The organism is Psychrobacter sp. 219-2-C (genome assembly GCF_049560815.1).
Taxonomy (GTDB): Bacteria; Pseudomonadota; Gammaproteobacteria; order Pseudomonadales; family Moraxellaceae; genus Psychrobacter; species Psychrobacter faecalis.
The window spans coordinates 1-57671 of sequence record NZ_CP186933.1 but is presented as its reverse complement, the minus strand read 5'-3'; the positions used below and the strand labels follow the sequence as shown (position 1 = coordinate 57671).

Genomic DNA, 57671 nt, shown 5'->3' with positions numbered 1-57671 from the left:
TACCGTACGGACTATCCACAGTTAGCGACTGTTCCCAAAACCAGTCTGATTGAGCCAATATCATATCAGCCTAGCACGCCAATAGCTCATTTAAATACTTTTATGATAAATAATGAGGCAATAACGGAGGCCTCATAAGCAGTTTTGTCATGCAATAATATGGCGAATATGACCTCGGTTTTAGCATTGATTTTCCAGCATTTACACGGTGATATGATACAATCTCCAGCTTCCTAAAAAGACCTTGTTAAAAGTGCCTTCTTAAAACTGCCTTGATAAAAATCATAAAAGCTGCGAGCTCATCACCATGCAAAGCCTAATTACCCTTGTTTTGGTATTAATGCCAATGTTTATTGGCTTTGCCATTCCCTCAAACCCAACCATGACTAAGCTTGCCGATAAAGGCTTGTCTTATTTGGTCTTTATCATTTTAGGGTTGATTGGTATTGAGCTGGCGCAAGTTGAAGGGCTTGGCAGTCAAATAGGTGAAATTGCGCTATATGTCACTATATTGTCGATAATAACGATTGGTACCGGCTTATTTGCCTTGATGCTGTTTGACCGTCTGCGTCCATGGCATGCCAAAAAACCTAGCGTCAAATCTAAAGAGCATCGGGTCAGTATTCGCGGCAGCTTGGCACAAGTATTTTGCGTGGCGATTGGTATGGTGATTGGCTATTTTTTGCCAGCCGACTATATGCCACCCGAAAACACCATGACCGCCATGTTGATGATATTAATCTTACTGGTTGGTATTGGCTTAAAGGGCTCGGGCATTACCTTAAAAGAAGTATTACTCAATAAACGCGGCGTTGAGATGAGCGTTATCTTTACGCTATCGGTATTGGTCGGCGGGCTTATCTTTGCGCTGATGTTTAGCGATGTCTCTTGGACGAAAGGCTTGGCACTGGCATCTGGGTTTGGTTGGTATTCACTGTCAGCAATCATCATGACCGATGCTTATGGCGCGGTTTGGGGTAGTGTGGCGCTATTTAATGACTTGGTACGTGAGTTTTTTGCGCTATTATTTATTCCCGTCTTTATGCGTAAATATCCATCAGCAGCGGTCGGGCTTGGTGGTGCTACCAGTTTGGACTTTACCTTGCCTATTATTCAACAGTCCGGTGGTCTAAAAGTTGTGCCACTAGCGATCAGCTTTGGCTTTATTATTAATATTGTCTCGCCAGTGCTTATGGTGCTGTTTTCGGCGTTGGGGTAAGGTTAAATTTTGACGGTTTATCAAAATTTGCCATTATTCAAAGGGCTTACAATGCTTGGCATACGCACCATACATTTGTATATAAGAATCGTATTCAAGATTCGTTAAATCATGAACTGAACTACTTGCCATTAACGTTGCACGACGCTGTTTTGCCTCAAGACCGTTAAGATTAAGTGCTTTAAAACTAGGGTTTATATAATCTGTTTCTTTAACTAAGATTTTATTTGAACAATCATAAGTACGGATACGCTTAGCCTCAATACCATGTTGCAATACTAACGTATTCTTAATGCTAAGGGCGCGATTGCGTGATAAAGAATCGAAACCGAGCGTCGCTGAAGCATCTTTATCCGTTTCATTAGTGGCTACATGACCAAAAATAAAAACACTGGCTTCTGGATACTCATTGATTTTTTCTGCTATTTTCATAAACTCTGCATCGTAAATAGCAGGTAATTGACTGCTCATTGGCGGAAAAAACCCAGCAAACTCCATTTCGAGTGCGTCGCCTCCCTCAATTATTATTTTACAGCCTTTAGCGTCAACCACTACGTTAGGTGGCGTTTCAGGACATTCGTCTATAGCATCAAGTACACCATCGCCATCTAAATCGCTATCCGCCTGCATCGTCCTGATATTTTCATATTGCGGTATGGTTTTGGGCGGTGCAATGTCGGTCGTTTGGCAGCCAGCTGATATTATAGTTGCTGCTAGTAACAACAACGTGCGATGGGTTTTAATGGTCATTATTACGCTCTCTTTATCCAGAACAACTAAAGGCCTTGTCTGTCATCATTTTCACGCTTTTTAAAACATTCAACTACTATTCAACATTGCTAATAAGCGCATAAATACGCTGATTGAGCCAACTGTTTTCAGCATCATTAGGCGCAATTGGGCGCTCTGACCCATAGTAAACGGTCTTAATACGATCAGGATCAATATTATGTTTTATGATCATATAATTTTTAATCCCTTCCACACGGTATCTTGATAATGTTTGATTGGCGCTAGTTTCTTCACGCTTGGATATATGCCCTTCAACACGCATGACAGCGTCCAAATGATCTTGCATTTTCTTGCCTGCGTTATCTAGCTGTTCATAATACTCACTTTTTATCTCACTGCTATTTTCATCATAATAAGCTCTAGCTTCCATCATAAATTCGTTTTCACCAAAAAGTAAGGAATGCGGACAGCCTCTTTCATCTATTACCACGTTATACGGAGTGGCTGGGCATTGATCCAGCTCATCAGGCACGCCATCGCCGTCGCTATCTACATTAACCACAACCGTTGGCATGTTAATAGTTTTACTTGTTTGTTTAGACAAGTCAGCGGTTTGACAACCTGTCAGTGCTAAAACGCCTGTCATCATCAGCGTTATTGTCCGTAATTTCACGTTCATACTTTACTCTTCCTTAAGTCTAGAACGCTAAACCCCACTCGCCTGCTTAGCAAACAGACGCATCAATGGTTTAATTTTGCTGACGCGATACATACCTTCATTACGAATTTGTTGGATAGGACGCAATTGAGCAAGCGAACCTGCAAACAGCCAGTTAAGCGCCGAAAAACTGTGCATCATCAAACTATTATGTGGACGGCGCAGACGCTCATAGCTACGCAAGGTTTGGTTCGTACCCCACAGCTTATTGCCACTGCGCGCATAGTCATGGGTCAGTTGCTCGCTTAATGCCTTTACATCAAGCATACCCAAATTTAGCCCCTGACCTGCCAGCGGATGCACACCATGTGCGGCGTCCCCAATTAACACTAAATTATCGGTAACGTAGCTTTTTGCTTGCTGCGCGGCTAATGGAAAGCTGGCGATGGATTCAATCTCGCGGATAGCGCCAAGCTCATAATGACTGGCAGCAGCCAATTTATCAGCGATGTAGCTCGGCGATTCTTCTAATAATGCCAATGCTTGGTTGCGGGGCAATGTCCATACAATCGACTGCCAGTGCTGTGAGTTGGCTTTATCTTCATCGGTGATATCAGCAAGTGGCAATAAAGCCAGTGTTCCTGTCGGCAGCATGGCTTGACGGGCGGTCGCTCGGTGCGGCTTGTCGGTTTGAATGGCGCAGCAAATCGCCGTTTGATTATAATCGAGCACATCGAGCTCAATTGCTGCCTGCTTACGCACAAACGAGCCGCGACCGTCAGCACCCACCAATAAACGCGCATTAATCACCGTGCCATCATCTAGCGTCACACGGTAACCTTGTGCGCTGCCAAGCCAATCCATGTCGACAACCTTGTGCCCATCGATAACGGTTAAATATTGACTGACATCAGATGCAGATAAACGCTGCCATAATGCGTGCTCAATGACTGCTGGCTCAACCATACTACCAAGCATTTTGGGTTCAGCGTTTTGATTACTATTACTGCTGTCATTACCATTATTAGCATCATCACTATCGCCGAACAGTAACTCGCCGCGACCATTCAACTGCCAAACCTGCATTTGGGTATAATCGGCTTTGCGCTCTGATGCCGCTATCTTTTGCCAAGCGCCCACGTCTTTGAGTAAGTTGATACTGGCAAGGCTTAAAGCATAAACGCGCGCATCCCGCTTGCCAAGCACCTGCTGCCAATCTGATTCATCACGTTGCGGGCGCGCATCAATGAGCGTCACTGGCATTTCAGCTTGCGCCAGTTTTAGCGCAAGGGTTGCACCGACGATACCGCCGCCGATAATGAGCGTATGGTTATTTTTCATAAAACATCCTTTGTCGCGTTATTCATGCTATCCGCTCATGTTTATGAAACTTGGCAGCAGCTGAAATTATAGATTTTATTTGCTTAATAACTTACCAGTATATTGAACTAAGATTTTAAGCCCATCGCATAGTTGGCAATCAACGGCTTAATATTTGGCAGTTTATCAAAGGCAACCAAAGCCACGTTACGTGCCAGCTTCACCGCTGGGTTTGGATGCGTAAAGCCATGTACGACGGCATCACAAAAGCGAATGACACGTTTTTGATCGGTTTGACGGGCTTTTTCATAGCGTTTGAGCAAAGTAGGATTACCGATATCTTCGCCTTTTAGCACCTGCCGACTCATCATTTGTGCCAGTACATGGGCATCACGCATACATAGATTAAAACCTTGTCCAGCGACCGGATGCAAGGTATGTGCAGCATTGCCCATGATGACGCAGCGACCGTCGACTTGTTTATCTGCCAGTACCCGTGTCAGTGGATAAGCGCCGCGGCGGCCGGCTTTTTTAAACGTGCCAGCGCGCGTGCCAAAGGCTTGCTGCAAGGTTGCCAAGAAATGCGCATCACCTTCTAAATATTGCGTCTCTTCGCCCGTTGGACAAACCCAAACTACCGAGCGTCTATAGCCTTTTTGATACTCATCATTGCCGTCACCTTCTGGATCAGTCAATGGCAACACTGCAAGCGGACCTGCTGGACTAAAACGCTCAATAGCAATATGCTGATGTGGCTGATCGGTCTCTACCACCCCAACGATAGCGGTTTGTTTATAATCATAAGTCGTAGTGCCGATATTTAACAATTGACGCACGGTAGAGTCGCGACCATCACAGGCAACCAAAACACTGGCCTGCAACTGCTGCTCATGCTCTTCTTCACCGTAATAGCTAAAGCTTAACGTCACGCCATCGTTTTGTTGGCTAACGGCTATCACATTGGCATTATCAATCAGCGTAATCAGCGGCTCTTGCTGGGCAGCCAATAACAACTTACGCCCAAGCCACGCGTTTTCCATCACTTGCCCAAATGACTCGACCTGTTCCTCAGCTTTATTTAATTGCGCGCGCCCAAAGCTGCCTTGCTCACTAATTTTTACCGCATCAATTCGGCAAGCATGACTTTGTAGCTCATCCCATAGCCCAATCTCTTGATAAATCTGTACCGTGCGCCGTGACAGCGCGGTATTGCGGCTGTCTAAATAATGCGTGCGTTTAGCGTCGTCATTTGGACTGATGGTTGGATAGCTGTTTTTCTCTAGCAGAGTACTAGCGATACCATGATGAGCAAGCAACAGCGCAAAAGACAAGCCGACATGGCCGCCGCCGGCGATAAGGACTTGCTGCTCAGTCATAGCCGCTTTATTAGCAAGACTGGCTTTAGCAGGATTGGTTATTGATAAAGTTGCTTCAGTATGTTGCATGGTTGTTATTCCTATTATTTCCCATTTAGCACGCGTTTAGACGCGAAGACTTTACATTCAAAAAATATTATTTTTCTAAAAAATATCTTGTTCTTCTACCTTTACAAACTTAGCTTTTACACCGCCATTATCTAAGCTCTAGATTACCACAAATCATTCATCATTCTGTGCTCCTGACCATAACCATAGTGGCTATTTAGTTTTGTTGCCGTTTTCGCTCTAAGGTGTATCATCTACAGTTGCAATCACCATACAAAAACAAAGCCCTGCCCGCCTGTAAATGGCTTGAATTTTAAATTCTATCTACCATAATGAAGACAGGGCATTTACTTATTACTGTCATCTTATCAACAACTATTTTTAGCAAAATTTTACCGTCATATTTATTAGCACTACTTTTAGTATTTACATAACCTTTATAAACGCAATGAAAAAGCATTGAAACACGACGTATTATTTTATTTTTAAAGCCCGCTCGACTATCATGCATAAAAGCACAGAAGCACTAATGCACTGAAGTAACGAACATGCAACGAGCAACCAAATACAAGGATAATCGCTTGACTGATTCCATAAGCCGCCGTATACATTTTGAATCGTTGACCCCAGCACAGCTGAAAACCGTGCTCGGCGAATATAATAACCACATGAAATACATCCAAGAACGCCTCGATATTAAAATCAGCCAACGCCAAGGCGACTTTTGTTTAAGTGGCGATATTTTGGGCGTTGAGCGCGGCGAACGCATCATTTATAAAATGGTCGATGAAGCGCAAAACACCAAAGATATCAGCGCCGAAGAGCTGCATCTTATTATCCAATCAAGCATCGCCCGCGATGAAGATATAGAAGCTGATAAGCAATCGGCTGCCGAGGAAGATGCTGATAATTTGGAAGCCGCTACTGACTTTACGCCCATTAGTCTGCGCACCCGTAAAGGTAAAATCATTCCGCGCGGTGGCAATCAGCAGCGCTATGTCAGAGATATTTTAGCCTCTGATGTGTCGTTTGGTATTGGGCCTGCTGGTACGGGTAAGACCTACCTTGCTGTTGCTTGTGCGGTCGATATGCTAGAGCGCAACGAGATTGAGCGTATTTTACTGGTACGTCCAGCGGTAGAAGCTGGCGAAAAACTGGGCTTTTTACCTGGTGATTTGACCCAAAAAATTGACCCGTATTTACGTCCTTTATATGACGCGCTGTATGAGATGCTTGGCTTTGATAAAGTCGGTAAAATGCTCGAAAAACAAATCATTGAAGTCGCACCCCTTGCTTATATGCGCGGTCGTACGCTAAACAATTCGTTTGTTATCTTAGATGAAGCGCAAAATACCACACCTGAGCAAATGAAGATGTTCTTGACGCGCTTAGGTTTTGGCTCACGAGCGGTTATTACTGGTGATATCACGCAGGTCGATTTACCGCGTGGGCACAAATCAGGTCTGGCACAAGCGATGGATATCTTAAGCGGTATCGAAGAGATTCATATCACTAAGTTTGACTCAAAAGACGTCGTGCGCCATCAATTGGTGCAAAAAATTGTTGAAGCTTATGATGTCTTTGATGAAGAGCAACTTGCCTTACAAGAAAAGCGCAAGTTTGAGCGCATGAAAGAGCAAGAGCGTAAACAAGCAATTTCTGATGCCGCCGCTAAGTTATAAGCTATTTTAAGCAACGTATATATATGACACAAACCGGATTTGATATCCGGTTTTTTAGTGTTAATCACTTATTGCTAGTTAATTAATCTTAGATATTTTCATATTGACATAGAAAAGGAGGGTGGCATGAGCCCAGCCGAACAGAATGATATTGACAATCACTTAGATGAGAACATTAATAGCCGTTTTAATAATAATAACGATGAAAAATTAGCCGCATTTAATAATGATGAGAACTTAGCCGTGCTTGATATTAGCGCCGCCGATAGCATCGATGACGAGATACTTGAGAGCTTTTATAATCGCGAAAAACTGTTAAAAGTCATGATGGCGACACTGGAACATATCGATGAGCGTATTAACCATGGTCTGACGCTGCCTTACTTTGCTGATATCGATAGTGAGATATGGCAGGAAAGAACCAAAGCGCTCGATATTTACATTACCGATACAGTCGAGGGTCAGGAGCTAAATTTAGAGGCGCGCGGCAAAGATTATGCTACTAATATTTTATCCTACCCAAGCGACTTGCCAGCGGCAATCATTGGGCTGATGCCAACGTTGCCGCTAGGCGAGCTGGTGATTTGTCATGCTGTGGTGGTACGCGAAGCTACTGAGCAAAACAAGACCGTGGCGCAGCATATCAGCCATTTATTGATACACGGTATACTGCATCTACTGGGCTTTGACCATGAGCTCGGACAAGCTGAGCAAGATGAGATGGAAAGCTTTGAGATTGCTATTTTGGCAGAGTTAGGCCTACCAAATCCTTATCTCTAAGATTTTTAGACTCGTTTAACTTTTCTTTAACATGGTTTTTTGCGCTTGATCCATCTGATTAATCATCTGGTCTAAGCCTTTGACATGCACGCTGCGCTGCGGGAATGGGATGTCAATCTTGTTATCATCAAGGGCGTTTTTGAATTGTTCTAATAAATCACACTGCATCGCCCACCAATCATCGTTGGTGGTCCAGACATTCAAGGTTAAATCGACTGAGTTGTCACCCAAGTTGGTCACGCGTATCACAGGCGCTGGATCGGTAAACGCCAGTGGATTATTTTTTGCCAAATTTAGCATAATATCTTTGGCGGTTTTGATATCGGCGTCATAGCCAATACCAACGGTGATATCGACGCGGCGGTTGGGTAACGCCGTATAGTTAATCACCGCCGAGGTGGTGATATCGCCATTTGGAATGATAATATCGTGATTATTGATGGTCGTTAAATGGGTATTGACTAAGGTGATCTCGGTGACTGTACCAGTGTAACTGCTGATTTGCACATAATCGCCGCGCACAAACGGACGAAAGGTCACAATCATAATACCAGCGGCAAAGTTGGATAGCTGATCTTTCAGTGACAAACCAATCGCCACCGCCGCGCCGCCCAAGATAGCAACGACCGAAGTAGTCTGCACGCCGACTTTGCTAAGCGCTGCCAAAATCACGATGACCAATAATATGCCATATAATACGCGGCTTAAAAAATTGGCCGCCGTCGCCTCTAAATGGCTACGTAACATAATGCGATTACTAATGGCGACGATTTTCTTTGCTAACCAGCGGCCTATCATAAATATTAATAAGGCAAATACGATTTTAAGCGCAATGCTGAGCGCATTTTCTGTTAAGGTAGCAAGATCGACGGTAAAACCTAAAAATTCCATACTGGCTCTTTATTTCCAAACTGTTTTATCATTAATTTTTGTCTTTTTAATGTTTATTATCATTTAACCTTTTTTAAAAAATGCATAATAACTATATAAGACCGGCACTAAATTTAAACAAAGTTAATAGGTGACGTCTACTCTATCACTGTAACGATAGGTACGTATCAGACGCAGCTCAACAATATCATTCATATCTTCGGTAAATTTACCAAAGGGCGCCGCTTGTCTGACCGACTGCTTGGCCGCCTCATCTAGTATCGTCGAGTTTGAGCTCTCAAGTAAACGAATGGCTTTAATATTGCCATCATTGCTGATAATCACCATCAAACGTACCTCGCCGGTGATACCTTGGGCGCGTGCTTGCGCAGGATATTGCAGATTCCCGACGCGCTCAACGTGCTCACGAAAAGTGTTGATATAATCGGCAGCGGCGCCGCGGGTGGTCGAGTTACTATCGACGGTCACGACTTTTGATTTGGTCGCATACAGCTGTTGCCGCTGTGACAGCTGCGCCTCTAAAGTCGCGATTTGTTTACGCAGACGCTCTTCTTGCGCCTTCATATCATCTTGCTCTTGCTTGCTGTCATTATCAGACTCGACGCTCGCTTGACGCCAGCTGAGGGTGGTACGTAGATAGCTTTCTTGATAGCGCTGCTGCCGAACTTGACGCTGCAAGTCAATCACATCTTGCGTCTCACTCATTTGCTCGGCTGCCACCGGACTACTCTGGTCGGTTTCTTGGCGTATTTGCTCTTGCACCGTGCCGCCGCCTTGTTGCGAAGCATTGGCAATAAACTGTGCGTCTTCATTTGGCTGCATATTCTCGGTCAAAGCTTTTGCAACGTCCTGCATCATGCCAGCAGGGTCTTGCCCCAGCGAAAAACTAATGCCAAAAATAATCAGCGCATGGACGCTGACGGCTATCACCACCGCCATCGGCAAACTGATATCGCGCTTGGGCGCTTGCGCTGAAAAATGATAGCTTTGCGAGTCTTTAATCGAAGTCACAGTGAGTCTCAGCTGATGAATATAGTAGATTCCATTCAGAAATGTTATAGGACTGCTGGAATAAATTTTGCGAAGCCTCTGGAGTGCGAAGCACACAGCAAGCGAGGAAAATTTATTCTAGCAGAGCGCTATTTAAACGAACCACTTTTATATTGAATTGGCTATATAAGGGCGGTCGATACAAGGCGTCATAGGCGCTCTTCGGTAAACTAAGCACTCGTCGACCAATACCGGCGCTATCATACCATGAGATAGAATTGCGTCGCTAGCACAAGCGTATACCGTCGCTACTCAATCAATCACTTAGATGCAGGCTCGTTTGTCTATTTATCCACTGCTAACCTAATAATCCGCGTTTTTAAAAAATAACCTCGCACAGGTTTCTACATTTGGCAGTAAACGGCCTGACTGCGCAATGATACAAAACGTAGACGTCCATTTTGCCTACTGTCATTTTGATATATACTGTTTTATAAACACTTTTTGCGCCTGCCATTAAATAATGAATAATTATAAGGATAATAAGTTTGAGTAACTTTGAGCATATGGACAATATGGATAATTCAGACAGTTTTGAGGAGTTATTTGACAGTATCGTTGACCGTTTTGACGGGTCCTTTAGCGATGGCTGGGAGCGTCTTAGCCAAGCCGTCAAAAGTATCTATGACAGAACGACAGATAAATTCGAGGAAGAGCTGTCCTTGCCGGTTGCCCAAATTTATGTCAACGATGCGCTGCAAAAATTTGTCACCGATAACGTCAAAGCTATTTTAGAGCTGCGCGTTGAGATACATGACGACTGGTTTCGCTTGTATTGTACGATTGATGTTGGCGGGATTTATGCAGAAGTAGCAAGTAATTTTAGCTTGGTTCATGTGCAGCTTGATCGCAACGTCCAGCGCTTTGTTTTTGGACAGCTGACTTATACCGATGTGCTTAACTTGCGCTGTGAATCCTTTATCAAACGCCAAGGGCTTAAACTGTTTATTTGGTTTTACCATAGCGTACTGAAAAAAGACCCCTTAGGTTTTATTTTGTCTTATATCAATATTGCCCGCGCCAAAGAAGAGATTATCTACCTTGATATCAATCGCTGGCTAAAAAAGAACAAAAAAATAATGAGCACCTTATATAAAGTGCAAGTCAATTATGGTGAGCTTGAAGAAGAGCAGTTGGTGCTTAAAACGCAAATTAATTATCGAGATTTGCTGGCCAGCAATGCCAATGAAGATATCATTAGCGATAAGGATGAGCCTGAATTGATGCAAGGGCCTATCAATCCGATTGCTGATGCTACTGAGCCAAGTTTAGAACCTTCTTTATAAGCCTGTTTTTATGAATACCTTAAAAGTTCCCTAAACGCTGACTATAAAAAAGCTCTGCCCTTTAAAGATAGGGTCTTTAAGGGGCAGAGCTTTTTAGTGAATACTGTCTATACTAATTTGCAATCATATCACTACCAATAGTTTTCCACCGCGATATTGCCCTCGCCGCGGCGGTTCATCACCAAGCCTAAGCCCTTTAGCGTCTCTTTGGTATCTTCGACCATTTCTGGGTTACCGCATAGCATAACGTGCGTGCTATCAACGTCCAAATCAATGCCAGCGCGCGCTTGCAACGTGCCATCTAATAAGAGTTTTGGCAAGCGCTCAGTTAGTGCACCCTCGACAGGCTCGCGGGTAACGATAGGAATAAAAATAAGCTTGGCTGGATTATCCACCAACGAGCCAAAATCTTCTTGTAAGCTTTCAATCTTGTCCATATAAGCAAGCTCTTCTGCCGAGCGCGCGCTATAAGCCAAGACGATATGCTCGTAGTCTTCCCAAGTTTTTAAGTCTTGCAGCATCGATAAAAAAGGCGCTAAACCTGTACCTGTTGCCAATAACCATAAATCCTTTGGCAGCGGTTTTTGATAACGAGCTAAAGTTAAAAAGCCAAAAGGCACGGTGTTTAGTAATAGCTCATCGCCGACTTCTAGGTGTTGTAGCTGCGAGGTAAAGGCGCCATCAGGGATAACAATAGAGAAGAATTCTAGGATTTCATCGAAGGGTGAAGAGACGATTGAATACGCGCGGAAGATATCTTCATTTAGCGCTTCGTTCAGGTCTTCGTCCAGTTCTTCATCATCAGTATCAGCTACTGCACTCAACTGCTTATAGTAGTTTAATTGACTGGGATTAACGCCCAAGCGTACAAACTGTCCTGCGGTAAATTTAAAACTATCAGGACGACTGACGGTAAAGCTAAAGAGATTGGGCGTCCACGTGGTTTTGCTGAGCACCGTTACTTTTTGAATATTGTCACTCATAATAATGATTCACCCTCGTTTTTTATGATTTATGATTTATGATTGCTTATGGTTATAGATGGCTATGTTTTTGACTTTTTAAAGGCTCTAAAACAAAAGATGCGCCAAGCTTATCACAGAGCTGGCGCATCTTGGTTTTCTAACCATCATTATCAATAAGCAGCGGTTATCAATATTGAAACCCCCAGCTCATATGCTCATATTTTATGCCTACCAAATACGAGCCAAACTTGCCCATTCAATCATACTATTCGGCAATATACCAAAGAAGAGAATGATGGCGGTGACGGCGATAACCATGATACCGCCCGTACGTAAGCCCCACTGCTTTGAGACGTCAAATTCGATAAATTGTTTCGGACGTTTAAATAGCGTGAGCATGACGCGCAAGTAATAAAATAGACCAATGGCACTACCTAAGATAATCATGCCAGCCAAGAACCAGTTGGTACCTTGAACGGCGGCTAGAATCGCAAATAGCTTAGTGATAAAGCCTGCGGTCAATGGAATACCTGCCAATGACAACATCATAATGGTCATAACCGCGGTCAATACCGGACGACGCCAGAACAGCCCTTGATAATGGGTCAATTCATCTGCTTCACCAGCCAAGCGATACGGGCTCGACATTAAAGTAACAACACCAAAGGCACCGATAGAGGTAAAGGCATAAATCGCCATATACATGCTTGAGATACTATCAGCGGCTGAGCCAATGCTGACAATCACGATAAGCACATAACCCATATGGGCAATCGACGAATAACCAAGCAGGCGCTTAAGGCTAGTCTGACGCACCGCTAATAAGTTACCCACTAGTATCGACAAGGTGGCCATGACCATGAGCAACATCTGTACTGATGGCAATGCTAATAGCGACGTATCAATTAAGAAGCGAACGGCAAGCGCCATCATCGCCACTTTGGTGACCGATGCCAAATAAGTAGCGACAGGTGCTGGTGCGCCTTCGTACACATCTGGCGTCCATATGTGAAAAGGCGCAGCAGACAGTTTAAAAGCAATACCAAACATCATCATCGCCGTACCGACGATTAGTAGTGGCGACTCAAAGAGATCGACCAACGTCATACTAATAGGCTTAAAAGCAAGCGAACCCACTTCTGCATAAATAAACGCCATCCCCATCAGCAGCGTTGCTGATGCCGTGGCTGAGAGCACCAAATACTTTAGCCCCGACTCAAGCGAGCGCTTACGCATATAGGTATAAGCCAGCATGCCGTATAACGGAATCGATAGCATCTCAAGGCTCATAAAGAATGAGGCTAAATGCTGGGCGCTGACCATGAGGAGCGCACCGACAGTCGATAGCAGCATGAGCAAATACAGCTCTTCTTTATGATCATCTAAATCGGCTAGATAGGCATAAGACAGCGTAAAACAGGCCAAAGCACAGATTAAGATGACCACCATATTAAACTGGGCAAAGTTATCAATCACAAATAACTGCTCAGCTGTTGGCACAAGCGTACCGCTATCGATGATGCCAGCCATTTGCCCAAGCAAGGCAAACAGCCCTATGTTTAAACCAACCACCGAAATAGTACCGATTACCATATGTGAGCGCTTAATGGTAATGGCAATCATCACCACCAATACAGTCAACACTACCGCAATGATTGGCGCATAAGGCATCAGCCCCATCAAATCATTCATCGTAAATTCATTCATGACTTAACGTGCCTCCATTGCATCAAGTAGCTGCGATGCGTCTACTTGTGTCACTTGACTGTACATATATGCGTTATTAATCCACTGCATGGCGTGACTTGAAGTGTCAAGGAATGGCTGTGGATACAGTCCGAGCCAGACCAAGCCTGCTGCTAACATAAACAGCAACGACAGCTCGCGTTTACCCAAATCTTTTAATGGACGCGACGGCAAACCATGAGTTTCGGTTTCTCGTAACGCCACTTCTTTAATATTATTGCTACCGAACATGGCACGGTGAATCAAGATAAGCGAGTATAAACCTGCCAATACCAAGCTAAAGGTCGCAAACACCACAAACACTGGATAATCAGCAAAGGCGCCAAATAAAATCAAGAACTCGCCGATGAAGTTACCTGTACCCGGAATACCAAGTAAAGCGGCACAAAAGAACATCAGAATCGGTGCATAATAACGGAACTGACCCCACATACCGCCCATCAAGGTCAAATCGCGCGTATGTAAGCGCTCGTATAACTGCCCCGCCATAATAAACAGTGCCGCCGAGCTCAAACCGTGCGCCAACATTTGAATCATCAAACCTTGCAAGCTGATTAGGGTACCCGCGTAAATGGCCAAGACCACAAAACCCATATGCGAGATACTGGTATAAGCCAGTAAGCGCTTCATATCAGTTTGCATAAAGGCCAGCCATGCCCCGTAAAAGATACCTATGGTACCCAAGGTCATCGCTATCGGCGCAAAATCTTGTGACGCTGCTGGGAATAACGGTATGACAAAACGAATCAAACCATAAGCAGCAGTCTTAATTAAAACCCCTGCCAGATCCACCGAACCTGCGGTTGGCGCCTGCGCATGGGCGTCAGGTAGCCAGCCGTGAAAAGGGAAAATCGGCAATTTAACGGCAAAGCCAATAAAGAAGCACAGCATGATCGGATATTCCCAGCCGCCAAGTGATGTGCCGAGTAAGTCATTATAATTAAAGCTTACTATGCCTTTTTGCGCATAGCTGATAATGACCAGTATCAAGATACCGACCAGCATGATAAGACCAGAGGCTTGCGTATAAATAAAGAATTTGGTTGCCGCGTATTCTTTGGTCTTGCCGCCAACCACATCATGACCCCAAATAGCGATCAAGAAGTAGATCGGAACCAGCATCATCTCCCAAAAGAAGAAGAATAAGAACAGGTCAATGGCTAAGAAAACGCCAATCACGCCGCCCAAGCTCCATAAAAGGTTAAGATGGAAGAAACCAACGCGGCGTTGAATCTCATTCCACGAACAGGCAACCGCCGCAATACCGAGCAGGCCTGTTAAGCCAACCATCAGCAGCGACAAACCATCTAGTGCCAAATGAAAGCTGATACCAAAGCTTGGTATCCATGGCACCATGAATTCTGCAACCCATGGCACGTTTGCCTGAGGCGCAATCACCTGCTTACTCATGCCGCTATAATCGCCGTATTGCCACAATACCAGTGACAAGGCAAAGGTTAACGTCATACCGATTAGAGCAATCCAGCGCGGCAGACGTTTATTAAAGCGTTCGACCAACCAACAGAACAACCCTGCAATAAAAGGAATTGCGATTAATGCTGGTAGCATCCACGTTTGTTGTAACTCTATCATCTTATACCACCGTCATCATTACCAGCACCAACAGCACAGCCACGCCTAAGCCAAAGCTTGCAGCGTAACCTCGAAGTGACCCTGTTTGCGTCGCAGACAATACCTTATTACCAGCAGATGCCAGTTTCGGTAAAATAAGCCACGTTTTATCGATAGGGTCGGCTTTAAATAAGCGGCCGATGAACAAAAAGGGTTTTACAAAAACTATATCGTATAGCGCATCAAAGCCCATACCGTGATAGCACCAATGATATAACGCTGCGCCTATAGAGGTGCGCTTAAAGCGGGTCAGCATGCGACCTTTATCGGCGACATATAACAGTGCCGCGAGAATTAAGCCTGCAAGCATCGCACCCATAGCGATATATTCCGCCGTATGTTTGTCGTGCGCTTGACCAGCTACTTCTAATAAGTGCCCAACGCTTTCTGGTAACACGCCTTGTAGTGGCGGCGTAATCCACGCACCAACGGCAGTTGATAATACCAGTAGCACCGTCAATGGCAGCCAATATGACACACCAGATAGTTTATGCGCGTGGGTTTTTTCTTCACCAAAGAAGATAATCCAAATCATACGGAAGGTATAAAGGGCGGTTAAGAACGCACCGAAGACGCCCATATAGAATAGGACTTGGTGACCGGTTGCATAGCTCTCCCACAGAATTGCTTCTTTAGAATAGAAGCCAACGGTAACCCAAGGGATTGCCGCCAGCGCACCGCCACCGACGATATAGCACCAAAATACTAGCGGTATCTTTTTGCGTAAGCCGCCCATCTTAAAGATATTTTGTTCATGATGTACCGCAAGTATGACCGCACCTGATGATAAAAATAGCAAGGCTTTAAAGAAAGCATGCGTCATCAAGTGGAAAATAGCTCCTTGCCATGCACCAACGCCGAGTGCTAAGAACATATAGCCAATTTGGCTCATGGTCGAATAAGCAAGGATACGTTTAATATCGGTTTGTGCCAGCGCACAAAATCCAGCAACGACGAGCGTCAATGCACCCACTGCCCCAACCCAGTACAACAGTACGCCCGGGGTGAGAAGAAATAATGGATGTAGACGCGCAATCAGATATACACCTGCGGTCACCATGGTTGCGGCATGAATCAGAGCTGATACAGGCGTTGGACCTGCCATCGCATCAGCAAGCCAGGTATGTAGTGGCAGCTGCGCTGATTTACCCATCGCCCCACCAACGAGCATAATAGTAGTCAAAATCATCGTTGGATTATTGATATCAAAGATTTCTGGCGCGCGGGTAATAATCTCTTGAATATGCAGGGTGCCAAATTCGCGGAATAATAAAAACAAACCAAAGGCCAAAAACACATCACCAACACGGGTGACGGTAAAGGCTTTCATCGCTGCCCGACCATTGGCACGGTCTTGATAATAAAAACCAATCAAAAGGTACGAACAGATACCGACGCCTTCCCAGCCAAGATAAAGTAAGAACAAGTTATCGGCCAATACCAGCAATAACATACTGGCAACGAATAAGTTCATATAGCTAAAGAAGCGCGCAAAGCCTGTTTCACCTTTCATATACCAAGCGGCAAACAGATGAATCAAAAAGCCGATACCGGTAATCACACCCGTCATCGTCAATGCCAAGCCATCAAAACTCAAGCCAAAACTTGGTGCAAAATCGCCAACTTGAAACCACGTCCATAGCGGAATCTCGATGACTGTACCGGCAGGATTACTGGTCAAAAAGGTGTAGCTAACTACCAGCGTGCATAGCGCTGATAGCAGCATGCTACCGACACCAACAATCGCTGCCACCTGCTCGCTTAATTTGTCGCGCATAAAGGCTAAAATCAAAAAGCCAACGAGCGGGAATATAAAGGTTAATGGTAATAAACTCATGACATCATCCTTTCATCTCATTGGCGCTATCGACATCGAGATGCCCACGCTGATGGTAAAACCGCAATAATATTGCCAAACCAATGGCCGCCTCTGCTGCTGCTAGTGTCAAAATAAAGATAAACATAATCTGTCCATCTGGATCGACCCAGCGGCTACCGGCGACCACAAATGCCAAAGCCGTCGCATTCATCATGATTTCAAGGCTCATTAGCATAAATAATAGATTACGCCGTACCATGACACCGCACAGACCGATTGCAAATAATATACCGGCCAAAATCAATCCATGGCTCATGGGTATCATACCCAGTACATTTTGCGCCTCAGTAGCAGGCTGCATAAAGCCTGCGACCTCGTGGGCAAACGGCACATTTACAACCTCCTGTGCCACGCTCGCTGCTAGTACCATCAGTCTGACTCCTTGCGCGTGACTTGTTGTATATCCGCCTGCTTACCGACATTCATACCGACATAGTCAAGCGGATCAACCTCTTTATATTCGTATGATTCAGCTCTGTTTAGCGCATCAGTATCGATCGGCATGCCATTATCATCGTAATGTTTGATACTAGCCACATTTGGATTAGAGGCCTGGCTTGCTTTGTTATTATGTCCTTTATCATAGCCTTTAGCGTCGTGACCGATAATCTCATCATCACTAGACTCTTTACCCAAATGATAAGCAGCCACCAAGGCAGCTAATAATAGCAATGCCGCCACTTCGACCAACATAACGTATTTGGTAAACAACACCGTACCGACGGCTTTAGCTGAAATGGTCGTACCACCAATCATTGCCGTATCGGTATGATTAAGACCTATCAACGCATATAGCACAACCGCGATGATAATAGTTAACCCCGTCGGTACTGCCCAAGTGCCCGCATCAAGCCAGCTTTCTTCACGCTCATCATTACTCATGCCAAGATTTAGCATCATAATAACGAAGACGAACAGCACCATAATGGCACCGGCATAAACAACAATTTCAAGCGCACCAGCAAACGGCGCACCTAAGACAAAGAAAATACCTGAGATGGCCAATAACGACACAATCATCGATAAAATAGCATGCACTGGATTGGCAAGGGTCACCACGCGCAAGCTGGCAAATATTGCCACCGCTGCCAACGCATAAAACCCTGCCAATTCAGGACTATTTAAAATATTCATCATGGTAGCAAGCTCCTTAGATCAATCGGTGCCGCTTCATTTTGCGCCGCGCCTTTTGGTTTATCTGCTACCGCCATACCCGTCACGCGATAATAGTTATAATCGGGATATTTACCCGGTCCAGAAATCAGCAAATGCTCTTTTTCATAAACCAAGTCTTGACGGACGTACTCACCCATCTCAAAATCAGGCGTCATCTGAATCGCCGTCGTCGGACAAGCTTCTTCACACAAACCACAAAAGATACAACGTGAAAAGTTAATGCGGAAAAATTCTGGATACCAGCGACCATCTTCACGCTCGGCTTTTTGCAAAGAGATACAGGCAACCGGACAGGCTACGGCACATAAGTTACAAGCCACGCAGCGCTCATCACCATCAGGGTCACGCGTCAACACAATACGGCCACGAAAGCGTGGCGGTACTGGCACCGGCTCTTCTGGATAAAGAATGGTGTCGCGCGGCCTGATTGCATGACTATTGACCATCCACATACTGCGGACAATGGTAAACATACCAATGACGGTCTTTTTTATCGTAGTAAACATGGGATTATTATCCTTATCAGCTTTACCCTAGTTCATCAGTGATGGCTACTAGTAATGACTATAACGTTGGGGAGAAAATCAAAATCACTGCGGCAGTTACCAAGAGATTAATCAAAGTTACCGGCAGGCAGATTTTCCAGCCAAAGTTCATCACCTGATCATAGCGCGGACGCATGAGTGAGCCTCGAGCCAAAATAAACATGGTCATAAAGAATAGCGTTTTAATCATGAACCAAAAAGCTGGTGGAATAAAAGGAATATCTAAATTAAACGGCGCAAGCCAACCGCCAAAAAACAAGCAGGTCATCAATGCCGAAATCAGCACGACGTTGACATACTCGCCAATAAAAAACATACCGAACTTCATGCCCGAATATTCGACATGATACCCTTCGGCAAGCTCTTGCTCGGCTTCTGGCTGATCAAATGGATGTCTATGGGTGACAGCAACACCAGCAACGACAAAGGTTAAAAAGCCAAAAAACTGCGGAATGATATACCAGCCGTCAATTTGCGATTCAACGATTTCACGTAGGTTAAACGAGCCTGTTAGCGCAACCACACCCATCAATGATAAGCCTAAGAAAACTTCATAACTGATGGTTTGCGCTGCTGACCGTAAGCCACCAAGTAATGAGAACTTATTGGCAGACGCCCAACCACCGAACATCACCGCATAAACTGCGATACCTGCCATGGCAAAGAAGAACAAAATACCGATATCCCAATCAGCAACCCCAAGGGTTGGCGAGACAGGAATAATGGCAAAGGATGCCAACGCAGTAAACATGGCAACCGCTGGTGCCAAGGTAAACATAAACTTATCGGTAAAGTTTGGCGTCCAATCTTCTTTAAAGAAGATTTTGAGCATATCAGCAACCAGTTGCAATGAGCCAAACGGACCCACACGGTTCGGACCGTAACGGTCTTGCCAAAGCGCTAGCATGCGGCGCTCATAAACAATCATCAACGCCGCCACGATAACCACCACTAAAAAGATAACCAGCGCCTGCACGACCATAAAAAGTATCGACCAGGTATCAAAGGTCATCATACCAGCCAAAAAGCTTGGCACATCAGGGATAATACGGGTAACTTGCAAATTACACCTCCTGTGTGGTGGTCGGCGCGCTATTTACTGGCGTAGCGCGATTATTGTTATTGGCTGCGACAGCATTATCAGTGGCCATACTACCCATCATCGTCACTGGCGCATCGACTTTGCGTACTGACGCTGGCATGGACGGATGGATAATACTCACTTGCCCAACCGGATAGCCGATACAGCCTTCTGCTAAGTAATCAACGAACTCAACAGGTAAGGTGATTTGCTGTTTATCAATCTCAATCGCTAGATAATCACCCGCTGCAAGACCCCATGCTTTGGCATCATCGATACCGACGCGCCATGTAGCGAGCGGCAATTGCTCAGCAACCACTGTGCTACGTGATGCCATCATCGAGCTGGCATACAGATTATAAACCGGTACCAGTTTGGCTTGTCCTTGCTGCATATCTGTCGTCGTTGCCGAGGTAGCTTCTGGTGCAACGTATTGACGCGTGGCAAGACGCTCTAAGCGATCAAATAAACGGACGCCCGGATCGCCATTTCTCAGGCTACCACCAACTTTATCTTGGTATTTATTCCACGCTTGCGGTGAGTTCCAACCGGCCGCACTGGCAAAAGGAATCATCGAGCTTGGCGTCTGCTTACCGCTATAACCTTCCATTGAGAAGGTTAAGCCGGTATCCAAATCTTTTGGTTGCATCGGCTCATGCACAGATACGGGCGCACGCATCGAGGTACGACCTGAGTAGCGACGCGGCTGACGGGCAATTTTTAGACCAGTCATGCGGTAATCAGCGTCAGGAGCGGCGTCTTTAATACCCGCAAGCTTAGGATGGGTAGCGATTAGAGCATTGATAACGTCATCAAGCAGCGTCCAATCGACATCACGACCTTCTAAGCTGCTATGCACGGCATGCAACCAACGCCAGCCTTCTTTGATACTGCTCATTGGATGATAATATTCGTTATCATAAACTTGGAAGAAGCGCTGCGCACGACCTTCAGCAGAGATAAGTGTGCCGTCCGCTTCCGCAAAGCTCGCGGCTGGGAGAACGATATCGACATCTTTATGCCAATCAAGCAATTGATGGTCAAGGGCGATGACGGTTTTATCCGCCAACAACTGAGTTAACTTATGCGCATCAATGGCATCAGTTAACTGGTTTTCAGCCACGATAACCACATCAAAATCGGTCGCCAATAATTCTTCAACCGATTGACCACCAAGCATACAAACGCCAATACTATTGGCATCAGGAACCGCCAAATAAATACCCGCTTGCGCGTGATAGTTTTTATTAACCTCTTTGAGCTCAAGCTTGGTTGCAGGCTCGCGCTCGACATCGTCTTGCGCTTCGGTATCAACGCCAGTCTCTGGTTTATTTGGTTTAGCAGATAAGTCTTTGTCTTCGCTTTGCTGCGCCGTTGCTGCTTGTGCTTCAGCAGCTTCGACCTTAGCGTTATGCGCTTCGACCTGCTGCTGCTCAGCGGCTTTAATCGCCGCACGCTTTTGGGTCAGCGCTTGGGTGATTTGCGCCGCTGCTTCTATCAAAGCAATCGATGATAAACTAGTTCCCGAGACCACCAACGGCTTATCAGCTTGAATTAAGTCATAAGCAATTTGCTGGGCTAGCGCTTGCATTGGATCAGACGCTTCATCAGCATCTTGTTGGGCACGTTGCGCGTCTGCTATCTGGGCTAAATCATCTACAAGATTGGCAATCGCATCGGCGACTTTAAAACCAAGTTTGGTAATATCTTCTGGTGTCGCAACGACGCTAACTTTACTGATATCTTCTAGCTTGGTTTGGATAACATCGATGATATAGACCGGGCTTTGCACGCCTTGTCCAATACGTTTGACAGGCTCAGCTAGCCACGATTGGGTTTTGGTCGCTGCTGCCATTTTAATGGCTTCATTTTTTGCCGCTTGACGAATCGATAGTGCCACACGCGATGAGGTTTGAGTAATATCTTCACCCAATACCAATACCGCGTCATGGCTTTCGATATCAGCCATACCGGGGTTATAGATACCTTCAGTGCTTAATACTTCAATACATTTATTGACCAGTGCTTGTTGCTGATGGTTTAAACCGGTTGAAAAGCTATCAAAGCCAACCATGTTTTTTAGCGCAAAGTTAGTCTCAAGACTGGCACGTGGTGAGCCAATACCGATAACTTTTTTGTCTTTGATACGTTTGATGGTTTCATCAAGCGCATAATCGATATTGATTTTGACATGCTTGTCATTGATACGCTCAAGCGCTTGGGTTGGGCGGTCTTCGCGATTGACATAACCGTAACCGAAGCGACCACGGTCACATAAGAAGTAACGGTTTACTTCACCGTTATAACGGTTCTCGATACGGCGCAATTCGCCATAACGCTCGCCCGCTGAGATGTTACAGCCTGCTGAGCAGCCATGACAAATGCTTGGTGCATACTGCATGTCCCACTTACGGTTATAGCGCTCAGAGTGGGTTTTATCGGTAAATACACCCGTTGGACAGACTTCGGTTAGGTTACCTGAAAACTCGCTTTCGAACTGACCGTCTTTATCACGGCCAAAATACACGCGTTCATTTGAGCCATAGACGCCCAAATCTTCGCCGCCCGCGTAGTCTTTATAAAAACGTACGCAGCGATAACAAGCAATACAGCGGTTCATTTCATGCGCAATAAACGGTCCAAGCTCTTGATTGTGATGGGTACGCTTGGTAAAGCGATAGCGACGACGGCTATGACCTGACATATAAGTCATGTCCTGCAAATGACAATGTCCGCCCTCTTCACAGGTTGGACAGTCGTGCGGGTGGTTGACCATCAATAGCTCAACCATCGACTTACGAAAGGCTTTGGCTTCATCGTCGGTCACTGAGATGTACATATCATCGCTAGGGGCGACCATACAGGACATCACCAAGCGCCCGCGACCTGCTTCCATATCTTCTTTATTTTGGTATTGCTTGACCGCGCACTGACGGCAAGAGCCGACTGAACCTAAGGCGGGGTGATAACAAAAATACGGCACATCAATGCCGAGTGACAAGCATGCTTGGAGCAAGTTGTCGCTGCTATCTACTTCGACAGTGGTTCCATCAATATGTATGACTGCCATGCCGCTCTCCTTATTTCACTTCTGGCTGTTGATGAGCTGCAGCCTCAATGACATCTTCGCCAACCGCCTGCGCAATTTTTTGATCAAACTCAGGACGGAAATATTTAATCGCACTCATCAGTGGCTCCATCGCACCCGGCGCATGGGCGCAGAAGGTTTTACCGATCCACAAGTCACGGGTTAAGCCTTCTAATTTCTCAACGTCACCGATTTGGCCTTGACCATCATTGATGGCCGTGAGCAATTTAACGCCCCACGGTAGACCATCACGGCACGGTGTACACCAACCGCACGACTCACGCTGAAAGAAAATCTCAAGGTTACGCAATAATGGCACCATGTCTTGTTCTTCATCGACGACCATAATTAGCCCAGTACCCATACGGCTACCAGCTTTTTGAATGGTGTCAAAATCGACGACGGTATCTAAATGCTCAGCGGTTAAAAAGTCGGTTGATGCGCCGCCAGGGAGCCATGCTTTAAGCTTTTTACCTTCTTGCATACCGCCAGCGAAATCTTCGATAATTTCGCGCGCCGTATAGCCAAAAGGTAGCTCCCATAGTCCTGGGTCATTGACCAAACCTGAACAACCAAATAGCTTAGTACCTGGGGTTTCGACCACGCCTTTAGCTTTTGGTAAGTCTTGATACCATTTACTACCATGCAAAATAATCGCTGAAACGTTATGCAAGGTTTCAACGTTATTAACCACAGTCGGACGACCCCATGCACCTGCCACTTGTGGAAAAGGCGGTTTGGTACGCGGATTGGCTCGGCGACCTTCTAAGCAGTTAATCAAAGCGGTTTCTTCGCCGCAAATATAACGACCAGCGCCGGTATGGACGTGCAAATCAAAGCTAAAGTCTGAGCCTAAGATGTTATCGCCAACCAAGTTATTGGCACGCAATTCTTCAAGCGCTGCCGTTAAGCGCTCTGCTGCTAAAATATATTCACCGCGAATAAAGATATAACCGGCCGTTGCCCCAATCGCATAGGCAGAAATCAGCATACCTTCGATAAGTTGTAGCGGTAGACGCTCCATGAGCAAACGGTCTTTAAAAGTACCCGGCTCCATCTCATCGGCATTACAGACTAAGTAGCGTGGACCACCATCGGGTGGTGCCATGAGCGACCATTTGATACCGGCTGGGAAACCTGCACCGCCGCGGCCTTTGACTACTGCTTCTTTAATGGTATTCAAAGTATCGGCTGGTGATTGGTTTAAAGCCATCTTTAAGGCTTCAAATCCGCGTAGCGATTCATAAGTGGCTAAGTCCAATACCGCATCGTGATGGGCAAGGCGCCATGTTAGCGGTTTGGTTTCACTGGTAGCGGTTGCTTTATCGCCATAAACAGGAATGCGCTGGTCATTTAATTGGCTAGGCGCTTTGCCTTGACCGCGACGAGCAATCTGCTCTGAAATGGTTAAACTCATGCGTATAGCTCCAACAATTGGGCGACTTCAGTGGGCTGCACAGGACCATAGGTGTCTTCATTGATTAACACAGAAGGACCTTTGTCACAGTTGCCCAAACAGCAAATCGGCAATAGCGTAAAGCGGTTGTCAGCGGTGGTTTGACCATAGTCGATGCCCAGCTGCGCTTTTAATTCAGCCGCCAGCGCTTCGTAGCCCGTTAAATAACAAGCGACCGAATCGCAAATAAGGATGACATTGCGACCGACCGGCTGACGATAGATACGGTTAAAGAAAGTTGCCACCCCATCCATGTCGGTCACAGGGATATTTAGGATATTGGCGATGGCATTAACTTGCGCATCATCGACCCAGCCGTTACGCTTTTGCACGATTTTTAGGGCATCTAAAGACGCTGCTCGCGGATGGGGATAATGATGCATAAACTCATGGATAGCCGCAATCTCTTCTGCTGTTAAGATACTTGCCACATCTACTTTTGGCATTTTATCGGAAACAATTCTCATAATCTTCTTCTTTCCTCACTCAGCCCACTGTTTATATAGTGCTTGGCGCAGCAACAGCGTTTTGGTGTGCCAGTCTGGCGATAACATATTAATAAAACTTGGCGTACTTTTAATATTTAACATCTACCATTTAACATTTATGAAAATTAATGATAAATGCAGCAACCCAAACCGTTAACGGTCACAATCGGCCATGACGATATCAATCGAGGCCAAATACATAATGGCATCAGAGACCAACGAGCCATTAATCACCGATGGCATCTGTTGCAGGTGCGCAAATGTCGGCGTACGGATACGGGTACGATAGCTCATCGTCGCTTTATCTGAGGTGATGTAATAACTGTTTAGACCTTTGGTTGCTTCCACAATCGTGGCGCACTCACCCGCTGGCATCACAGGACCCCAAGAAACCGAGATAAAGTGATTAATCAAAGTCTCAATATCATTTAAGGTACGATCTTTCGGCGGTGGTACGGCCAATGGATGATCCGCCTTATAAGGACCTTGCGGCATATTATCCATACATTGACGGATGATACGTAGCGACTGGCGCATCTCTTCGATTTTTACCATACAGCGATCATAAGCATCGCCGTTATAACCAACTGGAATCTCAAAATCGTAGTTCTCGTAGCCCATATACGGACGTGCTTTACGTAAATCAAAATCCAAACCTGTCGCACGTAAACCTGCGCCGGTAACGCCCCATGCCAATGCTTGCTTGGTGTTGTACTGGGCAACGCCTTGGGTACGACCTTTTAACACACTATTTTGCAATGCTGCTTTTACGTATTCATCTAAACGTTTTGGCATCCAATCTAGGAACTCACGAACCAAACGCTGCCAACCACGCGGTAAGTCGTGTGCTGTACCGCCGATACGGAACCAAGCAGGATGCATACGGTAGCCAGTCACCGCTTCGATGACGTCATAAGCTTTTTGGCGATCGGTAAACATATAGAAGACTGGCGTCATACCGCCCGCATCCTGAATAAAGGTACCAACAAATAGCAGATTATTGGTAATACGGAAAAACTCACTCATCATCACACGGATGGTTTCAGCGCGCGGCGGCACCGTAATCCCAGCAAGCTTTTCAACCGACATGATATACGGTAGCTCGTTCATGACGCCGCCGAGGTAATCAATACGGTCGGTATAAGGAATATAAGAATGCCACGTTTGACGCTCAGCCATTTTTTCGGCGCCGCGATGGTGATAGCCGATATCAGGAATACAGTCGACAACTTCTTCACCGTCAAGCTGTAGCACTAAACGGAATGCACCATGAGCAGAGGGATGGTTAGGACCAATGTTCAAGAACATAAAGTCTTCATCACGGCCCGAGCGTTTCATGCCCCATTCTTCAGGGACAAAACGCAGGTTTTCTTGCTCGTATTGTTGCTTGGCATTATTTAAGAAATACGGGGTAAATTCCGTCGCGCGCGCATGATATTCTTTACGCAGTGGATGACCTTCCCAATATTTAGGCAATAAGATACGCGTTAAATGTGGATGGCCACTGAAGATAATGCCGAACATGTCCCAGACTTCACGCTCATACCAGTTAGCATTTGGCCAAATTTTAGTCGCACTTGGTACGTTGAGATCGTCCTCGCTTAGGGCGACTTTGATACGCACATCGCTATTACGCTCAAGCGACATCAAGTGGTAAAACACTGTAAAATCACTGTCTGGCAAACCTTGACGATGCTGACGCAAGCGCTCATCTATCGCGGATAAGTCAAAGAGCATAACGTAAGGTTTTGGCAATTTACGCAGGTATAATAAGACGTCTAATAAGTCGGCACGCGCCACCCACACCGTTGGAATCTCATCCACCGTGTGCTGTACGACAAACTTACCAGCATATTTTTCTTCCAGCTCTTTGATAACTGCTGGGACAGGTTTGATCTTATCCCTGTTGTTAGGATCCATGTTATTAGGATCTATGTTTTCAACTACCGTGACCATGAATGATGTCTTCCTTCATTAATCATAACCCAGCTATGTCAATCATAACCGAGCTGTGATAAGCGTACGCGCACTTCTAAGAATTATGAACAATTGAGCTAATAAACTAGATACTGTCTGGGCTACGCAAGTTTTTCACCGCAATACGGTCCGCTTGCTTACGGTCACGCTCAGGCGTCATTTGCGGCTGGTAAATACCTTGCTCATTGACATGAATGCCTAGCGGACGACGCTCTTTGGTAATCGACTCTTGTAGCAGCATCAAACCTTGAATCAAAGCTTCTGGACGCGGGGGGCAACCGGGCACATAAACATCGACAGGAATGATTTTATCGACGCCTTGCACCACTGAGTAGATATCATACATACCGCCCGAGTTGGCACACGCGCCCATCGAGATGACCCATTTTGGCTCAAGCATTTGCTCATAAAGGCGCTGAATAACCGGTGCCATTTTCACAAAGCAAGTACCAGCAACAATCATTACGTCTGCCTGACGGGGCGAGGCGCGAATGACTTCGGCACCAAAACGTGACAAATCGTGTACGGCGGTTAAGGTGGTGGCATATTCGACATAACAGCAAGAGGTACCAAAGTTAAATGGCCATAGTGAGTGCTTGCGCCCCCAGTTTGCTGTTGAATGGACAAGGTCTTCAAGACGACCCATAAAGACGTTTTTATTGACTTCTTCTTCGATAGGGTCATTGACCGTTTGACTGGTCTGTGCAGGATAGATATCTGCATCAGGGTTGGCTTTTGTTAATGTGTATTTCATAACATACAACCTTTATTTTAAGCGCTGCGTGACAAGTATTTATCATCACTAGCGCCATAACTTCTATTATTAATAAATGACCATTTAGGTGTAAACAAGACTGCTATAAGCAATGAACTTAAAGCTAGTCTTGTTGTTGTGCAGCAGTGGCAAAATCCACTGACGTCACATTACCCGTGGTATTAATATGATCGATATTTTGTAAATGGCGACGATTGGTCTCGATATTGTTTGAGACATTAATTTGCCCTGAAGACTGCGCCGGTATCTTGCCTGTTGGGTCAACCATCAGCTCATCAACGCCATCAAACTTGGTGATGTCGGCCAAATTAAAACCGGCTGGCGCCGCATATAGACGCGCTTGTTTACGGCGTTTATCCGCTGGTGCCCAGTTCATCGCCCCCAGACTCAACTCATATATCAGACCGATGATTAAGATTGTGATAAAGATGGCGGCGGCAGCAAACCCTAACCAGCCTGTCTCACGCACTGACACGGCATAAGCGTATAAATACAGCGCTTCTAAATCGAAAATGACAAAGAAAATTGCGACCAAATAGAATTTTGCAGACAAACGAATGCGGGCATTGCCAGCTCCGACAACACCCGCTTCAAATATCTCTTCTTTTTGTGTGCCCTGAGAGCGACCGCCAAGCAAGCGCGGAACGACCAGCATAAAGACAACTAGCCCAATGGCGGCTAAAATAAAAGCAATTGCTGACCAATTAAAAGCAGACATGATAATACGTGCTCCTCACCCAATCGAGTGTCAAGCGCACCGCGAATACTCACAAATGATGGTGGTAATGGCGATAAGCATAACGCAGACGAAAACACAAAGTAGCTGTCATTGACTCATTTTTGAGCAAATATATTTAAACAACTCAAGGACTGTGATAAACCCATGACTATTATAGCTACTGTGCTGGTAATAACCAATTATCAAGCTTATTGACGACGATGTCAGACATGACCAACTATAGATATTCCGGCATGCACGCGGATAAAAGGCTGGTCGCCCAACGCATCTTTTAACAACGTAAGATCAACGTATTAAATCAATATCGTATTTATTGGCGTACTTAATTGATTTAATAGCTCATACACGTGGTCAACAATGACGTGACAACTGGCATAAATTATTTACGTACTATACGCATATCGGCAATCAAAAGCTAGTTTTTAACTGCATTGAATGGTCATTTTATCTGCAAAAAAAATATGTTTTTTTTACCATAAACTATGTTATAGACGTTACCTTATATTACGTGCGAATCTGAATTTTTATGTGGACGCTGCTATATATAGTGTAAGCTGCGCAAAGCAAACACTTTTTTAACTCAAAACCCGCTGCCAACTCCTCGCCCAAAGACAGGGTTTTTGCTTTATAATAGCCCACCTTATTTTGACGCTTTGGCGTTATTTGAACACACATTTTGTTACCCTTTATTATTGGGTGTACTTTACCGAAAATATCGTCTTTATTAAAAATACCATCCTTATTGACGTTATGATTTTTATTATTATCATCTTAATAAAATCAGCGTTTGATTAAAATCATCGTTGTAGCCCAAGCATCGCAGCCTTTTATCATATTTTGCTTAACAACGACTTTCGTCAACGATGCTACTATCCATTATTCGTTTTATCTTCTTTTTTGCTTTTGTCTTACAGGTCATCTTATGAGTCAACTTAATCCCAAACAACAAGAAGCCATGCTTTATGTCTCAGGACCTTTATTGGTATTGGCTGGGGCAGGCTCCGGTAAAACCTCGGTGATTACCCGTAAAATCGCTTATCTCATCGAAGAATGCAATATGCCAGCCGAGCGTATCACGGCGGTGACCTTTACCAACAAAGCGGCGCGTGAGATGAAAGCGCGGGTCAGTAAATTGCTGCCAAGTGAAAAAACTCGCGGTCTGACGGTATCGACCTTTCACCAATTTGGCTTGCAGTTTTTGCGTTACGAGCTGATTCATACGCCATTGAAAGGCAACTTTTCCATCATGGACAGCGATGACAGCAAGCGGCTCTTAATGGAGCTGATGATGCGTGACAATTTAAGCGGCGCCGAAAGCCGTGAGCTGGTTGGCAAAGCGATAAAAATGATTTCTGATTGGAAAAATGATTTGATTGAGCCGGATAAGGCGATGGAAACCTTGGACGATCCAGAAGATATGATTTTTGCGACGCTTTATGCTTTATACGAGCGTAACCTACGCGCTTATAATGCCGTAGATTTTGATGATTTGATTGTACTGCCAACCAAAATCTTACGTGAAAACGCTGAGCTGCGTGATAAATGGCAAAACCGTATTCGTTATTTATTGGTCGATGAATATCAAGATACCAATACCGCCCAATATGAGATGATTAAATATCTGGTCGGACCGCAAGGGCGCTTTACTGTCGTAGGTGACGACGACCAATCTATCTATGCCTGGCGCGGCGCCAAGCCTGAAAATATGGCGCTACTGAAAGAAGATTTCCCGAAATTAAAAATCGTCATGCTCGAGCAAAATTACCGCTCGACCACGCGTATTTTGACCTCTGCCAACGCCGTTATTACCAATAACGAGCATTTATTTGAAAAGAAACTGTGGTCAGATAAAGGTCAGGGCGAAAAAATTCGTATTATTAATTGCCGTAATGACGACGATGAATCTGAGCGCGTGGCAAAAGAAATCGTCACCCATAAACTGCGTTTCGGTAATGAGTGGGAGCAATACGCCGTTCTTTACCGCAGTAACTTTCAGGCGCGCATGCTTGAAGCGCAATTGCGTCAGCTGCAAGTGCCGTATAAATTATCTGGTGGTCAGTCGTTCTTTGCCCGTAGCGAAATCAAAGACATCATGGGCTATCTGCGTCTGATTTTAAACCCCGAAGACGACAGTGCATTTTTACGTATTATTAATACGCCTAAGCGCGGTATGGGACCTACTACCCTTGAAAAGCTTGGTTTATTTTCGCAAGAGCATAGCATCTCGCTACTCGCTTCTTGTACCCACGCTGGACTTGCTCATGTGTTGCCGTCAAAAGCCTATGGCACCTTAAAAGAGTTTGGCGATTTTATCGAGCATTATACCCGTGAGCTCGATCAGCACCCCGACCCCGTGCCTATCGTCCGTCAAATGATTGACGAAACCGGCTATATCGACTTTGTCCGTAGCGACGCCAAAACGCCGCAACAAGAAAAAAACCGCATCGATAATATCGACATGCTCTATACCAGTATTCAGTCATTGATTAATCGCGCTGAAGAAGATGAAGACCGTACCATTGATACTATTATTCGCAAATTGGTGCTCCTTGACATGCTCGAGCAGCAGCAAGAAGAAGAGAATACCAATAAAGTGAACCTCATGACCTTACATGCGGCAAAAGGCTTGGAGTTTGATTTTGTCTATATCATGGGACTTGAGGAAGAAATGCTACCACACCGCAACTCTATCCTCAGTGAAACCATTGAGGAAGAAAGGCGTTTAATGTACGTGGGTATTACCCGCGCTCGCCGTGAGCTGACGTTGACGCTTGCGACCCAGCGCCGTGCGGGCGGGCAAATGCGCGTGACCTCTGAATCACGTTTTTTGGATGAATTGCCAGAAGATCATATCGACTGGCCAGCGAAGGCAAAAAAGAAAAAAGCCAGCAAAGACCCTGAAAAAGTCGCTGATGAATACTTGGCCAATATTCGTGCTTTACTAGGTAATCGTTAAGTTTAAAACTTAAGCGATACCCTGTTTACCGCTCTTTACATGAGCGGTAAACTCAATTTTTATACGAATATCTTTTAAAAATTTGGAACCTTTATGCCGACCTCGACGACGAATCCTGAACGACCATTGACCCGACAGGCTGACTATAATCCGGCAGAAGCAAGCGGTGAATATAAGTTATTATATTTGCAAGAATTGGTAGCAGAAAAAGCGTATGCGGCGATTACTGAGTTTTTAGAAAAGCAATCAGAATATGAGATTGCCAGCCTATTAGAGTCTTTCCCGAGCCAAAATCGCTTACTGATTTGGGCGCAAGTACCAGAAAATATCAAAGGTGAAGTACTGGCTGAGCTGGAGTTTGATACCCGCCAGCCGCTGTTGGAGAATGTTTCTTCAAAAGAGATATCCCTGTTTACCCAAGACCTTGATGCGCAGGACATTTCTGAGATTTTAGATACCGTTACCGAAAGTGTGCGCACCTCGGTGATGGCAACCTTGGATGAAGACATCCGAGTGCAGGTCAATAAACTCGATACTTATGAAGACTGGGAAGTCGGCAGTTATATGGATCCTGACCTCATTCAAGTCAGGGACGACATCACCCTTGCAGAAGTGCAAAGCTGGCTGCGAGAGAATGCTGATTTGCTCGATGATGAAAGCCAAGAGCTATTAGTCGTCGACCAAAGCCAGCAGCTGCTTGGCCTGTTAAGTCTAGCGGATCTGATTAAACACCAGCAAAGCACCTTAGTCGCCGACTTGATTCATAGCGCCATCACTGTCAATGATCGCTTAGATATTCAAGATGCGGCGTCGATTTTCCGTTCAGAAGATATCCGCTTTGCGCCAGTGATTAACAGCCACGGCGAGCTGGTCGGACAGTTAAACGGCGAAGATATCATGGAGATTATCCAAGATGATGTCGATAGCACCATGAAAAACCTTGCTGGTGTTAGCCAAGATGAAGAGCTGTTTGCGCCTATTTTAACCAGTGCCAAAAGCCGTAGTATTTGGCTCGGTATTAATTTATGTACCGCGCTATTGGCGGCCGCTGTGATTGGGCAGTTTGAAGCGGTATTAGCAAAGGTTGTGGCACTGGCGATATTGATGCCGGTGGTTGCCAGTATGGGCGGCATTGCAGGCTCGCAAACGCTGACGGTGGTCATTCGCGGGATGGCAATGGGTCAAATCGGTGGGTCGAATCGCCTATGGTTATTAAATAAAGAGCTGTGGGTTGGGGCGATAAACGGTATCATATGGGCGATAATCATGGCGATTATTGCGCAATTGTGGTTTCATGATGTTAAAATCAGCGCCGTCATCGGGCTTGCCATTGCGATTAACATGACCGCCGCCAACGTTTCGGGCATTAGTATTCCGCTGATGCTCAAACGTATGAATATCGACCCTGCGCTATCCGCCTCGGTTATTTTGACCACCGTGACTGATATTGTCGGCTTTATGTCGTTTTTGGGCTTGGCAAGCGTGTTGATTCTTTAGTGAACCGCCTATGAAAATCTGAAAGCTAAAAGTTAACAATCAGCAGCTATTTCTATTAATAGTTGTTGTTAAGCATTTAAAACCTAACAGTTAAAAATGTGATTCATTCTGTTTAAAAAACCATTACATCGTTAAGTGAGTGCGTTATGCAAGCTGTACAAGTTAAAGTTTTAAACCCTAAAATTACTGAAGATAAAGCGTTCTCGCTACCGACGCGCGCTACCGATGGCAGCGCAGGTATTGACTTACGTGCTTGCATTGATGAACCGTTGACCATTAAAGCGGGAGCCACGCATTTAATAGGCACTGGACTTGCCGTTTATATTCAAGACCCTAACTTTGCGGGTATGATTTTACCGCGCTCAGGTCTCGGTCATAAGCACGGTATCGTCTTGGGTAATTTGGTCGGCTTAATTGATGCTGATTATCAAGGTGAGCTGATGGTTAGTATTTGGAATCGCAGTAATGAAGATTTTGTCTTAAACCCAGCAGAACGTATGGCGCAATATGTGGTTGTACCAGTCGCCCGTCCGGAGTTTGAAGTGGTGGCAGAATTTAGCGATACCAGCGCGCGCGGTGCGGGCGGTTTTGGCCATTCTGGTCGTCAGTAAGCATTGAATATAAGCATTAAACATTAAGTATCATTGGATTTTCATGTAGCATCAATCGCAGCAATAAAAATAATCAGCGATTTTTCATTCACTACTAGCCCATTTATCACGACTATAAGGAGAGTAAGCGATGCCGTCTTTTGCTGCGCAGCACTCCTTATTTCGTGCTTATGATATTCGTGGGTCGCGCCAGCAGTTTACCGATGATTTTATTCATGCCTTGGGAAATGCTTTTGCGTATCTTTATCAAGTTCAGCCAAATATTCATAGCGAAAACATTGACGAAAGTAGTAGCCAAAGCACTAACGAAAGAACCATTGTCGTTGTTGGTCATGATGTGCGCTGTGATAGCGATACCATTGCGCAAATATTTGCTGATATCTTGTCTCAGCATGGTCTACAAGTCATCCAACTAGGACTTGTTACCACGCCAATGATGATTTTTTGGGCGGAGCAATATCAGGGGCATGGCATTATTGTCACTGCCAGCCATTCTGCTAAAGATATTTTAGGAGTGAAATGGCTCGTCAATCATATCTCGCCTAGTAGCGCCGATATTCAAACGTTATATCAACAACTAGCTAGTTATAATTCGCAAAATTCGTCTGTAAAAACCAATGACCAGCCTGTGCGTTATAAACAACAGCAGTTACCTGCTAATCAAGTCACAAGCGCTTATAGCGACGCTATTACGCAAGTCTTTAAGCAAATCGATCAACGTGACAATCAGTCAAATAGCCAGAACGCAGAAGATAGCCAACCACCCTCCTTTAAACTTGATTTAGTGGTAGTCATTGATTGTATGCATGGCGCTACCAGCAATATCGCCCAGCCTTTATTTGCACGTTTTTGCCAAAATGTCATCATGCTGAATGATACGCCAGACGGTAATTTTCCTACTGGCAATCCGGACCCGACTGAGCCACAGCGTCTTAAGAAGTTACAGCAAAGCGTACTTTTTCATCAGGCAGATATAGGTATTGCCTTTGATGGTGATGGCGATCGGTTAATGGTGGTCGATAATCGGGGCAAAGTCGTCACTCCTGACCACCTGCTTTATCTATTAGCAAAAATAGCGGTTATTGAGCGTCCACAAATATTAAAGACATCGTCACCATACGCGCACGTGCTGTTTGATATTAAATGCTGTCATCATCTGCCAAAACTCATCACTGAACTTGGTGCTACGCCTGTGCTTAGTAAAACTGGCAGCAGCCTCATGCGCCAACAAATGCAGCAGTCTGACGGTCAAATAATTTTTGCTGGTGAGCTATCTGGGCATTTTATTTTTAATGATAGCCGCTTTATACTTTACGATGACGCCATGTATGCGGCGTTACGATTGCTGCATTGGTTGGCAAAACCTCAACGCACTGAGCCAACTCGCACAAAAAGCCTAGCCAATATTGTTAAAGGTTTACCCGTTATCGTTAGTACAGCGGACCATTATTTACCGCTACCAAAAACCATAGCTAACGACTGCTCTATTGTGCAGCAACTGGCAAGATTTTGTCAGTATTTACAACAATTGGTTCATGCGACATCAACTGCCATTATTGAGCAACTAGACCCGCAAACTGTCGTTGCTTGTGCGCCGTCACTTTGTACGTGCTCGCAGCAAAGCCAATCTACTACTTTAGAGCAGGCGCAAGCCTTATTGCCCGTGGGCACCAAGCTTAGCTGTATCGATGGCGTGCGCTTAGATTTTGCGCGCGGGTTTGGCGTATTGCGCCAATCAAATACCAGTCAAAATCTGACCGTGCGCTTTGCTGGTGATAGCATCGGCGACCTTATCGATATTCAAACGAGATTTGCCGCTTTATGCCGCCCCTTTAATAAGACGCTAGCAATGCAAATCTTGGCTATTGTTGCTGAATAGGTATTATTTAACCTTAACTTTATTAGAAAACGTCTTATTAGAGAGCGCCAAAGAGAAACAAAAACTTTCAATCAATCCACCGCTTAACCCTATCTTTTAGGAGCTTGTCATGACGCTTAATTTGGATGAAGCCAAAATTACCGCTGAAGTATTAACCACGGCGCTGCCTTATATTCAACGCTTTGTTGATAAGCTCATCGTCGTCAAATACGGCGGCAATGCCATGACCGATCCTGCGCTTGAAAGCTCGTTTGCCCGTGATATCGTGTTATTAAAAACCGTTGGTATGCATCCTGTGGTCGTACACGGCGGTGGTCCACAAGTCGATAACTTGTTAAAAGAGCTTGGTCGTCAATCTGATCGTATCGACGGCATGCGCGTGACTGACAAAAGCACGATGGATATCGTTGAGATGGTATTGGGCGGTAGCGTCAATAAGTCTATCGTTAGCTTAATCAACAAGCATGGTGGGCGCGCGATTGGTCTGACGGGTAAAGACGCCAATTTAATCTTAGCTAAAAAGCTAATGATGGAAAAAATCGGCGCAGATGGCGTGGCAGTTCCCGTTGATTTAGGCTTTGTCGGTGATGTGGTCAGCGTTAATAAAGACGTGATTAATATGCTGATTGCCTCTGATTTTATCCCTGTTATCGCGCCGCTTGGGGTCGATTCTGAGGGCAATACTTATAATATCAATGCCGATTTGGTCGCTGGTAAAGTCGCAGAATTCTTGCAAGCAGAAAAGCTGATGCTCCTAACCAACATTAAAGGCGTGTTGGGCCGTGATGGTGAAGTGGTCACTGGCTTGACGCCAAAGAAAGTCGATGGTCTTATTGAAGATGGTATTATCTCAGGTGGAATGATTCCTAAGATTCAATGCGCGCTTGACGCGGTACGTAGCGGCGTAAAAAGCGCGGTTATTGTCGATGGTCGTGTGCCACATGCCACGCTGCTCGAGATTTTCACCAACGAAGGCGTCGGCACCTTGATTAGCCGTGACTTAGATTCATCAATGAGCTAGCGAGCTGTGATAATTTTTAGTATACAAAAGCCCGAGCTTAACATTTAAGTTCGGACTTTAGTGCTTGTTTAAAAACCTACCTTACGAAAAAGCTTTATCAAACTCATCTTCATCAAAACCGCATAACAGTATCGGCTGAATTTTATCTGCCAGTTGACCTTCAACGATCGGACGCTTAATCATACTGGTATTTTCTATCAGCAAATCAATGGCGTTATCCACATCGCTATCGGCCGCTTGTTTTTGCTCATCGGTGAGCTTACGCCAAGTGGTGCCGCGTTTATTTAGAACTTTATCGATACCAAGCTCGTTTACCCAACGCTGTACGCTTTCCTTATCAATGCCTTGTTTTTTATAGTCATGAAAATCGTAGTTAACGCCTAGCTCATCAAGTTTGGTAAAAGCCTTTTTCATGGTGCTACAAGATTTGATACCGTAAATAGTGATGGTCATAAAAACTCCAAATCAATGATCATTATTTTGTTTATTATACCTAACAGTGATGAGCATTTGGTTTATGACAACGAAAACAATCATAAGCGTATTCACTTTGCAGATTTATCACCTTTACGGTGAGTAAACGCTCTATCATATCGTCGCAATTTTTGCCAAATTACGCTATGCTATGGCATTGTAAAATTTTACCCAATTTATCTGTAATAACCTATTCCGAGCCAACTATGAGCAACGCCGTGACAGCAGAAACTGCTAATACTACCCATACCAATAATACTTCTATCGATAACGCCCAGTATCAGCCGCAACTCATCGAAGCGGCGCAGCAAGCCAAATGGGCAACTGACAAGCGCTTTGAAGTCAGTAATGAGCCAAGTGACAAGCCAAGTCGCTATATGCTGTCGATGTTCCCTTACCCAAGCGGTAAGCTGCATATGGGTCACGTGCGTAACTATACCATCTCTGATGTACTGAGCCGTTATTATCGCCTAAAAGGCTATGAGGTCATGCAGCCAATGGGCTGGGATGGTTTTGGTCTGCCAGCAGAAAACGCAGCGATTGCCAATCAGACGCCGCCTGCTAAATGGACGTTTGCCAATATTGATAGCATGCGCGCGCAGCTTAAATTGCTTGGCTTATCGATTGATTGGTCACGCGAATTTGCTACTTGTAGCCCTGAGTATTATCAGTGGGAGCAGTGGTTATTTTTGCAGTTATACAAAAAAGGCTTGGTTTATAAAAAGCTTGCCACCGTCAACTGGGATCCAGTCGACAATACCGTCTTAGCCAATGAGCAAGTCATTGACGGTAAAGGCTGGCGTAGTGGCGCAATGGTCGAAAAGCGCGATATCCCGATGTATTACTTCAACATCACCGATTATGCCGATGAGCTGCTTGATGATTTAGATCAACTAGAAGGTCACTGGCCATCTGAAGTACTGACCATGCAGCGCAATTGGATTGGTCGTAGTGCCGGTATGGAAGTCCATTTCCCTTATGAGCTGGCAGGCGAAACCAATACCTTAGATGTGTTCACGACGCGTCCTGATACCTTGATGGGCGTCACCTATGTCGCCGTTGCGGCCGAGCATCCATTGGCACAATATGCTGCTGAACAAGATGAGGCGATTGCCCAGTTTAATGCGCTGTGTAAAAAAGGCTCAGTTGCTGAAGCAGATTTGGCTAAAGCTGAAAAAATTGGCATGGATACTGGTCTGACCGTCACTCATCCTTTAACTGGCGAAGAAGTGCCAGTATGGGTTGCCAACTATGTACTGATGAGCTATGGCTCGGGTGCGGTGATGGCGGTCCCTGCCCATGACGAGCGCGATTACGAGTTTGCGACTAAATACAATTTGCCTATTAAACAAGTGATTGACATTCCTGCTGGCTTTTTAGATCAAGTAGAAGCCGATGCCAAAGCCAATAATACGCAAAGTAACCGCGCTTATACCGAGCGCAATACCTTAGTCAATTCAGGCGAATTTGATGGTATGGACTTCGAGCAAGCGTTTGAAGCCATGCTAGCGAAGCTTGAACCGCAACAGCTTGCCAAGAAAAAAATCCAATACCGTCTGCGCGATTGGGGTGTTTCTCGCCAGCGCTATTGGGGCTGTCCTATCCCCATGGTCAACTGTGAGCATTGCGGTACGGTGCCGGTTGAAGAGCAAGATTTGCCAGTGGTGCTACCAACGGACGTCGTCCCCGACGGTCGTGGTAATCCACTAAAAAATATCCCAGAATTTGTCAATACCACTTGTCCTAAATGTGGCAATCCTGCTGAGCGCGAAACCGATACCTTTGACACCTTTGTCGAATCAAGCTGGTACTATGCGCGCTTTGCCAGTCCGCACGATACAACCAACATGGTCAACAAATCTGCTGCCAATAAATGGTTGCCGGTCGACCAATATATCGGCGGTGTCGAGCATGCGGTTATGCATCTGCTTTATGCCCGCTTCTTCCATAAGCTCATGCGCGATGAAAACTTGGTATCAGGCGATGAGCCATTTGCCAATCTGATGACCCAAGGTATGGTACTTGCTGGTACTTTCTACCGCGTCAATGCCGATGGCAGTACCACTTATTACTTCACCGAAGACATCGATATCGACTATAACGAGCGCGGTCAGCCGATTAAAGCGACTTTGAAATCTGACGGTCAGCCAGTGACGATTGGTAAAATCGAAAAAATGTCGAAGTCAAAAAACAACGGCGTCGACCCACAACTTACCATTGATAAATATGGCGCGGATACCGTTCGTTTATATACGCTATTTACGGCTCCTGCCGACCAAACCCTTGAATGGTCAGATGATGCGCTAAAAGGCCCTTATAACTTTGTTAAAAAAGTTTGGCGCATTGCGACCGAGCACATGCAGGCACTGACTGCTGCCAATTTAAGCCTTGAGCAGATTAATAATGCAGCACTCAATACGGATAACTTAAGCAAAGAAGCCAAAGCTCTACGCCGTAAAACCCATGAAACCATTGGCAAGATTGACAGTGATTTGGGTAAACGTTTAGCACTCAATACGCCAGTTTCTAGCCTAATGGAGCTTGCTAACGAGCTTGCTAACTTCAAAGCAAACAGTGAGCAAGACCTACAAGTACAGCATGAAGCTTTGATTGATTTATTGATTATCCTCTCGGTATACGCGCCGCACATCGGTGAGCATTTGCTTGAGCAATTGGGCATGGATACCGTCACCCTAAGCTATCCAGAAGTCGATACAAGCGCTCTCGTGCAAGATATGATTACGATGGTGGTGCAGGTGAACGGTAAAATGCGCGGTAAAATGGATGTCGCACCTAATAGCGATCCTGAGCAGCTGAAAGCGCAAGCAAAAGCGCTTGAAGGCGTGGCAAAATTCCTTACTGGTGAGATCAAAAAAGAAATCGTCGTACCGAATAAACTGGTTAATATCGTGGTGGCAGGCTAGACCTTTTAAGGATTAAGTTTTTAAACGCTGCGACTTCAATCATGGCGTTTTCAAACTCTCTTTCTTGGGTCTTCTTATCAAAATAAGGATAGCGATTATGTCGTATCAACACCGAGCTTTGCAGGCACAGCAAGCAAAATCAGACGGACAAAGCACCATGACTCATAAATCAAGCGCGCAAAAACTGGCAACGATGTTACTGACAGCTTTGCCAATGTTTGCGGTATTGGGCGTAGGTGTTAGTCTTAGCGGTTGCGGCTTTCAGCTACGCGGCTATGATGCGCCGATGTTGTTTGACGTCAACAAAACCGCAGTGATTATCGAAGACAATCGCACCTCGTTTCCGCTAAAACTGCCCCTCGTCAGTCGCTTAAACGCCTTGGGTGTCGAGGTGATTGATAACATGACCTTGGCAGATGTGGCTAACAATAACCAAAAAGCGGGCGCTGAACCTATTGCGGCAATTACCGTGAACAATGTCCGCTTTAAACGTTATGAGCTAGTTGGCGTCTTAACAGAGATTCGCTTGGTGATGTCAGCTGATGTTAGCTATCAAAGTGTAGAAAATGGCAAACCTGTGACACTGACCAACCCTATCCAAGTTGAGCGTAGCTACCAGTATAACGAAGCCTCGGTAAGTACCGATGATCAGCAAGGCGACCAAATTCGTGATTGGCTTTACGATAGTTTAGCACGCCGAATTACCGATCAATATGTGGCAATTGCTCTACCTAAAGTTGCGCCTAATAGCACCAAATCAGCTATGCAAAATGGTAAAGGCCCAGTATCTACTGCCGTGATAGCACCAAAATCTTAATGTTAGTTTTTTATTTTTAAAATTAATTTTTAAAAACATCCTTATTAAAACTGCCTATATTTATATGCTTTGAGTTAAACGCTTTTTTGTTTAAAGCATTTTTCAATAAAGGCAGCTTTACTCCCCTATTCATAACCTTGTGTCATTCTCTCTATGCAAGATACCTTTATACAAGCTTATCCAAAACTACTACAACCATCCGTTGCAGTAGCGGGCTTGTGGCTGGCGCACGGTGATGAGCCGTTACTCAGTCAATGGCTTATCGATGCGCTGCGTCCGCATTGGCGCGCACAGAATTACGCTATTAAGCGTATCGAGCTGGTATCAGTGAAGAGTTGGCAAGAAGTGTTGTCAGAGCTTGTCAGTCAGTCTTTATTCGATGATGCAAGTGCGCTTATCGTAACAGGCAACCATAAACCTGATAAAGCCGTTATTGCCGAGCTTGAACGTTTTGCCATCGATGCGCAGACAGGGGCGCATAGCCATAGCTTGTTATGGCTCACACCAAAGCAAGACAAACGCGCGCAGACCAGCAAATGGTTTGCACCGTTTGCGCAATATGGTCATATTATCGATTGCAATTTGTATAACGAGCAGCAGCGCCAGCAGTTATTGCAGATACAAGCCCAGCAGTTTGGCTTAACCTTATCGCAAGAAGCTTGGCAACTCTTGATGTCACATACCGAACATCATCTGCTTAGTGCCTATCAAACCTTGTGGCGGCTATCGTATTTATTTGCGCCGCAATTGATGGCAGAGGTTGATAGTAAAAATACTAGTCATGAAAACCCTTCTAGCCAGCCTCTGACAAACGTGGCATTAGATATTAATGATTTACAAGCGGCATTGGTCAGTGATGCGCAGTTTAGTGTGTTCGATTTATCCGATGCCATGCTTGCTGGCAATAGCGCCCAAGTTGCCAAAATTATCTTTCAACTTAAAGCCACTGATGAACCAACCACTTTGGTTTTATGGGCGATTAGTAAAGACATGCGCCAGATTATGCAACTAATGGATGGACAAGACCCGCAAGCGCTTGGCATTTGGCGTAGTAAGCAAAGCTTATACCAACAAGCCTGCCGCCGCCACTCAAAAGCTCAAACGGCCACTTGGCCTGCCCTGCTTTATAAATGTGACCAAGCGATTAAAGGCTTGGTGCGCCAACCAGCGTGGGAGTTATTATTACAAGCAGCGCTTGAGCTATCAGGGCAACGTCTGTTTAAAGCCCATTAGACTATCAGGCAAGCAAGCAAAAAAACGTCTTCCTGTCCCGCGTCATCATCTAAAGCATTTATTATTAAACAACTCATCATTTTTTCTTATTTAACCCTCTGTATAGGGTTATTTTTTTGTTTAAAATTTAATAGTTATTACCGTTACAATTCTTCCTCTTAACGTTTCGCAAACTAATTGCCATTCCCTTTTGGTCGCCAAGCCTCTACTATAGCTACACTTGATTTAACTGTGATTGGATTGTTGTCATGCGCAAAATGAGCAAAAAGTCTGCTATTAAATGGGGCGTCATTGCCCTTGTCATCGTAGCTTTAGGGGCTTTAGCCTACAAAACCTTTAAACCAAAAGACACCACACCCAACTATCTAACGGCGACCGCTGAGATTGGCGATATCGAAAATAACGTCATGGCATCGGGTAAAGTAAAGGCGTTAAATACCGTCGATGTGGGTGCGCAGGTATCTGGTGAAGTGACGCGGCTGTTTGTCGACGTCGGCGATGAAGTCAAAAAAGGCGATTTAATTGCGCAGATTGATCAGGTGACGCAAAAGAATAATTTAAGTAATGAGCAAGCGAGCCTCGAGCAAAGTGAAGCGGCGTTACAAAGCGCGCGTGCCGAGTCGCTAAGCCGTCAAGCGAGTCTAAAAAGTGCGCAAGCGGATCTTGCCAGCCGTCAAGCTGAATTAAAGCAAGCACAAGCAGATTTCTCACGCTTGCAAGGTTTACTGGCTATCGATGCCATATCACAGCAAGATTACGATACGCAAGCGACCAAAGTTGCCACCGCACAAGCATCAGTCGCCAATGCCCGCGCTGCTATCGATACCGCAAAAGCAGCGATTGCAACAACTGAGGCCAATATCAACAGCCAACAGGCAGCATTACGTAAATCTCAAACCAACGTTAGCACTGCGCAGGAAGATTTAAGCTATACCACCATCCGTGCGCCGATGTCAGGAACAGTGGTATCGGTGACCACTGAGCAAGGGACGACGGTCAACGCCAATCAGACTGCGCCAACCATCGTTACCTTAGCGGATTTATCCACCGTGCGTATCAATGCGCAAATCTCTGAAGCCGACGTTATTAACGTCAAAGCAGGCTTGCCCGTTTATTTTAATATCATCGGCAATCCCGACCAAAAATACGACGCGACCCTCAAAGCAATCGAACCCGCTCCTGAGAAAATCAGCGACACCAGCTCGACCGATGCCGCTATCTACTATGTCGGTTATATTGAAGTCCCTAATACCGAGCGCCGCTTTCGTATCGATATGACCGCGCAAGTTTATATCGTCATCAACCAAGCAAAAGACGCGCTACTTATTCCTTCTGCTGCCCTACAGCCTGCCGGTAAATCTCGCAAGTCTGGCAATGCTAAAAAGGGCGCAGCTACTGCTAATACTGCCGCAAGTGGTGATAATAACTCTCACCCAGATAATGACTCTGGTGCAACCATGGCGATGGTACGTGTCCTTAAAGCCGATGGTGAAGTCGTTGAACAAACGGTCAAAGTCGGTATCAATAACCGAGTTAATGCGGAAATATTAAGCGGTCTAAAAGAAGGTGATGAAGTTATATTAAGCGAGGAAGGTGCTGATAAAGGCAAAGGCAGTAAAGGTGGCGGAGGCGGTCGACCCTTCTAGTATTTAAAGTTTGCTAAGAATATTTAAATAAATCGATGCCAACAGTACATTAGCTTTGGCTTTGATAATGACTTAAGATTTGAGATAAGCAGGATAGCAAATGAGTAATCAACACCCGACGCTTAATGCCACTGATCAGCCTTTGATGGAAGTCAAAGGCTTGATTAGAGAATTTCCAGCTGGCGAGCAGACCATTCGCGTCTTACATGATATCAATTTGACCATCAATCAAGGTGAGATGGTCGCTATCATTGGTCAATCGGGCTCAGGCAAATCCACCTTGATGAATATCTTGGGATGCTTAGATCAAGCGACGGCGGGCGACTATAAAATATTTGGTCAATCGGTCAGTCGCCTAGATGCCGATGAGCTGGCAAAACTACGCCGTGAGCACTTTGGTTTTATTTTTCAGCGCTATCATTTATTGGGTGACATCAACGCCCGCGACAACGTTTCTGTACCAGCAGTCTATGCGGGGATGGATGGGCAAGCACGCAGCGAGCGTGCCGAAAAGCTATTGTCAGACTTAGGACTGGGCGACAAGGTAAATAATCGTCCAAGTCAGCTTTCAGGTGGGCAGCAGCAGCGTGTCTCTATCGCAAGGGCACTAATGAATGGCGGCGATATCATCTTAGCCGATGAGCCAACGGGTGCGCTTGATAGTAAATCGGGCGAAGATGTCGTCCAAATCCTCAAAGATTTAAACGCCCAAGGTCATACCATCATCATGGTCACCCACGACCCTAGCCTTGCCGCCCAAGCTGAGCGTGTTATCGAAATCAAAGACGGTTATATCATCGCTGATTATAAAAATGACGATTATCAACATGCAGAACCACAGCCAGCCGCTGTCATAGATAAGCACCGTAAAAGCGCGTTTAGCAGCTTTATCGACCGCTTATTTGAAGCATTTAAAATGTCCTTGCTGGCCATGCGCGCCCATAAAATGCGCACCTTATTGACGATGTTAGGGATTATTATTGGTATTGCTTCGGTGGTGTCAGTCGTCGGTCTCGGTAAAGGTTCACAAGAGCAGATATTGTCCAATATCAGCTCTTTAGGTACCAATACCATCACCGTCACCGATGGCTACCCCTACGGCGACCCTAGGCGGCAGTACAACGATGACAATCTAACCCCGCAAGACGCTCAAGCGGTCGCTGACCAACCTTATGTGGTCAGTGTCAGCCCGCAGCTCAATAGCAACATGAACGTCCGCTATCGTAATATCCAAGAAGCTGCTAGCATTAGCGGCGTTGGTAAAGACTATCTTGATGTCAGCGGTGAAAAATTGGCCCTAGGTCAAGGTTTCGATGAACAAAGTATCCTGCGCCGTACTCAAGATATTATTATCGATGACAATGCCAATAAAACCTTTTTCCCCGACAACGCCAATCCGATTGGTGAAGTTTTACTCATAGGCAGCGTTCCTGGGCGCGTTATTGGCGTCTTAGAGCCAAACGATGGCGGCTTTCGTCGTAGCGTCGATTCGCCTACGCTCTATATGCCCTACACCACCATGATGTCGCGGCTGATAGGCAGCGCTTATATTGAAAGCTTTGTCGCGCTGATTGATAACAATATCTCCTCTGCCGCCGCTGAAGCTGCTATCTCTGAGCTTATGATAGGTCGGCATGGCACCGATGATTTTCGCATCCGTAACTCAGACTCGATTCGCCAAACTATTGAAGCGACCACCGCAACAATGACCTTGCTGATATCTTCTATCGCTATTATCTCGCTAATCGTCGGCGGTATTGGCGTCATGAACATCATGCTGGTATCAGTGACCGAACGCACCAATGAGATTGGCGTACGTATGGCCGTTGGAGCGCGTCAAAGCGATATCATGCAGCAGTTTCTCATTGAAGCCGTTTTGGTCTGTATTTTAGGCGGACTATTGGGGATTGGGCTGGCGTTTGCCATCGGTGAAATCATCAATCGTGTTGGTGGTGACAGCTTCCAAGTCATTTATTCACCAACATCTATTATTGCCGCCTTTATTTGCTCGACGCTGATTGGGGTTGTTTTCGGCTTTTTGCCCGCTCGTAACGCTGCCAAATTAGATCCCGTAGAAGCACTATCTAGAGATTAGAATAATTTTATGATTAAAGTTAACGGGTAGCGTTAAAAAACGAGGGTGAAAATGGCTCTCAAAACGTAATTATTATAAAATCCTAAGGTCTCTAAAAGTCAATTAACGCTTAAATTTAAAAAAATAGGATTAATTTACACAGATTTGCACTTTTTTTAACATTCGGGGTTGTAATTGTCATAATTATATATATAATGTGCTCTCACGTTTAGAGATACAAATAATCTAAACGGGTAAACAAGCTTATTGCCTCTTTTGTTATTGGTTAATCCATAAATAAAGAAATTAAGCTTTAAGAATTTTACCTAATAAGTAAGATTCTCTTGTAGAGCTAAAAAAGCAGTGCTTTTTTTATACACTCTTCAGGGCCGATAGCTCAGTTGGTAGAGCAGTTGACTTTTAATCAATTGGTCCCGCGTTCGAGTCGCGGTCGGCCCACCATATTTAGTAGTATCCTTGTCATGTATGCTACCCTATCCGGTAGTAGCGTAATAAGTTTAAAGACATTGTTTTTGATGTCTAGTTTTAATAAAATAAATTTCCCTTTAAGGGAATTTATCTTGCGAAGCTAAAATTGTCATGCAATTTTTTAACGCTTCTCAGGGCCGATAGCTCAGTTGGTAGAGCAGTTGACTTTTAATCAATTGGTCCCGCGTTCGAGTCGCGGTCGGCCCACCATATTTAAGAAAGCCCAGTCATTTAATGATTGGGCTTTTTTTTATGCGCTTTTTATTTTGGTGAAGCTTTAGCCTCCGTAAGCGTAAACGTTTTTAGCTTTCAACGTTTACGCTTACGGAGGCTAAAGCCATCATCTTGGCGCCAAAGCAATTTATGCTTAATGGTATCTTTAATGGTGCGCCGATGTTTAGGCGCTTGCGCAATTAGATTGTCAAAAGTGGCAGCATCGATACCCAACTCACAGCCATGCGCCATCATGACATTAGACGGTTGTAAGTCTTTTACCTTTTGTAGCGACTTGATATAAACTTTGGGATCATAAATAGGAAATGGCGCGACAAATTTATGGCGTAGCTTGATGATTAAATCGGCGGTATAAACTTGACGACTTGGCAGATGAAATAAAGACAAATCACGATCTGTATGCCCTGGCGTCTCAAATACCTGCCAATCATCAAAATGCGGTACGGTATCGCCATCACTAACCGTCAAATCAGGCTGTAAATGCGCCGGATACCAAAGCCTTTTAAAAGGACGTCTTTGTCGCTTGGCCACATAGTGAGCTAAACCCAAATCAATCAAATGCATGACTTGCCCGCCAATGCCGCTATACCACTGCGTGTCTCTAGCAGCCGAGACAATCAAGCAACCAGTGGCTTTTCTAAGCTTATGCGCGCCGCCGGCATGATCTGGATGCATATGAGTAACGACCACTACTTTTAAATCAGTAATAGGACGCTTTAGCGTATCTTTAATATAACCCAACACCAGCGCCACATCAGGGCGACAACCGCCGTCCAATAGCATTAATTTATCTGGATAAACCGCCAGATAGCTACTTTGAATATAGCCATCCAAACGTACGATTTGACATAAACTCATTTATCTTCCTTGACCGCTTTTCTTGTCATTCCTATAATTTATTCACAAATGATTTATTAATTTTATTGCTAATACGATAAAAACCTATCCTTTAGTATAACGCCCGTTATACTAAAATAAATGTCTTTGAGTGAACGCTTGTGACTAGAGATAAATCGCTGATAACGTATTGATAGGATATTTAAAACGTTACCCAATAAAAAACCCAGCGCAGCGGCTGAGTTCCTTATTATTAAAAGAGGGAGTTAATAAGCTAAATGTCAATTAAGCCAAGTCACGTACCTTTGGCTCACGCTCCCACAAGCGTGATTTGGCATTTTCAATAAAGCTATCAAGCTCAGCGAGTGGCGTCACAAACGCATCTTTTTCAACGGGTAGTTTGCTTAAGATAAACTCATCGGTCGCACCGCAATAAGCAATCGCTTTACAGTGCACATAAGCATCATTGAACCAATCCAACGTTGCGCTGTCTTTAACCAGCTTCTTCGCTTGGTCAGGCATGATGATACTCACCACCGCATCAAACATGACTGACGGACCACCAGCGACACGCTCATCGGCTTGTATGATAGTGCCATCATCTAAAGTGACTTCTTTATTTGGTGCCACAATCTTAACGCGAGCGCCCTCTGCCATAGCCGCCTCTTCAAATTTCTTAATCTCACTATGCTTTGAGCCTTCAGCGACTAAAATACCAATCATTCGTGCCTTTAAACTCTTTGGCGTACGGCCAATGGTTTGTAGCGGCTCAGAGGTTGGCAAATCTTGTACTGGCGCTGCTGGCTCTATGGCTTCTGGTAGCTTCATTCCTAATGCCATTGCCACACGATTTGCTAAATCTTCGTCAATGTTCACTAAATGGCCGAGCATACGAGTTCGCACATGAGGGGTGTCTACTTTACCGAGCTCAAACGCATAGGCAGAAGCGATATGGGCTTGTTCAGCTGGCGTCTGGCTACGGTAAAACATACGCGGCTGACTATAATGGTCCGCGAAGCTTTCAGCGCGTACGCGACCTTTAACGCCATCATCTAACTGCTCATGAAATGACTCAAAACCTTTTTTCGGGTTTTCACGCGGACGATCAGGGTCTAAGCTTTGCGGATCATAAAGCGTTCTGGTTTTCGGAACGTGCATTTGCATATAACCGTCTTGCTGATTATTGGCAAATGGACATTTTGGCGCATTAATTGGAATTTGAGCAAAGTTTGGTGACCCTAGTCTGAAAAGCTGAGTATCGAGGTAACTAAACAGTCGACCTTGCAGCAATGGATCATTACTAAAATCGATGCCCGGTGGCACGTGCGATGGACAAAACGCTACTTGTTCCGTTTCTGCAAAAAAGTTATCTGGATAACGGTTTAGCACCATTTTACCAACGATTTTTACTGGAACCAACTCTTCAGGAATCAGTTTAGTCGCATCTAAATGGTCAAATGGGAATGTCGCTGCCTCTTCTTCAGTAAAGAGTTGAACGCCAAGATGCCACTCAGGGAAATAACCTTGCTCGATCGACTCAAACAAATCGCGGCGATTATAATCGGGATCGGCGCCCGAGATTTTAACGGCTTCATCCCAAATTAATGACTGCACGCCATTAACCGGCTTCCAATGGAAACGCACAAAAGTGCTCTTGCCATCTTTATTGATAAAGCGATAACTATGGATACCAAAGCCTTCCATCATACTAAAGCTACGCGGCAGCGCACGGTCACTCATTAGCCAAATGACATTGTGCATGGTCTCAGGGCTAAGTGAAACAAAATCCCAAAAGGTATCGTGGGCAGAGGCTGCCTGCGGGAAGCCACGATCAGGCTCAGGCTTAACTGCATGCACCAAATCAGGGAATTTCATCGCATCTTGAATAAAGAAAATCGGCATATTGTTACTGACTAAATCCCAATTACCCTCTTCAGTATACATCTTTACGGCAAAACCACGAACGTCTCGTGGCGTATCTTTTGAGCCCTTATTACCCGCTACGGTAGAAAAACGGGTAAATAAAGGTGTCTGCTTACCCGTTTCGGTAAGGATTTTCGCCGTCGTATACTCTTCTAATGATTCGGTCAGCTCAAAATAACCATGGGCGGCACTACCACGCGCATGCACCACACGCTCAGGAATACGCTCATGGTCAAAATGCGTAATTTTTTCGCGTAAAACAAAATCTTCTAATAACGTGGGGCCACGAGTATTGGCTCTAAGCGAGTTTTGATTGTCAGAAATAACAACACCTTGCTGGGTGGTCATCGCTCTTGTATCACCATCAGCACGCTGATGCGTTTCGCCGCCATTACCACGTTCGGTATTCATATTTTTAGCGGGGTCGGTATGATCAATATTCTTCTTCATAAAATATCCTAGCTAATGAGTAAAATGGACTACAGGTAGCCCACCAAATAAACACCAACACAGTTTTATATCCTTAGAGATAGCTTTGACTTCACATGTCGTTTAATTTTCTGTGTTCAGTGCGATTGTTTCTTGATAGATGAGAATGCTGTTAAACATTAAGTCATGACAGCATCGATAAGCTCATCAATTATATTACTCAAAATCTGCCCTAGGTATGTCACATATATCGTTAAGCGTGTTGATTTTTGGTTACGCATCAGCCAAATCACGTCTGTTTGCAAACACGCTTTTATAGTGAAATCATGATGAGAATAAAGACAGAAAAAGCTGATGAGCAGATATGTATGAAGGGTGACTAAACGCTATAAAAAGATTTTTAAGAGTTTAGCGGATAAATATGATTAGAATGACTTAGAAGATAGCAGTGAGTTTTTAAAATATACTTTTAAAATATTACGGCATGTCAGCGCTCTTCTGAAAAACCAATATCTCATTATTGGCGGGCATTTTATAGCGATTTATTAGCAATAAATGCTGTTTTTCTGCCACTGCTGTGATGTCTTCTAAAGCACGAATGCCGCTGTTGCTATCACGCTGCCGAAGACTGTAGTCAAATTGACGATTACTTTCACTGCTATAACGGCCATTTTCGTTAAAGGGCCCATAAATAATGAGCTTACCCTCTAAAGGTAGCATATCACCAACCGTTTCAAATAATCGAGTAACCAGCGACCAAGACATAATATGCAGAGTATTGGCGGTAAATACCGCATCGTAAGGCGCATTGATAGTCTTATTTATCGGTATTGAATCAGATGCTACGTCAAAGCCTAGCGGCGCATATAAGTTCGGGGCAGGATACGCAGCATGCCAAGCATTGATAATGGCGTGATTGGCGTACACATCACTGGTCTGCCAGTGTAAATGCGTCAAACGTGGCGCAAAATAGACACTATGCTGCCCCGTTCCTGAACCCACTTCTAAGACATGATGCGAATTTTTTAACTCTTGCTGTAAGACTTCTAGTATTGGCTGCTGATTATTTTCGCAAGCTTGAGAAAATGGTAGATTAGAAATTATATTACCTAAGTTATCCTTAACCATAAAAACACCTTATTAATAAATGCCCGCTTCTACCCCAGCTGCCAGTGTCATCGCCAACTCTTCGACTTGCTCAGTAAATACCTCTTGCCAATCACCTTGTAAAATCAGCGCTTCTTGAATCCATTCCCAGCGCAACCCAGTGGTAATGGTCTTTATGGCAAGCTTGGTACCCGTACCATCATGACCTGCGCGAACATACAGCGCAAACGGCATGCCCTGCTTCTTCTCTAACACCGGATAATAACAGCGATCAAAAAAGTCTTTGGTCAGCCCCGCCATATATGCCAAGTTCTCAGTCGTGCCTAATAATAATGCATCGGCTGCCAACACATCTTCAGGTTGCGTATCTTGAGGATATTTAAGTATGACGTTGATATCTATATCGGTGTGATTGGCACCATCGTAGGCTGCTTGCGCTAGTTTTTTGGTATTCGGTGATGGCGCATGCGCGACAATAAGTAAGGTTTTGCTAGCCATTTCAATCACCTTTATAGAGGTTACTAGTTTTTGGTATTAATAGTCACTCTTTGAATGATATCAGGATGAATGCTTTTCGCAACCGGACAAGTAAGCGCAGTGTTATAAAATATCTTTTGCGTCTTGTCATCTAACTCTTGATTAAAAGTGATCTCGACATGTATTTCACTGACACGTCTTGGCTCAGCAGCCATTATCTTAGTCACCTCAGCGGTAGTACCTGCAATGTCGATTTCCATATCACGCGCTTTGATACCGATAATCGTCAGCATACAACTTGCTAAACTGGTTGCCAATAAATCAGTCGGTGAAAACGCTTCACCTTTACCTTGATTATCAGTCGGCGCATCGGTAATGATTTCATTGTTCGACTGCAGATGGATGGCGGTAGTACGTAGGTTACCTTGATAGGTTACTTTTGAAGTTGTCATATTATTATCCTATTATCTTAAGGAGAAGATTCACTATATCAGTAGTGTACCTAAAGCATGTGACAATAACTATCATACAATTTACTATCGATACTTTACTCAACACAAAAGAAAACCCCCTTACGCATTCACGTAAGGGGGCTTTAGGAATAGAGAGCTGACGATGACCTACTCTCACATGGCCGGGGCCACACTACCATTGGCGCGATGATGTTTCACTTCTGAGTTCGGGAAGGGATCAGGTGGTGCCATCATGCTATTGTCGTCAGCAAAGGGGGTTAGATATGAGTCTGTGTGTTTAATGACTAGTGTCATCTTAATCCAACTGAATCAAGGATTAAGGTGATATCGAAATAATTAGACTTGATACAAACCACTTGGGTGTTGTATGGTCAAGCCAAACGAGCAATTAGTACAGGTTAGCTACACACATCGCTGTGCTTCCACACCCTGCCTATCAACGTCCTAGTCTTGAACGGCTCTTTAGGGAAATCTAATCTTGAGGTGGGCTTCCCGCTTAGATGCTTTCAGCGGTTATCCCATCCGAACGTAGCTACCGGGCAATGCCATTGGCATGACAACCCGAACACCAGTGGTTCGTCCACTCTGGTCCTCTCGTACTAGGAGCAGATCCTCTCAAATTTCCAACGCCCACGGTAGATAGGGACCGAACTGTCTCACGACGTTCTAAACCCAGCTCGCGTACCTCTTTAAATGGCGAACAGCCATACCCTTAGGACCTGCTTCAGCCCTAGGATGAGATGAGCCGACATCGAGGTGCCAAACACCGCCGTCGATATGAACTCTTGGGCGGTATCAGCCTGTTATCCCCAGAGTACCTTTTATCCGTTGAGCGATGGCCCTTCCATACAGAACCACCGGATCACTAAGACCTACTTTCGTACCTGCTCGACTTGTGGGTCTCGCAGTTAAGCGCGCTTTTGCCTTTATACTCTATGAACGATTTCCGACCGTTCTGAGCGCACCTTCGTACTCCTCCGTTACTCTTTAGGAGGAGACCGCCCCAGTCAAACTACCCACCATACATTGTCCTCGGTATTGTTATACCTGAGTTAGAACCCCGACATGACCAGGGTGGTATTTCAAGGATGGCTCCACCAAGACTAGCGTCTCGGCTTCAAAGCCTCCCACCTATCCTGCACAAGTCAGGTCAAAGTTCAATGTAAAGCTGTAGTAAAGGTTCACGGGGTCTTTCCGTCTAGCCGCGGGTACACAGCATCTTCACTGCGATTTCGATTTCACTGAGTCTCTGCTGGAGACAGCGCTGCCATCATTATGTCATTCGTGCAGGTCGGAACTTACCCGACAAGGAATTTCGCTACCTTAGGACCGTTATAGTTACGGCCGCCGTTTACTGGGGCTTCGATCAAGAGCTTCGCATACGCTAACCCCATCAATTAACCTTCCAGCACCGGGCAGACATCACACCCTATACGTCCACTTTCGTGTTTGCAGAGTGCTGTGTTTTTAATAAACAGTTGCAGCAGCCTGGTATCTGCGACTGCCAACAGCTCAAGGAGCAAGTCCTATCACCATCGGCAGCGTACCTTCTCCCGAAGTTACGGTACCATTTTGCCTAGTTCCTTCAGCAGAGTTCTCTCAAGCGCCTTGGTATTCTCTACCTGATCACCTGTGTCGGTTTAGGGTACGATTCGTTTATAACTATTGCTTAGAAGCTTTTCCTGGAAGCATGGTATTTGCCACTTCGCGGTACAAGTACCGCTTGCTATCAGATCTCAGCCGTATTACAGTCCGGATTTGCCTAAACTGTAAGCCTACATCCTTTCACCTGGACAACCAACGCCAGGCTGACATAACCTACTCCGTCCCTCCATCGCATTATAAACAAGTATCGGAATATTAACCGATTTCCCATCGACTACGCCTTTCGGCCTCGCCTTAGGGGTCGACTCACCCAGCCCCGATTAACGTTGGACTGGAACCCTTGATCTTCCGGCGTGCGAGCTTTTCACTCGCATTATCGTTACTCACGTCAGCATTCGCTCTTGTGATACCTCCAGCATGCTTTACAACACACCTTCACAGGCTTACACAACGCTCCCCTACCACTTGAAAACAAATTCAAATCCGCAGCTTCGGCTCCTAGTTTGAGCCCCGTTACATCTTCCGCGCGGGCCGACTCGACTAGTGAGCTATTACGCTTTCTTTAAAGGATGGCTGCTTCTAAGCCAACCTCCTAGCTGTCTATGCCTTCCCACCTCGTTTCCCACTTAACTAGGAATTTGGGGCCTTAGCTGGCGGTCTGGGTTGTTTCCCTCTCCACAATGGACGTTAGCACCCACTGTGTGTCTCCCGGATATCACTCATCGGTATTCGGAGTTTGCATCGGTTTGGTAAGTCGGTATGACCCCCTAGCCGAAACAGTGCTCTACCCCCAATGGTGTTCGTCCGAGGCGCTACCTAAATAGCTTTCGGGGAGAACCAGCTATCACCGAGTTTGATTAGCCTTTCACCCCTATCCACAAGTCATCCCCTGGCTTTTCAACGACAGTGGGTTCGGTCCTCCGGTGCCTGTTACGGCACTTTCAACCTGCTCATGGATAGATCACTCGGTTTCGGGTCTATACCCTGCAACTAATCGCCCTATTAAGACTCGGTTTCCCTACGGCTCCCCTAAACGGTTAACCTTGCTACAGAATATAAGTCGCTGACCCATTATACAAAAGGTACGCGGTCACCCTAATAAATTAAGGCTCCCACTGCTTGTACGCACACGGTTTCAGGTTCTATTTCACTCCCCTCACAGGGGTTCTTTTCGCCTTTCCCTCACGGTACTGGTTCACTATCGGTCAGTCAGGAGTATTTAGCCTTGGAGGATGGTCCCCCCATCTTCAAACAGGATTTCTCGTGCCCCGCTCTACTTAATATGTTAATGCTAATGTTTCGAATACAGGACTATCACCTACTACGGTCAGCTTTCCCACGCTGTTCTTCTACATTAGTACTAATCGGCTTCTCCCCGTTCGCTCGCCGCTACTAGGGGAATCTCAATTGATGTCTATTCCTAAGGGTACTGAGATGTTTCACTTCCCCTCGTTCGCCTCTTATATAAATATAAGATACCTAGCTTATGCTAGGTGGGTTTCCCCATTCAGAAATCTCCGGATCACAGGATATTGCCGCCTCCCCGAAGCTTATCGCAGGCTGTCACGTCTTTCATCGCCTCTGACTGCCAAGGCATCCACCATGTGCGCTTCATTACTTGACCATACAACCCCAAGTAGTCTTTCGACTTCTAAGTGTCATACAATCTAATTATGATAACGATATCACCTATGTTTACGCTTGATTCAGTTCTCTTTACTTTTTTAAGAAATCCTCTTTGGGATAACAAACAATGTCGTTAAAAGAGGATTTCTTAAGGTTAGAGTGTCGCGTGAACACGCCACTCTAACCCAGACTCATATCTATGTTTTTAAATAGTTCTTACTCTCTCGTCGAGTAGTAAGTTTCCGTATAAAACAGAAAGAAGTAATCAGATAATATATCGCTATATTGGAATCACTTGTTTCTGTTTGATACCTATTCATTTATTAGCATTCAAAGCTCACTGCGTTTATAGTGGTGGAGCCAAACGGAGTCGAACCGTTGACCTCCTGCGTGCAAGGCAGGCGCTCTACCAACTGAGCTATGGCCCCATATATAAATGGTGGGTCTAAGTGGACTTGAACCACTGACCCCCGCGTTATCAACACGGTGCTCTAACCAGCTGAGCTACAGACCCAAATTACGCTTGTATAAACGTAAGCTTAAACTAAAGAACAACTTGTTGTGAATTCTTGCTGACCGAATGCTGTCTATAAGGAGGTGATCCAGCCGCAGGTTCCCCTACGGCTACCTTGTTACGACTTCACCCCAGTCATCAACCACACCGTGGTGATCGCCTTCCTAAAAGGTTAGGCTAACCACTTCTGGTGCAATCAACTCCCATGGTGTGACGGGCGGTGTGTACAAGGCCCGGGAACGTATTCACCGCGGCATTCTGATCCGCGATTACTAGCGATTCCTACTTCATGGAGTCGAGTTGCAGACTCCAATCTGGACTACGATAGGCTTTTTGAGATTCGCATCACATCGCTGTGTAGCTGCCCTCTGTACCTACCATTGTAGCACGTGTGTAGCCCTGGTCGTAAGGGCCATGATGACTTGACGTCGTCCCCGCCTTCCTCCAGTTTGTCACTGGCAGTATCCTTAGAGTTCCCGGCCAAACCGCTGGTAACTAAGGACAAGGGTTGCGCTCGTTGCGGGACTTAACCCAACATCTCACGACACGAGCTGACGACAGCCATGCAGCACCTGTATTCTAATTCCCGAAGGCACTCCCGCATCTCTGCAGGATTCTAGATATGTCAAGACCAGGTAAGGTTCTTCGCGTTGCATCGAATTAAACCACATGCTCCACCGCTTGTGCGGGCCCCCGTCAATTCATTTGAGTTTTAACCTTGCGGCCGTACTCCCCAGGCGGTCTACTTATTGCGTTAGCTGCGTCACTAAGTCCTCAAGGGACCCAACGACTAGTAGACATCGTTTACGGCGTGGACTACCAGGGTATCTAATCCTGTTTGCTACCCACGCTTTCGAACCTCAGTGTCAGTATGATGCCAGAAGGCTGCCTTCGCCATCGGTATTCCTCCAGATCTCTACGCATTTCACCGCTACACCTGGAATTCTACCTTCCTCTCACCTACTCTAGCCTAACAGTATCAGATGCCGTTCCCAGGTTAAGCCCGGGGCTTTCACATCTGACTTATCAAGCCACCTACGCTCGCTTTACGCCCAGTAATTCCGATTAACGCTTGCACCCTCTGTATTACCGCGGCTGCTGGCACAGAGTTAGCCGGTGCTTATTCTGCAGCTAATGTCATCGTCCATGGGTATTAACCATGGAGTCTTCTTCACTGCTTAAAGTGCTTTACAACCAAAAGGCCTTCTTCACACACGCGGCATGGCTGGATCAGGGTTGCCCCCATTGTCCAATATTCCCCACTGCTGCCTCCCGTAGGAGTCCGGGCCGTGTCTCAGTCCCGGTGTGGCTGATCATCCTCTCAGACCAGCTACAGATCGTCGCCATGGTAGGCTTTTACCCCACCATCTAGCTAATCCGACTTAGGCTCATCTAATAGCGAGAGCAACAAGTTGCCCCCTTTCTCCCGTAGGTCGTATGCGGTATTAATTCGAGTTTCCCCGAGCTATCCCCCACTACTAGGTAGATTCCTAAGTATTACTCACCCGTCCGCCGCTCGTCAGCGAGAAGCAAGCTTCTCCTGTTACCGCTCGACTTGCATGTGTTAAGCCTGCCGCCAGCGTTCAATCTGAGCCATGATCAAACTCTTCAGTTTAATCTTGCATGAAGTCCTTTAAAGAGACTTCGAAACTTGGCTCATTTAATCTGGCAATTACGCTCTCGTATGTTTCATATAATGAATTAACTTTGAGTTTTCTTGCTGTCTTAAATGATAATTTTTATAGTTAGAATGACTCCCGAAAAGAGAGTAAAACCAACTTTATTTTTTAGCATTCTGAATCAGCAAAAATCCACACAAGTTGTTCTTTAGTTATGCTTTTAAATAGTGTCAAGCTACTGTCGTCCAGTAGTTGATTGTATAGGGTATTTCTCTTTGCTAGTAAGTCTAAGTTAAGAACTTATCCTATCTAGCGAGCCGACTATCATATCATGATGATTTGGTTTGTCAAGCTTTTTTATAATTTGTTTCAATAGGTTAGCCAGGTTTGTTATATGTAAATCCACATATAAGTAACTCCGGTTCTCCCTAATGAGGTGCGTATTATAGACGCTTATTTTAATTAGTCAAGAAGTAAATTATTTTATTTTAAAAGTAATTTAGTAGGTTGGATGATTAGTTAATAGCTTCGCTATTAATAATAAGTGGTAAACCACTTCTCCAATCCGCCTTCCCTTTCGACTGGGTGGCATTATACGCGCTTTTAGTAGGGGGTCA

Annotated in this window: 41 protein-coding genes, 4 tRNA genes and 3 rRNA genes (1 of these 48 running past the window's edge); 17 read left to right on the top strand and 31 right to left on the bottom strand. The window is 45.3% G+C overall.

All coding sequences use genetic code 11. The annotated features are described in order from the left end of the window. Together nadB and ACPEGP_RS00250 are read left to right on the top strand one after the other, a co-directional pair. Window positions 1–138: the end of an L-aspartate oxidase gene (gene nadB, locus ACPEGP_RS00255; protein WP_423813575.1), read on the top strand. It extends 1749 nt beyond the left edge of the window; the window shows 138 of its 1887 coding nt (coding positions 1750–1887); the start codon falls outside the window, past its left edge; the stop codon is at window positions 136–138. Window positions 139–307: 169 nt separating this feature from the next. Next, complete coding sequence (locus ACPEGP_RS00250) at window positions 308–1219, top strand: lysine exporter LysO family protein (RefSeq protein ID WP_423813573.1); 912 nt, start codon at window positions 308–310, stop codon at window positions 1217–1219. Window positions 1220–1252: 33 nt separating this feature from the next. Here the strand turns inward: ACPEGP_RS00250 and ACPEGP_RS00245 are convergent, their stop codons facing one another. From ACPEGP_RS00245 to ACPEGP_RS00230, 4 genes are all read right to left on the bottom strand, one after another. Next, on the bottom strand, window positions 1253–1969 hold the full coding sequence (locus ACPEGP_RS00245; RefSeq protein WP_423813572.1) for an OmpA family protein: 717 nt from the start codon (window positions 1967–1969) through the stop codon (window positions 1253–1255). 76 nt (window positions 1970–2045) lie between these two features. Continuing rightward, the gene (locus tag ACPEGP_RS00240) at window positions 2046–2630 is read right to left on the bottom strand and encodes an OmpA family protein (protein WP_423813571.1); all 585 of its coding nucleotides are present in this window, start codon (window positions 2628–2630) and stop codon (window positions 2046–2048) included. Window positions 2631–2657: 27 nt separating this feature from the next. Further along, complete coding sequence (locus tag ACPEGP_RS00235) at window positions 2658–3950, bottom strand: FAD-dependent monooxygenase (protein ID WP_423813570.1); 1293 nt, start codon at window positions 3948–3950, stop codon at window positions 2658–2660. Window positions 3951–4057: 107 nt separating this feature from the next. Next, the gene (locus tag ACPEGP_RS00230; protein ID WP_423814220.1) at window positions 4058–5305 is read right to left on the bottom strand and encodes an FAD-dependent monooxygenase; all 1248 of its coding nucleotides are present in this window, start codon (window positions 5303–5305) and stop codon (window positions 4058–4060) included. Between the two features lie 596 nt (window positions 5306–5901). Between ACPEGP_RS00230 and ACPEGP_RS00225 the strand changes: the two genes are divergently transcribed. Next, window positions 5902–7035, top strand: a complete 1134-nt coding sequence (locus ACPEGP_RS00225) for a PhoH family protein (protein ID WP_207161725.1) — start codon at window positions 5902–5904, stop codon at window positions 7033–7035. Window positions 7036–7161: 126 nt separating this feature from the next. Further along, a complete protein-coding gene (gene ybeY, locus ACPEGP_RS00220) occupies window positions 7162–7815 on the top strand; it encodes an rRNA maturation RNase YbeY (RefSeq protein ID WP_423813569.1) in 654 nt (217 codons plus the stop codon). Window positions 7816–7830: 15 nt separating this feature from the next. Here the strand turns inward: ybeY and ACPEGP_RS00215 are convergent, their stop codons facing one another. Continuing rightward, window positions 7831–8706: a mechanosensitive ion channel family protein gene (locus tag ACPEGP_RS00215; RefSeq protein ID WP_296236165.1), complete on the bottom strand. Its 876-nt coding sequence runs from the start codon at window positions 8704–8706 to the stop codon at window positions 7831–7833. Between the two features lie 123 nt (window positions 8707–8829). After that, window positions 8830–9717 carry an energy transducer TonB gene (locus ACPEGP_RS00210; protein WP_227678708.1) on the bottom strand — a complete coding sequence of 296 codons (888 nt, stop codon included), beginning with the start codon at window positions 9715–9717 and terminating at the stop codon, window positions 8830–8832. Window positions 9718–10262: 545 nt separating this feature from the next. Between ACPEGP_RS00210 and ACPEGP_RS00205 the strand changes: the two genes are divergently transcribed. Continuing rightward, window positions 10263–11042: a hypothetical protein gene (locus tag ACPEGP_RS00205; RefSeq protein WP_423814219.1), complete on the top strand. Its 780-nt coding sequence runs from the start codon at window positions 10263–10265 to the stop codon at window positions 11040–11042. Window positions 11043–11173: 131 nt separating this feature from the next. Here the strand turns inward: ACPEGP_RS00205 and ACPEGP_RS00200 are convergent, their stop codons facing one another. The 14 genes from ACPEGP_RS00200 to ndhC all read right to left on the bottom strand — a co-directional run bounded on the left by ACPEGP_RS00200 (window position 11174) and on the right by ndhC (window position 28568). Next, window positions 11174–12025 (bottom strand): ferredoxin--NADP reductase, encoded by an 852-nt coding sequence (locus ACPEGP_RS00200; RefSeq protein ID WP_423813568.1) that lies wholly within the window; start codon window positions 12023–12025, stop codon window positions 11174–11176. Between the two features lie 210 nt (window positions 12026–12235). Beyond that, window positions 12236–13714 carry an NADH-quinone oxidoreductase subunit N gene (locus tag ACPEGP_RS00195; protein WP_102077392.1) on the bottom strand — a complete coding sequence of 493 codons (1479 nt, stop codon included), beginning with the start codon at window positions 13712–13714 and terminating at the stop codon, window positions 12236–12238. Between the two features lie 3 nt (window positions 13715–13717). Then, window positions 13718–15346: an NADH-quinone oxidoreductase subunit M gene (gene nuoM / locus ACPEGP_RS00190; RefSeq protein ID WP_423813567.1), complete on the bottom strand. Its 1629-nt coding sequence runs from the start codon at window positions 15344–15346 to the stop codon at window positions 13718–13720. A gap of 1 nt (window position 15347) precedes the next feature. Continuing rightward, window positions 15348–17222, bottom strand: coding sequence for an NADH-quinone oxidoreductase subunit L (gene nuoL, locus ACPEGP_RS00185; RefSeq protein WP_198329005.1), 1875 nt, complete (start codon window positions 17220–17222; stop codon window positions 15348–15350). A gap of 4 nt (window positions 17223–17226) precedes the next feature. Then, the gene (nuoK, locus tag ACPEGP_RS00180) at window positions 17227–17535 is read right to left on the bottom strand and encodes an NADH-quinone oxidoreductase subunit NuoK (RefSeq protein WP_102077418.1); all 309 of its coding nucleotides are present in this window, start codon (window positions 17533–17535) and stop codon (window positions 17227–17229) included. Window positions 17536–17633: 98 nt separating this feature from the next. After that, window positions 17634–18401, bottom strand: coding sequence for an NADH-quinone oxidoreductase subunit J (nuoJ, locus tag ACPEGP_RS00175; RefSeq protein ID WP_288727853.1), 768 nt, complete (start codon window positions 18399–18401; stop codon window positions 17634–17636). Further along, window positions 18398–18946 (bottom strand): NADH-quinone oxidoreductase subunit NuoI, encoded by a 549-nt coding sequence (gene nuoI, locus ACPEGP_RS00170; RefSeq protein WP_068406521.1) that lies wholly within the window; start codon window positions 18944–18946, stop codon window positions 18398–18400. Before nuoI ends, nuoJ begins: the two co-directional genes overlap by 4 nt. 58 nt (window positions 18947–19004) lie before the next feature. Continuing rightward, window positions 19005–20000, bottom strand: a complete 996-nt coding sequence (gene nuoH, locus ACPEGP_RS00165; RefSeq protein WP_102077419.1) for an NADH-quinone oxidoreductase subunit NuoH — start codon at window positions 19998–20000, stop codon at window positions 19005–19007. 49 nt (window positions 20001–20049) lie between these two features. Beyond that, window positions 20050–23136 (bottom strand): NADH-quinone oxidoreductase subunit NuoG, encoded by a 3087-nt coding sequence (gene nuoG, locus ACPEGP_RS00160; RefSeq protein WP_423813566.1) that lies wholly within the window; start codon window positions 23134–23136, stop codon window positions 20050–20052. 10 nt (window positions 23137–23146) lie between these two features. Continuing rightward, complete coding sequence (gene nuoF / locus ACPEGP_RS00155; RefSeq protein WP_193030784.1) at window positions 23147–24571, bottom strand: NADH-quinone oxidoreductase subunit NuoF; 1425 nt, start codon at window positions 24569–24571, stop codon at window positions 23147–23149. Beyond that, a complete protein-coding gene (gene nuoE, locus ACPEGP_RS00150) occupies window positions 24568–25077 on the bottom strand; it encodes an NADH-quinone oxidoreductase subunit NuoE (protein ID WP_068406529.1) in 510 nt (169 codons plus the stop codon). Before nuoE ends, nuoF begins: the two co-directional genes overlap by 4 nt. Window positions 25078–25251: 174 nt before the next feature. After that, complete coding sequence (gene nuoC, locus ACPEGP_RS00145) at window positions 25252–27054, bottom strand: NADH-quinone oxidoreductase subunit C/D (protein ID WP_423813565.1); 1803 nt, start codon at window positions 27052–27054, stop codon at window positions 25252–25254. A gap of 106 nt (window positions 27055–27160) precedes the next feature. Then, window positions 27161–27829, bottom strand: coding sequence for a NuoB/complex I 20 kDa subunit family protein (locus ACPEGP_RS00140; RefSeq protein WP_068406534.1), 669 nt, complete (start codon window positions 27827–27829; stop codon window positions 27161–27163). Between the two features lie 124 nt (window positions 27830–27953). After that, the gene (gene ndhC / locus ACPEGP_RS00135; RefSeq protein ID WP_423813564.1) at window positions 27954–28568 is read right to left on the bottom strand and encodes an NADH-quinone oxidoreductase subunit A; all 615 of its coding nucleotides are present in this window, start codon (window positions 28566–28568) and stop codon (window positions 27954–27956) included. Window positions 28569–29511: 943 nt separating this feature from the next. Here ndhC and ACPEGP_RS00130 point away from each other — a divergent pair. From ACPEGP_RS00130 to argB, 5 genes are all read left to right on the top strand, one after another. Further along, a complete protein-coding gene (locus ACPEGP_RS00130; RefSeq protein WP_423813563.1) occupies window positions 29512–31545 on the top strand; it encodes a UvrD-helicase domain-containing protein in 2034 nt (677 codons plus the stop codon). Window positions 31546–31638: 93 nt separating this feature from the next. Further along, window positions 31639–33042: a magnesium transporter gene (gene mgtE, locus ACPEGP_RS00125; RefSeq protein ID WP_191692301.1), complete on the top strand. Its 1404-nt coding sequence runs from the start codon at window positions 31639–31641 to the stop codon at window positions 33040–33042. 146 nt (window positions 33043–33188) lie between these two features. Further along, window positions 33189–33653, top strand: a complete 465-nt coding sequence (gene dut, locus ACPEGP_RS00120; protein WP_149489623.1) for a dUTP diphosphatase — start codon at window positions 33189–33191, stop codon at window positions 33651–33653. A 130-nt stretch (window positions 33654–33783) separates the two neighbouring features. Continuing rightward, complete coding sequence (locus tag ACPEGP_RS00115; RefSeq protein WP_423813562.1) at window positions 33784–35532, top strand: phosphomannomutase; 1749 nt, start codon at window positions 33784–33786, stop codon at window positions 35530–35532. A 109-nt stretch (window positions 35533–35641) separates the two neighbouring features. Beyond that, window positions 35642–36553, top strand: coding sequence for an acetylglutamate kinase (argB, locus tag ACPEGP_RS00110; RefSeq protein ID WP_191692460.1), 912 nt, complete (start codon window positions 35642–35644; stop codon window positions 36551–36553). Window positions 36554–36634: 81 nt separating this feature from the next. On the opposite strand, the gene ACPEGP_RS00105 is transcribed toward argB, so the two are convergent. Then, complete coding sequence (locus ACPEGP_RS00105) at window positions 36635–37006, bottom strand: arsenate reductase (protein WP_423813561.1); 372 nt, start codon at window positions 37004–37006, stop codon at window positions 36635–36637. A gap of 227 nt (window positions 37007–37233) precedes the next feature. Here ACPEGP_RS00105 and leuS point away from each other — a divergent pair, with 227 nt between their 5' ends. The 7 genes from leuS (at window position 37234) to ACPEGP_RS00070 (ending at window position 46420) form a co-directional block, all read left to right on the top strand. Beyond that, a complete protein-coding gene (gene leuS, locus ACPEGP_RS00100) occupies window positions 37234–39951 on the top strand; it encodes a leucine--tRNA ligase (protein WP_423813560.1) in 2718 nt (905 codons plus the stop codon). Window positions 39952–40048: 97 nt separating this feature from the next. Further along, window positions 40049–40768, top strand: a complete 720-nt coding sequence (locus tag ACPEGP_RS00095; protein WP_423813559.1) for a hypothetical protein — start codon at window positions 40049–40051, stop codon at window positions 40766–40768. Between the two features lie 153 nt (window positions 40769–40921). Continuing rightward, the gene (locus ACPEGP_RS00090) at window positions 40922–42001 is read left to right on the top strand and encodes a DNA polymerase III subunit delta (protein WP_423813557.1); all 1080 of its coding nucleotides are present in this window, start codon (window positions 40922–40924) and stop codon (window positions 41999–42001) included. Window positions 42002–42249: 248 nt separating this feature from the next. Next, a complete protein-coding gene (locus ACPEGP_RS00085) occupies window positions 42250–43647 on the top strand; it encodes an efflux RND transporter periplasmic adaptor subunit (RefSeq protein WP_423813556.1) in 1398 nt (465 codons plus the stop codon). 100 nt (window positions 43648–43747) lie between these two features. Beyond that, the gene (locus ACPEGP_RS00080; RefSeq protein ID WP_191692457.1) at window positions 43748–45742 is read left to right on the top strand and encodes a MacB family efflux pump subunit; all 1995 of its coding nucleotides are present in this window, start codon (window positions 43748–43750) and stop codon (window positions 45740–45742) included. Window positions 45743–46107: 365 nt separating this feature from the next. Then, window positions 46108–46183, top strand: a tRNA-Lys gene (locus ACPEGP_RS00075). Between the two features lie 161 nt (window positions 46184–46344). Then, window positions 46345–46420 (top strand) — tRNA-Lys (locus ACPEGP_RS00070). A gap of 99 nt (window positions 46421–46519) precedes the next feature. On the opposite strand, the gene ACPEGP_RS00065 is transcribed toward ACPEGP_RS00070, so the two are convergent. The 10 genes from ACPEGP_RS00065 to ACPEGP_RS00020 form a co-directional block, all read right to left on the bottom strand. Next, a complete protein-coding gene (locus ACPEGP_RS00065; protein ID WP_423813555.1) occupies window positions 46520–47302 on the bottom strand; it encodes an MBL fold metallo-hydrolase in 783 nt (260 codons plus the stop codon). A 264-nt stretch (window positions 47303–47566) separates the two neighbouring features. Continuing rightward, a complete protein-coding gene (locus ACPEGP_RS00060) occupies window positions 47567–49654 on the bottom strand; it encodes a catalase (protein WP_423813554.1) in 2088 nt (695 codons plus the stop codon). 456 nt (window positions 49655–50110) lie between these two features. Beyond that, a complete protein-coding gene (locus ACPEGP_RS00055) occupies window positions 50111–50761 on the bottom strand; it encodes a DUF938 domain-containing protein (RefSeq protein ID WP_289048809.1) in 651 nt (216 codons plus the stop codon). A 12-nt stretch (window positions 50762–50773) separates the two neighbouring features. After that, window positions 50774–51238: a flavodoxin family protein gene (locus ACPEGP_RS00050; protein ID WP_286797616.1), complete on the bottom strand. Its 465-nt coding sequence runs from the start codon at window positions 51236–51238 to the stop codon at window positions 50774–50776. Between the two features lie 23 nt (window positions 51239–51261). Further along, entirely contained in the window at window positions 51262–51669 is a 408-nt protein-coding gene (locus ACPEGP_RS00045; RefSeq protein WP_286797617.1) for an OsmC family protein, read from the bottom strand. 155 nt (window positions 51670–51824) lie between these two features. Further along, window positions 51825–51939: ribosomal RNA gene (gene rrf / locus ACPEGP_RS00040) — 5S ribosomal RNA — on the bottom strand. Window positions 51940–52057: 118 nt separating this feature from the next. After that, window positions 52058–54919, bottom strand: a 23S ribosomal RNA gene (locus ACPEGP_RS00035). A 354-nt stretch (window positions 54920–55273) separates the two neighbouring features. Continuing rightward, window positions 55274–55349, bottom strand: a tRNA-Ala gene (locus ACPEGP_RS00030). A 9-nt stretch (window positions 55350–55358) separates the two neighbouring features. Continuing rightward, window positions 55359–55435 (bottom strand) — tRNA-Ile (locus ACPEGP_RS00025). A gap of 76 nt (window positions 55436–55511) precedes the next feature. Beyond that, window positions 55512–57050 (bottom strand): 16S ribosomal RNA (locus ACPEGP_RS00020). The 16S, 23S and 5S rRNA genes sit together here with 2 tRNA genes alongside, the layout of an rRNA operon. Window positions 57051–57671: the final 621 nt, after the last annotated feature.

Excerpts from the sequence above, each read along its gene's own strand:
- ybeY (WP_423813569.1), top strand. The coding sequence starts at position 7,162 with ATGAGCCCAGCCGAACAGAATGATATTGACAATCACTTAGATGAGAAC.
- ACPEGP_RS00045 (WP_286797617.1), bottom strand. The coding sequence starts at position 51,669 with ATGACAACTTCAAAAGTAACCTATCAAGGTAACCTACGTACTACCGCC.
- nuoJ (WP_288727853.1), bottom strand. The coding sequence starts at position 18,401 with ATGATGAATATTTTAAATAGTCCTGAATTGGCAGGGTTTTATGCGTTG.
- ACPEGP_RS00055 (WP_289048809.1), bottom strand. The coding sequence starts at position 50,761 with ATGGTTAAGGATAACTTAGGTAATATAATTTCTAATCTACCATTTTCT.
- ACPEGP_RS00215 (WP_296236165.1), bottom strand. The coding sequence starts at position 8,706 with ATGGAATTTTTAGGTTTTACCGTCGATCTTGCTACCTTAACAGAAAAT.
- ndhC (WP_423813564.1), bottom strand. The coding sequence starts at position 28,568 with ATGTCTGCTTTTAATTGGTCAGCAATTGCTTTTATTTTAGCCGCCATT.
- ACPEGP_RS00095 (WP_423813559.1), top strand. The coding sequence starts at position 40,049 with ATGTCGTATCAACACCGAGCTTTGCAGGCACAGCAAGCAAAATCAGAC.
- ACPEGP_RS00245 (WP_423813572.1), bottom strand. The coding sequence starts at position 1,969 with ATGACCATTAAAACCCATCGCACGTTGTTGTTACTAGCAGCAACTATA.
- ACPEGP_RS00085 (WP_423813556.1), top strand. The coding sequence starts at position 42,250 with ATGCGCAAAATGAGCAAAAAGTCTGCTATTAAATGGGGCGTCATTGCC.
- ACPEGP_RS00115 (WP_423813562.1), top strand. The coding sequence starts at position 33,784 with ATGCCGTCTTTTGCTGCGCAGCACTCCTTATTTCGTGCTTATGATATT.
- argB (WP_191692460.1), top strand. The coding sequence starts at position 35,642 with ATGACGCTTAATTTGGATGAAGCCAAAATTACCGCTGAAGTATTAACC.
- ACPEGP_RS00080 (WP_191692457.1), top strand. The coding sequence starts at position 43,748 with ATGAGTAATCAACACCCGACGCTTAATGCCACTGATCAGCCTTTGATG.
- ACPEGP_RS00140 (WP_068406534.1), bottom strand. The coding sequence starts at position 27,829 with ATGAAATACACATTAACAAAAGCCAACCCTGATGCAGATATCTATCCT.
- nuoC (WP_423813565.1), bottom strand. The coding sequence starts at position 27,054 with ATGGTCACGGTAGTTGAAAACATAGATCCTAATAACATGGATCCTAAC.
- ACPEGP_RS00205 (WP_423814219.1), top strand. The coding sequence starts at position 10,263 with ATGGACAATATGGATAATTCAGACAGTTTTGAGGAGTTATTTGACAGT.
- nuoH (WP_102077419.1), bottom strand. The coding sequence starts at position 20,000 with ATGATGACCTTTGATACCTGGTCGATACTTTTTATGGTCGTGCAGGCG.
- mgtE (WP_191692301.1), top strand. The coding sequence starts at position 31,639 with ATGCCGACCTCGACGACGAATCCTGAACGACCATTGACCCGACAGGCT.
- ACPEGP_RS00250 (WP_423813573.1), top strand. The coding sequence starts at position 308 with ATGCAAAGCCTAATTACCCTTGTTTTGGTATTAATGCCAATGTTTATT.
- ACPEGP_RS00105 (WP_423813561.1), bottom strand. The coding sequence starts at position 37,006 with ATGACCATCACTATTTACGGTATCAAATCTTGTAGCACCATGAAAAAG.
- nuoF (WP_193030784.1), bottom strand. The coding sequence starts at position 24,571 with ATGAGTTTAACCATTTCAGAGCAGATTGCTCGTCGCGGTCAAGGCAAA.
- nuoI (WP_068406521.1), bottom strand. The coding sequence starts at position 18,946 with ATGTTTACTACGATAAAAAAGACCGTCATTGGTATGTTTACCATTGTC.
- dut (WP_149489623.1), top strand. The coding sequence starts at position 33,189 with ATGCAAGCTGTACAAGTTAAAGTTTTAAACCCTAAAATTACTGAAGAT.
- ACPEGP_RS00225 (WP_207161725.1), top strand. The coding sequence starts at position 5,902 with ATGCAACGAGCAACCAAATACAAGGATAATCGCTTGACTGATTCCATA.
- ACPEGP_RS00240 (WP_423813571.1), bottom strand. The coding sequence starts at position 2,630 with ATGAACGTGAAATTACGGACAATAACGCTGATGATGACAGGCGTTTTA.
- ACPEGP_RS00230 (WP_423814220.1), bottom strand. The coding sequence starts at position 5,305 with ATGACTGAGCAGCAAGTCCTTATCGCCGGCGGCGGCCATGTCGGCTTG.
- ACPEGP_RS00065 (WP_423813555.1), bottom strand. The coding sequence starts at position 47,302 with ATGAGTTTATGTCAAATCGTACGTTTGGATGGCTATATTCAAAGTAGC.
- nuoM (WP_423813567.1), bottom strand. The coding sequence starts at position 15,346 with ATGATAGAGTTACAACAAACGTGGATGCTACCAGCATTAATCGCAATT.
- leuS (WP_423813560.1), top strand. The coding sequence starts at position 37,234 with ATGAGCAACGCCGTGACAGCAGAAACTGCTAATACTACCCATACCAAT.
- ACPEGP_RS00090 (WP_423813557.1), top strand. The coding sequence starts at position 40,922 with ATGCAAGATACCTTTATACAAGCTTATCCAAAACTACTACAACCATCC.
- ACPEGP_RS00200 (WP_423813568.1), bottom strand. The coding sequence starts at position 12,025 with ATGAGTGACAATATTCAAAAAGTAACGGTGCTCAGCAAAACCACGTGG.
- ACPEGP_RS00235 (WP_423813570.1), bottom strand. The coding sequence starts at position 3,950 with ATGAAAAATAACCATACGCTCATTATCGGCGGCGGTATCGTCGGTGCA.
- ACPEGP_RS00195 (WP_102077392.1), bottom strand. The coding sequence starts at position 13,714 with ATGAATGAATTTACGATGAATGATTTGATGGGGCTGATGCCTTATGCG.
- nuoE (WP_068406529.1), bottom strand. The coding sequence starts at position 25,077 with ATGAGAATTGTTTCCGATAAAATGCCAAAAGTAGATGTGGCAAGTATC.
- nuoL (WP_198329005.1), bottom strand. The coding sequence starts at position 17,222 with ATGAGTTTATTACCATTAACCTTTATATTCCCGCTCGTTGGCTTTTTG.
- ACPEGP_RS00060 (WP_423813554.1), bottom strand. The coding sequence starts at position 49,654 with ATGAAGAAGAATATTGATCATACCGACCCCGCTAAAAATATGAATACC.
- ACPEGP_RS00050 (WP_286797616.1), bottom strand. The coding sequence starts at position 51,238 with ATGGCTAGCAAAACCTTACTTATTGTCGCGCATGCGCCATCACCGAAT.
- ACPEGP_RS00130 (WP_423813563.1), top strand. The coding sequence starts at position 29,512 with ATGAGTCAACTTAATCCCAAACAACAAGAAGCCATGCTTTATGTCTCA.
- nuoG (WP_423813566.1), bottom strand. The coding sequence starts at position 23,136 with ATGGCAGTCATACATATTGATGGAACCACTGTCGAAGTAGATAGCAGC.